56 protein-coding genes and 1 pseudogene (2 of these 57 cut by a window edge) are annotated in these 54,938 nt (G+C 72.7%); 35 read left to right on the forward strand and 22 right to left on the reverse strand.

Annotated features, from left to right (window positions below):
- Both ACFV4P_RS11565 and ACFV4P_RS11570 read left to right on the forward strand, forming a co-directional pair.
- Window positions 1-32, forward strand: partial view of an RluA family pseudouridine synthase gene (locus ACFV4P_RS11565; RefSeq protein WP_380469814.1) — the 3' end only. 907 nt of this gene lie to the left of the window's left edge; the window shows 32 of its 939 coding nt (coding positions 908-939); the start codon falls outside the window, past its left edge; its stop codon occupies window positions 30-32.
- Entirely contained in the window at window positions 32-496 is a 465-nt protein-coding gene (locus ACFV4P_RS11570) for a GNAT family N-acetyltransferase (protein WP_380469816.1), read from the forward strand. The genes ACFV4P_RS11565 and ACFV4P_RS11570 overlap by 1 nt, the downstream gene beginning before the upstream one ends.
- Before the next feature lie 63 nt (window positions 497-559).
- Here ACFV4P_RS11570 and ACFV4P_RS11575 read toward each other — a convergent pair whose 3' ends face one another.
- The 4 genes from ACFV4P_RS11575 to ACFV4P_RS11590 all read right to left on the reverse strand — a co-directional run bounded on the left by ACFV4P_RS11575 (window position 560) and on the right by ACFV4P_RS11590 (window position 4,270).
- A complete protein-coding gene (locus tag ACFV4P_RS11575) occupies window positions 560-1,390 on the reverse strand; it encodes a hypothetical protein (protein ID WP_380469818.1) in 831 nt (276 codons plus the stop codon).
- Window positions 1,391-1,396: 6 nt separating this feature from the next.
- On the reverse strand, window positions 1,397-2,857 hold the full coding sequence (locus ACFV4P_RS11580) for a hypothetical protein (protein WP_380469821.1): 1,461 nt from the start codon (window positions 2,855-2,857) through the stop codon (window positions 1,397-1,399).
- Window positions 2,857-3,177, reverse strand: a complete 321-nt coding sequence (locus ACFV4P_RS11585; RefSeq protein WP_073811770.1) for a hypothetical protein — start codon at window positions 3,175-3,177, stop codon at window positions 2,857-2,859. Before ACFV4P_RS11585 ends, ACFV4P_RS11580 begins: the two co-directional genes overlap by 1 nt.
- Before the next feature lie 82 nt (window positions 3,178-3,259).
- Complete coding sequence (locus ACFV4P_RS11590) at window positions 3,260-4,270, reverse strand: mechanosensitive ion channel family protein (protein ID WP_380469823.1); 1,011 nt, start codon at window positions 4,268-4,270, stop codon at window positions 3,260-3,262.
- 797 nt (window positions 4,271-5,067) lie between these two features.
- On the opposite strand from ACFV4P_RS11590, the gene ACFV4P_RS11595 reads away from it, so the two are divergent.
- Together ACFV4P_RS11595 and ACFV4P_RS11600 are read left to right on the forward strand one after the other, a co-directional pair.
- Window positions 5,068-7,794 (forward strand): alpha/beta fold hydrolase, encoded by a 2,727-nt coding sequence (locus tag ACFV4P_RS11595; RefSeq protein WP_380469825.1) that lies wholly within the window; start codon window positions 5,068-5,070, stop codon window positions 7,792-7,794.
- Window positions 7,791-8,645 carry an ABC transporter permease gene (locus ACFV4P_RS11600; RefSeq protein WP_380469827.1) on the forward strand — a complete coding sequence of 285 codons (855 nt, stop codon included), beginning with the start codon at window positions 7,791-7,793 and terminating at the stop codon, window positions 8,643-8,645. Before ACFV4P_RS11595 ends, ACFV4P_RS11600 begins: the two co-directional genes overlap by 4 nt.
- A gap of 48 nt (window positions 8,646-8,693) precedes the next feature.
- On the opposite strand, the gene ACFV4P_RS11605 is transcribed toward ACFV4P_RS11600, so the two are convergent.
- On the reverse strand, window positions 8,694-9,248 hold the full coding sequence (locus ACFV4P_RS11605) for a hypothetical protein (protein ID WP_380469829.1): 555 nt from the start codon (window positions 9,246-9,248) through the stop codon (window positions 8,694-8,696).
- Between the two features lie 56 nt (window positions 9,249-9,304).
- Window positions 9,305-11,161 (reverse strand): protein kinase, encoded by a 1,857-nt coding sequence (locus tag ACFV4P_RS11610; protein WP_380469831.1) that lies wholly within the window; start codon window positions 11,159-11,161, stop codon window positions 9,305-9,307.
- Window positions 11,162-11,361: 200 nt separating this feature from the next.
- Here ACFV4P_RS11610 and ACFV4P_RS11615 point away from each other — a divergent pair, with 200 nt between their 5' ends.
- Window positions 11,362-12,234 carry an MBL fold metallo-hydrolase gene (locus ACFV4P_RS11615; protein WP_380469833.1) on the forward strand — a complete coding sequence of 291 codons (873 nt, stop codon included), beginning with the start codon at window positions 11,362-11,364 and terminating at the stop codon, window positions 12,232-12,234.
- Between the two features lie 12 nt (window positions 12,235-12,246).
- Here the strand turns inward: ACFV4P_RS11615 and ACFV4P_RS11620 are convergent, their stop codons facing one another.
- Both ACFV4P_RS11620 and ACFV4P_RS11625 read right to left on the reverse strand, forming a co-directional pair.
- Window positions 12,247-13,242, reverse strand: coding sequence for a serine protein kinase RIO (locus ACFV4P_RS11620; RefSeq protein ID WP_380469835.1), 996 nt, complete (start codon window positions 13,240-13,242; stop codon window positions 12,247-12,249).
- A gap of 294 nt (window positions 13,243-13,536) precedes the next feature.
- Window positions 13,537-15,279: a CocE/NonD family hydrolase gene (locus tag ACFV4P_RS11625; RefSeq protein ID WP_380469837.1), complete on the reverse strand. Its 1,743-nt coding sequence runs from the start codon at window positions 15,277-15,279 to the stop codon at window positions 13,537-13,539.
- A gap of 187 nt (window positions 15,280-15,466) precedes the next feature.
- On the opposite strand from ACFV4P_RS11625, the gene ACFV4P_RS11630 reads away from it, so the two are divergent.
- From ACFV4P_RS11630 to ACFV4P_RS11655, 6 genes and pseudogenes are all read left to right on the forward strand, one after another.
- A complete protein-coding gene (locus ACFV4P_RS11630; RefSeq protein WP_380469839.1) occupies window positions 15,467-15,895 on the forward strand; it encodes a helix-turn-helix domain-containing protein in 429 nt (142 codons plus the stop codon).
- On the forward strand, window positions 15,892-16,254 hold the full coding sequence (locus tag ACFV4P_RS11635; protein ID WP_380469841.1) for a DUF4180 domain-containing protein: 363 nt from the start codon (window positions 15,892-15,894) through the stop codon (window positions 16,252-16,254). Before ACFV4P_RS11630 ends, ACFV4P_RS11635 begins: the two co-directional genes overlap by 4 nt.
- Before the next feature lie 88 nt (window positions 16,255-16,342).
- Window positions 16,343-16,654, forward strand: a complete 312-nt coding sequence (locus tag ACFV4P_RS11640; protein ID WP_380469843.1) for an ArsR/SmtB family transcription factor — start codon at window positions 16,343-16,345, stop codon at window positions 16,652-16,654.
- 105 nt (window positions 16,655-16,759) lie between these two features.
- Window positions 16,760-17,974, forward strand: a complete 1,215-nt coding sequence (locus ACFV4P_RS11645; RefSeq protein WP_380469846.1) for an MFS transporter — start codon at window positions 16,760-16,762, stop codon at window positions 17,972-17,974.
- A 221-nt stretch (window positions 17,975-18,195) separates the two neighbouring features.
- Window positions 18,196-20,373, forward strand: coding sequence for a M9 family metallopeptidase (locus ACFV4P_RS11650; RefSeq protein ID WP_380469953.1), 2,178 nt, complete (start codon window positions 18,196-18,198; stop codon window positions 20,371-20,373).
- Window positions 20,374-20,474: 101 nt separating this feature from the next.
- Window positions 20,475-21,104, forward strand: a pseudogene (locus ACFV4P_RS11655) (dienelactone hydrolase family protein); the annotation flags it as partial.
- 7 nt (window positions 21,105-21,111) lie between these two features.
- Here ACFV4P_RS11655 and ACFV4P_RS11660 read toward each other — a convergent pair.
- Window positions 21,112-22,206 carry a winged helix DNA-binding domain-containing protein gene (locus tag ACFV4P_RS11660; protein ID WP_380469848.1) on the reverse strand — a complete coding sequence of 365 codons (1,095 nt, stop codon included), beginning with the start codon at window positions 22,204-22,206 and terminating at the stop codon, window positions 21,112-21,114.
- 40 nt (window positions 22,207-22,246) lie between these two features.
- Complete coding sequence (locus ACFV4P_RS11665; protein WP_380469849.1) at window positions 22,247-22,969, reverse strand: hypothetical protein; 723 nt, start codon at window positions 22,967-22,969, stop codon at window positions 22,247-22,249.
- 225 nt (window positions 22,970-23,194) lie between these two features.
- Here ACFV4P_RS11665 and dnaE point away from each other — a divergent pair, with 225 nt between their 5' ends.
- On the forward strand, window positions 23,195-26,728 hold the full coding sequence (gene dnaE / locus ACFV4P_RS11670) for a DNA polymerase III subunit alpha (RefSeq protein ID WP_380469851.1): 3,534 nt from the start codon (window positions 23,195-23,197) through the stop codon (window positions 26,726-26,728).
- A gap of 63 nt (window positions 26,729-26,791) precedes the next feature.
- Here dnaE and ACFV4P_RS11675 read toward each other — a convergent pair whose 3' ends face one another.
- The 3 genes from ACFV4P_RS11675 to ACFV4P_RS11685 form a co-directional block, all read right to left on the reverse strand.
- Window positions 26,792-27,466, reverse strand: coding sequence for an RDD family protein (locus ACFV4P_RS11675; RefSeq protein ID WP_380469853.1), 675 nt, complete (start codon window positions 27,464-27,466; stop codon window positions 26,792-26,794).
- A gap of 91 nt (window positions 27,467-27,557) precedes the next feature.
- Window positions 27,558-28,007 (reverse strand): type II toxin-antitoxin system PemK/MazF family toxin, encoded by a 450-nt coding sequence (locus ACFV4P_RS11680; protein ID WP_380469855.1) that lies wholly within the window; start codon window positions 28,005-28,007, stop codon window positions 27,558-27,560.
- 21 nt (window positions 28,008-28,028) lie between these two features.
- A complete protein-coding gene (locus tag ACFV4P_RS11685) occupies window positions 28,029-28,484 on the reverse strand; it encodes a MarR family winged helix-turn-helix transcriptional regulator (protein ID WP_380469857.1) in 456 nt (151 codons plus the stop codon).
- Between the two features lie 60 nt (window positions 28,485-28,544).
- Here ACFV4P_RS11685 and ACFV4P_RS11690 point away from each other — a divergent pair, with 60 nt between their 5' ends.
- A complete protein-coding gene (locus ACFV4P_RS11690; RefSeq protein WP_380469859.1) occupies window positions 28,545-29,396 on the forward strand; it encodes an alpha/beta fold hydrolase in 852 nt (283 codons plus the stop codon).
- A 7-nt stretch (window positions 29,397-29,403) separates the two neighbouring features.
- Here the strand turns inward: ACFV4P_RS11690 and ACFV4P_RS11695 are convergent, their stop codons facing one another.
- Entirely contained in the window at window positions 29,404-30,288 is an 885-nt protein-coding gene (locus ACFV4P_RS11695; protein ID WP_380469861.1) for a LysR substrate-binding domain-containing protein, read from the reverse strand.
- A gap of 72 nt (window positions 30,289-30,360) precedes the next feature.
- On the opposite strand from ACFV4P_RS11695, the gene ACFV4P_RS11700 reads away from it, so the two are divergent.
- Window positions 30,361-31,188: a dihydrodipicolinate synthase family protein gene (locus ACFV4P_RS11700; RefSeq protein ID WP_380469863.1), complete on the forward strand. Its 828-nt coding sequence runs from the start codon at window positions 30,361-30,363 to the stop codon at window positions 31,186-31,188.
- Between the two features lie 146 nt (window positions 31,189-31,334).
- Entirely contained in the window at window positions 31,335-32,363 is a 1,029-nt protein-coding gene (locus ACFV4P_RS11705) for an aspartate-semialdehyde dehydrogenase (RefSeq protein ID WP_380469865.1), read from the forward strand.
- A 44-nt stretch (window positions 32,364-32,407) separates the two neighbouring features.
- Here ACFV4P_RS11705 and ACFV4P_RS11710 read toward each other — a convergent pair whose 3' ends face one another.
- On the reverse strand, window positions 32,408-33,184 hold the full coding sequence (locus ACFV4P_RS11710) for a hypothetical protein (RefSeq protein ID WP_380469867.1): 777 nt from the start codon (window positions 33,182-33,184) through the stop codon (window positions 32,408-32,410).
- A 144-nt stretch (window positions 33,185-33,328) separates the two neighbouring features.
- Between ACFV4P_RS11710 and ACFV4P_RS11715 the strand changes: the two genes are divergently transcribed.
- The 4 genes from ACFV4P_RS11715 (at window position 33,329) to ACFV4P_RS11730 (ending at window position 37,100) form a co-directional block, all read left to right on the forward strand.
- On the forward strand, window positions 33,329-34,495 hold the full coding sequence (locus tag ACFV4P_RS11715; protein WP_380469869.1) for an NYN domain-containing protein: 1,167 nt from the start codon (window positions 33,329-33,331) through the stop codon (window positions 34,493-34,495).
- A gap of 53 nt (window positions 34,496-34,548) precedes the next feature.
- On the forward strand, window positions 34,549-35,514 hold the full coding sequence (locus ACFV4P_RS11720; protein WP_380469871.1) for an ABC transporter ATP-binding protein: 966 nt from the start codon (window positions 34,549-34,551) through the stop codon (window positions 35,512-35,514).
- Window positions 35,511-36,311: an ABC transporter permease gene (locus ACFV4P_RS11725; RefSeq protein WP_380469873.1), complete on the forward strand. Its 801-nt coding sequence runs from the start codon at window positions 35,511-35,513 to the stop codon at window positions 36,309-36,311. The genes ACFV4P_RS11720 and ACFV4P_RS11725 overlap by 4 nt, the downstream gene beginning before the upstream one ends.
- Window positions 36,312-36,470: 159 nt before the next feature.
- On the forward strand, window positions 36,471-37,100 hold the full coding sequence (locus ACFV4P_RS11730; protein WP_380469875.1) for a hypothetical protein: 630 nt from the start codon (window positions 36,471-36,473) through the stop codon (window positions 37,098-37,100).
- Window positions 37,101-37,251: 151 nt separating this feature from the next.
- On the opposite strand, the gene ybaK is transcribed toward ACFV4P_RS11730, so the two are convergent.
- Genes ybaK through ACFV4P_RS11745 form a run of 3 tightly spaced genes read right to left on the reverse strand, consistent with a single transcriptional unit; the run spans window position 37,252 to window position 40,190 of the window.
- The gene (gene ybaK / locus ACFV4P_RS11735) at window positions 37,252-37,743 is read right to left on the reverse strand and encodes a Cys-tRNA(Pro) deacylase (RefSeq protein WP_380469877.1); all 492 of its coding nucleotides are present in this window, start codon (window positions 37,741-37,743) and stop codon (window positions 37,252-37,254) included.
- A 14-nt stretch (window positions 37,744-37,757) separates the two neighbouring features.
- A complete protein-coding gene (locus ACFV4P_RS11740) occupies window positions 37,758-38,486 on the reverse strand; it encodes an LON peptidase substrate-binding domain-containing protein (RefSeq protein ID WP_073813689.1) in 729 nt (242 codons plus the stop codon).
- 48 nt (window positions 38,487-38,534) lie between these two features.
- The gene (locus tag ACFV4P_RS11745) at window positions 38,535-40,190 is read right to left on the reverse strand and encodes an oxidoreductase (protein ID WP_380469879.1); all 1,656 of its coding nucleotides are present in this window, start codon (window positions 40,188-40,190) and stop codon (window positions 38,535-38,537) included.
- A gap of 94 nt (window positions 40,191-40,284) precedes the next feature.
- On the opposite strand from ACFV4P_RS11745, the gene hisD reads away from it, so the two are divergent.
- From hisD to hisF, 8 genes are read left to right on the forward strand one after another with little or no spacing between them, the layout of a single operon-like run.
- Complete coding sequence (gene hisD / locus ACFV4P_RS11750) at window positions 40,285-41,592, forward strand: histidinol dehydrogenase (RefSeq protein WP_380469880.1); 1,308 nt, start codon at window positions 40,285-40,287, stop codon at window positions 41,590-41,592.
- On the forward strand, window positions 41,589-42,689 hold the full coding sequence (locus tag ACFV4P_RS11755) for a histidinol-phosphate transaminase (RefSeq protein ID WP_380469881.1): 1,101 nt from the start codon (window positions 41,589-41,591) through the stop codon (window positions 42,687-42,689). Before hisD ends, ACFV4P_RS11755 begins: the two co-directional genes overlap by 4 nt.
- Window positions 42,690-42,696: 7 nt before the next feature.
- Window positions 42,697-43,290 (forward strand): imidazoleglycerol-phosphate dehydratase HisB, encoded by a 594-nt coding sequence (gene hisB, locus ACFV4P_RS11760; protein WP_073813681.1) that lies wholly within the window; start codon window positions 42,697-42,699, stop codon window positions 43,288-43,290.
- Window positions 43,290-43,433 (forward strand): hypothetical protein, encoded by a 144-nt coding sequence (locus ACFV4P_RS11765; RefSeq protein WP_380469883.1) that lies wholly within the window; start codon window positions 43,290-43,292, stop codon window positions 43,431-43,433. Before hisB ends, ACFV4P_RS11765 begins: the two co-directional genes overlap by 1 nt.
- Window positions 43,434-43,445: 12 nt before the next feature.
- Window positions 43,446-44,081 (forward strand): imidazole glycerol phosphate synthase subunit HisH, encoded by a 636-nt coding sequence (gene hisH / locus ACFV4P_RS11770; RefSeq protein ID WP_380469885.1) that lies wholly within the window; start codon window positions 43,446-43,448, stop codon window positions 44,079-44,081.
- 29 nt (window positions 44,082-44,110) lie between these two features.
- Window positions 44,111-44,839 carry a bifunctional 1-(5-phosphoribosyl)-5-((5-phosphoribosylamino)methylideneamino)imidazole-4-carboxamide isomerase/phosphoribosylanthranilate isomerase PriA gene (priA, locus tag ACFV4P_RS11775; protein ID WP_380469887.1) on the forward strand — a complete coding sequence of 243 codons (729 nt, stop codon included), beginning with the start codon at window positions 44,111-44,113 and terminating at the stop codon, window positions 44,837-44,839.
- Window positions 44,836-45,270, forward strand: a complete 435-nt coding sequence (locus ACFV4P_RS11780; RefSeq protein WP_380469889.1) for a RidA family protein — start codon at window positions 44,836-44,838, stop codon at window positions 45,268-45,270. The genes priA and ACFV4P_RS11780 overlap by 4 nt, the downstream gene beginning before the upstream one ends.
- Window positions 45,267-46,037 (forward strand): imidazole glycerol phosphate synthase subunit HisF, encoded by a 771-nt coding sequence (gene hisF, locus ACFV4P_RS11785; protein ID WP_380469891.1) that lies wholly within the window; start codon window positions 45,267-45,269, stop codon window positions 46,035-46,037. Before ACFV4P_RS11780 ends, hisF begins: the two co-directional genes overlap by 4 nt.
- Window positions 46,038-46,113: 76 nt before the next feature.
- Here the strand turns inward: hisF and ACFV4P_RS11790 are convergent, their stop codons facing one another.
- From ACFV4P_RS11790 to ACFV4P_RS11800, 3 genes are all read right to left on the reverse strand, one after another.
- Window positions 46,114-46,893, reverse strand: coding sequence for a VOC family protein (locus ACFV4P_RS11790; RefSeq protein ID WP_380469893.1), 780 nt, complete (start codon window positions 46,891-46,893; stop codon window positions 46,114-46,116).
- An 82-nt stretch (window positions 46,894-46,975) separates the two neighbouring features.
- A complete protein-coding gene (locus ACFV4P_RS11795) occupies window positions 46,976-47,614 on the reverse strand; it encodes a TIGR03085 family metal-binding protein (protein WP_380469895.1) in 639 nt (212 codons plus the stop codon).
- A 22-nt stretch (window positions 47,615-47,636) separates the two neighbouring features.
- The gene (locus ACFV4P_RS11800) at window positions 47,637-48,110 is read right to left on the reverse strand and encodes a septum formation family protein (RefSeq protein WP_380469897.1); all 474 of its coding nucleotides are present in this window, start codon (window positions 48,108-48,110) and stop codon (window positions 47,637-47,639) included.
- A gap of 166 nt (window positions 48,111-48,276) precedes the next feature.
- Between ACFV4P_RS11800 and ACFV4P_RS11805 the strand changes: the two genes are divergently transcribed.
- Window positions 48,277-48,570 (forward strand): hypothetical protein, encoded by a 294-nt coding sequence (locus ACFV4P_RS11805; protein WP_380469899.1) that lies wholly within the window; start codon window positions 48,277-48,279, stop codon window positions 48,568-48,570.
- A gap of 149 nt (window positions 48,571-48,719) precedes the next feature.
- Window positions 48,720-50,246, forward strand: a complete 1,527-nt coding sequence (locus ACFV4P_RS11810; protein WP_380469901.1) for a WXG100 family type VII secretion target — start codon at window positions 48,720-48,722, stop codon at window positions 50,244-50,246.
- A gap of 42 nt (window positions 50,247-50,288) precedes the next feature.
- Here ACFV4P_RS11810 and ACFV4P_RS11815 read toward each other — a convergent pair whose 3' ends face one another.
- A complete protein-coding gene (locus tag ACFV4P_RS11815; RefSeq protein ID WP_380469903.1) occupies window positions 50,289-50,987 on the reverse strand; it encodes a hypothetical protein in 699 nt (232 codons plus the stop codon).
- 109 nt (window positions 50,988-51,096) lie between these two features.
- Between ACFV4P_RS11815 and hisI the strand changes: the two genes are divergently transcribed.
- The 6 genes from hisI to trpC form a co-directional block, all read left to right on the forward strand.
- Window positions 51,097-51,471: a phosphoribosyl-AMP cyclohydrolase gene (gene hisI / locus ACFV4P_RS11820; protein WP_073813850.1), complete on the forward strand. Its 375-nt coding sequence runs from the start codon at window positions 51,097-51,099 to the stop codon at window positions 51,469-51,471.
- A gap of 41 nt (window positions 51,472-51,512) precedes the next feature.
- A complete protein-coding gene (locus tag ACFV4P_RS11825) occupies window positions 51,513-53,015 on the forward strand; it encodes an anthranilate synthase component I (protein WP_380469905.1) in 1,503 nt (500 codons plus the stop codon).
- A 105-nt stretch (window positions 53,016-53,120) separates the two neighbouring features.
- Window positions 53,121-53,669, forward strand: a complete 549-nt coding sequence (locus ACFV4P_RS11830; protein WP_380469955.1) for a TIGR02234 family membrane protein — start codon at window positions 53,121-53,123, stop codon at window positions 53,667-53,669.
- 136 nt (window positions 53,670-53,805) lie between these two features.
- Window positions 53,806-54,054: an HGxxPAAW family protein gene (locus tag ACFV4P_RS11835; protein WP_380469907.1), complete on the forward strand. Its 249-nt coding sequence runs from the start codon at window positions 53,806-53,808 to the stop codon at window positions 54,052-54,054.
- A 94-nt stretch (window positions 54,055-54,148) separates the two neighbouring features.
- Window positions 54,149-54,601 carry a DUF2752 domain-containing protein gene (locus ACFV4P_RS11840; protein ID WP_380469909.1) on the forward strand — a complete coding sequence of 151 codons (453 nt, stop codon included), beginning with the start codon at window positions 54,149-54,151 and terminating at the stop codon, window positions 54,599-54,601.
- A 141-nt stretch (window positions 54,602-54,742) separates the two neighbouring features.
- Window positions 54,743-54,938 carry the 5' portion of an indole-3-glycerol phosphate synthase TrpC gene (gene trpC / locus ACFV4P_RS11845; RefSeq protein WP_380469910.1) on the forward strand. 617 nt of this gene lie beyond the right edge of the window, so 196 of the gene's 813 nt are visible here — the first part of the coding sequence; its start codon is at window positions 54,743-54,745; its stop codon lies beyond the right edge, outside the window.

Genomic DNA, 54,938 nt, shown 5'->3' on the forward strand with positions numbered 1-54,938 from the left:
ACGCGCTGGACGTCATCGCGGCGGAGAGCTGATGGCCGACGTCGTCATCCGGGTGGCCGAGAGCGAGGACGACCTCGCGGCGGTGCGGGCGGTGCGGTACGAGGTGTTCGTCGAGGAGCAGGAGATCCCCGTCGAGCTGGAGTACGACGAGTACGACGCCACCTCGCTGCACGTGCTGGCGCTCGGGGCGGACGGTGCTCCGCTCGGCACGGCGCGGCTGATCTCCGGCGCGGAGGCGCTCGGCATCACCGGGGGCGTCGCCGACCGGGTACTGCTCGGCCGGCTGGCCGTGGTCCGGGCCGCGCGCGGCACCGGGCTGGGCGTCCGACTGGTGCGGGCCGTCGAGGAACTGGGCCGGGAACACGGCGCGAAGGAGCTCGAACTCCACGCGCAGGTCCGGGCGATGGGCTTCTACGAGCGGCTCGGGTACGCCGGGGAGGGCCCCGAGTACGACGACGCGGGGATTCCGCACCGGACGATGACGCGGGTGCTGTAGGGATTTGCGCGAACGAGGGGCTGTGGTCGGTGACGATCGCGGCCCCTCGTGGCGTGTCCGGGGTCAGTTGCCGTCGTAGGAGACGACGACGCCGCCGAGGTCCGCCGCGACCCGGTCGGCGAGACCGTAGTCGCAGAGGTTGACCGACCAGTTCGCGCCGGTGGCGAGGTAGGCCGGGATGGCGGGGTGGGAGATGGCCTCGCGCAGGTAGTGGTCGCGGTCGGCGTCGCTGGGGTGGAGCCGCAGGACCGCGCAGTTCGGGCTGCGGCCGACCCGGCTTCCGGTGCGGCAGGTGAGGGAGCCGCCGGGATCGGCGTCGTGGTCCTCGCAGCCGACGGCGGAGTCGAGGGCGGCGGCGAGGCTCTCGACGCTGTCGAATCGGGGCGAGGACGGGATCGCGGGCAGCGGGTAGTCGGGGATCTTCAGCTCGTCGCCGGGGAGCACCACGCCGCCGAGGGCCTGCGCGATGCGGGGCGCGTACTCGGGGTCGATGGCGGCGACGTGCCAGTTCCCGGCGGCGACGAAGGTCTGGTGGTGGACGGTGCGGCCGGTCGCGATGGCGGTGCCGATCTCGTCGCGGCTGAAACGCTCCAGGTCGAACACCTCGACCTCGTACTGGAAGGTGCGGCCGTCCAGGGTCGCCGTGCACTCGGTGGTCGACGCGCCCTCGGGTGCGGTGTGCAGGGTGACGAGGCAGGGGATGCCCGCCCTGCCGAGGGCGGCGACGACCGCGTCGGAGTCGGCGAACTGCGGGGAGGTCGGCACGTTCGAGGGCATGGGCACGCGGGGCGGGGGGCCGTCGGTGCCGCAGGAAGCCAGGAACGCGGTGGCCAGGAACGCGGCGGACAGCGCCGTGGTGGCGGCGAGCGCCGGGGCGGAGCGGATGTGGCGCATGGTGGTTCAGCCCGCCGGCGGGGTGGGGGCGGGGCCCGGGCTCGGTGCCGGGGGAGCCGCGGCGGGCGGCGGCGGAGCGGGCGGCGGTGGGGCGGCCGGGGACGGAGCGGTCGGGGAGGGGAGGGTCGGGGACGGGAGGGTCGGTGGGCGCGGGCGGTCGGGTGGCAGGGGCGCGGTGCCGTGGGCGGTGGTGCTCACGCCCGGGGCGGCGTAGACCGGGTTCAGCGCGAGCTCCGTGTCGTTCGGGGTGCGGGACGCGAGGTTGGCGAGGGCCTTGCGGCGCTCCGCCTCGGGGAGGTTGTTCCAGGCGTCCGCGTCGCGCAGGGACTGCTGGAGCGAGTCCCAGCTGTCCGACCGGTCCTTGATGGCCGCGCCCCGGTGCGAACCGTCGTCGCCGTAACGGGAGTTGGAGTCGCGGACCTGCGGGGTGTCGGCGGCGTACAGCAGGAAGAGCTGCTTGTCGGTGATGGCGCCGTGGTGGTCCTGCCGAAGGCGCTTCAGGTGATGGGCGCTCAGCCGGACATCCTCGGCCGGGTTCTCCTCGATGTACTTGGCGAGCTGGGCGTCGCTGAGCGCGGCGAGGCCCGGGAAGGCGGCCGGGTCGCGGTCGATCGCGGCGCGGGCGGTCGCCGGCTTGATGTGAGTGATGCCGAGGGACTTGTCCGGCTTGAGGCTCTCCGCGGCGGCCCAGTCGGCCCGGCGGCCGATGGCGGTCAACGGGCCGTCCAGGCCGGGCTCCAGGGCCTGGTACCACTGCTGCTCCTGCCACAGGACGGAGAGCAGCAGGTCGGTGCTGACGCCGGTCTCGGCGGACGCGCGGCGGGCCGCCTCGATCAGCTCCGGGGGGACGTTGATCGGGTGCGGGCCGTTGCCGTCGCGCTGGGCGCCCTGCAGGCGGAGGGCGACGCCGAGGGCGCTGTTGCCGTCGTGGTCGAGGGCTTCGCGGACCGTCGCGGCGCTGTCGATCTCGGACAGCCGGGCCAGGGTGCGGAGTTCGTCGGTCGCGGCGGTGTCGGCCTCGGTGGCATTGCGCAGGGCCGTGATGACCAGGCCTTCGGCGTGCTGGATCTGCTCGTCGAGGGCGGCGGCCCTCGCCGGGTCGACCGGGCCCGGGCCGCGGTGGACGCTGCCGTCCTGGGCGACGTTCAGCCGGTGGTCGCGGGCGAAGTCGAGCGCGGCGTGCAGGGCGCGTTGGGCGTCCGCCATGGCGGTGGCGAGACGGTCGTAGACCTTGGCGAGGTCGCGCATCGACAGGGCGGCGGAGTCGTAGGACTCCGCGTGCCGGGCGAAACGGGCCCGGGCCGAATCCCCGGTGGGGCTGGTCCAGGCGCCGGCGAGAGTGCGGTTCACCTCGTCGCGGGCGACCGAGGCGAGGTGCTCGCAGTGCCTGGCGGTGGTGAGGGCGTCGTCGCAGGCGTGCTGCCAGAGGCCCGGCTGGGCGTGGTCGAGGTCGTCGAGGGTCAGCATCAGGCGCCCCGGAGCCACTGGGCGTCATCCGAGAGAGCGACGGCCGTCGCGGCGTCCGTGTTGACGTAGGTGTGCGCGGAGGCGCGGAGCGCGTCGGCCGCGGCCTCGACCTCGTCCGCCTCGCGGTGCAGGCGGTCGCGCCAGGACGTGACGCAGTGGGTGCTTGCGTGGGCCGCCTGCCAGCCGTGATGAGCGCCGCCGGCGGTGCGGGCGTCGTCCAGCATGAAGCCGCGACGGCTGTCCGAGGCGGACTCCCGCATCAGGACGGCTGCGCGGTGGACGCCGTCCGGGTCGATGGCGATATCGGCTTGCCAGGTCATGTCTCCATGGTGACGCCTCGTGGGGGGTGCGTGACCGTGGGTGTGATCGCGGGTGCGGGTGCGGGTGCGGGTGGTGGGGTGGTCAGGTGGTGCGGATGCGGGGGAGGGACTCGGGGTGGTGGGTTCCGAGGTGGGCGAGGAGGTGCTCGCGGGTGGCGAGCTTCAGGGTGGCGGCGGCGTCCGGGTCGCGGGCGGTCATCATGGCGCGGACCACGATGGTGGACGGGGTGGTGTCGGTGACGGTGAGGGACCACTCCTGGCCGTCCCACAGGTCGGTGGTGGCGAGGAAGCGTTCGAGTTCGGCGCGGAGGGCGTCGATCGGGGTCCGGTGGTCGAGGTGGAGCAGGACCCAGGCGAGCAGGCCCGGATCGCGGCGGGTCCAGTTCTCGAACGGCTTGGAGACGAAGTAGGACACCGGGACCACCAGGCGGCGGTAGTCCCACAGCCGCAGCACCAGGTAGGAGAGCGTGATCTCCTCGACCGTGCCCTGCTGGCCCTCCAGGACGACGGTGTCGCCGATCCGGACGGTGTCGCTGAAGGCGATCTGCAGGCCGGCGAAGAAGTTTCCGAGGGCGGACTGGGCGGCGATGCCCGCGACGATGCCGATCAGGCCTGCGGAGGCGAGGAGGCTGGCGCCGACGGTGCGCATGGCGTCGTAGGTCAGGAGGAGGGCGCCGACCGTCACCACCCAGATGACGGCCGATCCGACGCGGCGGACCAGGCCGAGCTGGGTCTCGACGCGTTGAATGCGGGAGGCGTCCTCGGTGACGGTCTGGTAGCGGGCGAAGACTGCTTCGAGGGCGGCGGTGAGGACTCGGACGGTGAGCCAGCCGAGAGACGCGATCAGGGCGAGCAGGGCGGTGTGGCGGACGACGCCGTCCTGGCTGGGGAAGACGCGGCGGAGGAAAGGGGACGCGAGCAGGATCGCGGTCAGCAGGGACAGTTGGAGAGGGATGCGGCAGCGGCGGAGGGACTCCCAGACGGGGGAGTCGGGGTGACGGGTGGCGAGGCGCTGGAGGATCTGGTCGACCAGCCAGCCGGCGAGGAGGGTGGCGAGGACGGCGGTGAGGAGGCTGGCGAGAGGCCAGAGCACGGGGGCACCTCGGGGATTGCGAGGGGTGGGGGATTTGCACCATAGCGTGTGGGTTGGGGTGGGTTTGTCTTTTGGGTGCGCGTGTGTGGGGGGCTGGGGTTTCTGTGCCCACCCGCCCACCCGTGACCCGGCAGCGGGAGGTGGGACGGGGAGGGGTGGTGCGGGGCGGAGAGGGTGCGGTGCGGGTGTGTGTGGGGGCTGGGGCTTCTTCGCCCACCCGCCCGCCCGTGGCCCACCAGCCGGGAGAGGCGCGTTGCCCGCGAGCGGAGGGGGGTGCGTGGTCCACCCGCCGGGAGGGGGCGGGGGTGCTCGCGCGTGGAGGGGGTGGGTGGCGCGGCGATGAAGGGGGCGGGGTGCTCGCGGGCGGAGGGGGTGCGTGGCTCGGCAGTCAGGGGGCGGGCGTTGCTGGCGCGTGGAGGGGGTGCGTGGCGCGGTGGTGCAGGGGGCGGGGTGGGTGGTCTGGCAGTCAGGGGCGGGGGTGTGTGCGGGCGGAGGGGGTGGGCGGCTCGGCAGTCAGGGGACGGGCGTTGCTGGCGAGCGGAGGGGAGTGCGTGGCCCAACCCGCCGGAGGGAGCGGGCGTTGCTGGCGCGTGGAGGGGGTGCGTGGCCTGGCAGTTAGGGGCGAGCGTTGCTCGCACGTGGAGGGGGTGGGTGGTTCGGCGGTGAAGGGGGGGGAGGGTGCGTGCGAGTGGAGGGGGGCGGGGTTCGGGGGTGAAAGGGGGCGCGGGAGGTGGGGTTGGTGGGGGGCGGTGGGTTTGATGGGGGGCCTACGGGGGGCGTGGTTAGGATCTGCGGGTATGGGGCTGGTTGGGGTTTGGCGTGGGTGGGTGAGGCGTCGGCGGGTGGTGGTGGCCGGGGGCGCGGTGGTGGCGTTGTTGGTGGGGGGTGGGGCGGTGGCCGTGGGTGCGGGGGCTCCGGCGGGGGTGCATCGGGAGGATCGGTTTCTGGAGGTGTCGGAGGGGGTTCGGATCGACACCTCGTTCTTCACGTCGGGTGGGGCGGGGCGGCGTCCGGCGGTGCTGTTGGCGCACGGGTTCGGCGGGTCGAAGGAGAGTGAGCGGCAGCGGGCCGAGGAGTTGGCGCGGGCCGGGTACGCCGTGTTGACGTGGTCGGCGCGGGGGTTCGGGCAGTCGTCCGGGCAGATCGGGTTGAACGAGCCGGAGCGTGAGGTCGCGGACGTGTCGCGGCTGGTGGACTGGCTGGCGCAGCGTCCCGAGGTGCAGTTGGACGGGGAGGGCGATCCGCGGGTCGGGGTGACGGGCGCGTCGTACGGTGGGGCGGTGTCGCTGCTGGCGGCCGGGTACGACAAGCGGATTGATGCGATCGCGCCGCAGATCACCTGGTGGAACCTGGCGGATGCGCTGTTTCCGCAGGCGGCGCAGGGGAGTTCGGCCGCCGACGGGGTGTTCAAGAAGCTGTGGGCGGGGATCTTCTTCACCACCGGTTCGGCGTCCGGCCCGGGGCTGGGCGGGCCGACGCAGCAGGCCGAGGGGCCGGTGGGGTGCGGGCGGTTCCGGGACGAACTGTGCGCGATGTACAACCGGGTGGCGGCGGCCGGGCGGCCGGACGCGGATGCGGTGCGGGTGTTGGAGCGGTCGAGTCCGTCGTCGGTGGCGGAGCGGATCAAGGTGCCGACGCTGGTGGTTCAGGGGCAGCAGGATTCGTTGTTCCCGTTGGATCAGGGCGACCGGATCGCGAAGGCGGTGGCCGCGAACGGTGCGCCGGTGGCGGTGGACTGGTTCGGGGCGGGCCACGACGGCGGGCAGGAGACCAGTACGCGCGTCGACGACCGGGTGACCGCGTGGTTCGACCACTGGTTGAAGGGCGGAGCGGGTTCGACCGGGCCGGCCTTCCGGGTGACGCGGACCGGTGGGGTGGATTCCACGGGCTTCCAGGCGGTGCTGCGGGGTGCGGATGCCGACAGCTATCCCGGGCTCGGCGGAACGGCGCAGCGCAGCGTCGAGCTGACGGGGCGTGAGCAGCGGATCGCGAATCCGCCGGGCGGTGCGCCGCCGAACATCTCGACGCTGCCGGGGATCGGGGCGCTGTCCCAGCTGTCCTCGGTGGGGGCGGGGCTGTCGATCGACTTTCCCGGGCAGTTCGCGGCGTTCGACTCCGCTCCGCTGGGCACCCCGTTGCATCTGACGGGCGCGCCGACGGTGGCGGTGCGGGTGGCGGCGGACGTGCCGGAGGCGGTGCTGTTCGCGAAGGTGTACGACGTCGCGCCGGACGGGAAGCAGTCGCTGCCGCAGCAGTTGGCGGCTCCGCTGCGGGTGACCGGTGCGGACGCGGCGGGCGGGCGGACGGTGCAGGTGACGCTGCCGGCCGTGGACCACGAGTTCCCGGCCGGGCACCGGCTGCGGCTGGTGCTGGCGTCCACCGACCTGGCGTACGCGTCGCCCGCGCAGGCCGCCACGTACACGGTGGCCGCGGCCGGGCCGCTGAGCGTGCCGACGGTGGACGGGCTGCGCACCGAGGCCGCGCCGGTGCCGAACCGGACGTGGGTGCTGCCGCTGGTGGCGCTGGCGATCGGTGCGCTGCTGGTGTTCGCGCGGCGTCGGCGGGTGGCGGCGCCGGCGCCGGACCCGGAGCTGGCCGGGGTGCCGTTGCAGATCACCGGGCTGTCGAAGAAGTACAAGGGTTCGGTGGACCGTTACGCGGTGCGGGAGTTGTCGTTCCGGGTGGAGGCCGGTCAGGTGCTCGGCCTGCTCGGGCCGAACGGCGCGGGCAAGACCACCACGCTGCGGATGCTGATGGGGCTGATCCGCCCGGACGAGGGCGAGATCCGGGTGTTCGGGCACGCGATCCGGCCGGGTGCGCCGGTGCTGTCGCGGGTCGGGGCGTTCGTCGAGGGCGCGGGTTTCCTGCCGCACCTGAGCGGGCGGGCCAACCTGGAGTCGTACTGGGCGGCCACCGGGCGGCCCGTCGAGGACGCGCACTTCGCGGAGGCGCTGGAGATCGCCGGGCTCGGCGAGGCGTTGGAGCGCGCGGTGCGGACGTACTCGCAGGGCATGCGGCAGCGGCTGGCGATCGCGCAGGCCATGCTGGGGCTGCCCGATCTGCTGATCCTGGACGAGCCGACCAACGGGCTCGATCCGCCGCAGATCCGCGAGATGCGGGAGGTGATGGTCCGGTACGCCGCCGCGGGCCGTACGGTCATCGTCTCCAGCCACCTGCTCGCCGAGGTCGAGCAGTCGTGCACGCACCTGGTGGTGATGGAGCGCGGCCGGCTGGTGGCGGCCGGGCCGACGGCCGGGATCACCGGTGCGGGCGAGCAGTTGTTGGTGAGCGTCGAGGACGGGTTCGTCGAGACGGAGGCGGCGGCGGTCGCGGAGAAGCTGGCCGCGCTGGGCGGCGTCGAGTCGGTGCAGGTGGTGGACGGTGGGCTGCTGGTCCGGTTGGACGGGCTGGCGGTGAGCCGGCTGACCGCCGAACTGGTGCGCCTGGGCGTGCCGGTGGCGGGCATCGGCCCGCATCGACGGCTGGAGGACGCGTTCCTGGCCCTGATCGGAGGTGCGGCGTGAGTGCGGTGACGGAGACGGCTGCCGTTGGTTATCGGCCCGGGCGGACGCTGCCGCTGCGGGTCGAGGCGATGCGGCAGTTGCGGCGGCGTCGGACGCTGGTGATCGGCGGGGTGCTGGCCGCGTTGCCGTTCGTCGTGTTGGCGGCTTTTCAGATCGGTGGGACGCCGGGGCGGGAGAACCGCACCACGTTCATCGAGCTGGCCACCGCGTCCGGCGCGAACTTCGCCACCACGCTGCTGTTCATGGGCACCGGGTTCCTGCTGGTGATCCCGGTGGCGCTGTTCTGCGGCGACACCGTGGCCTCCGAGGCGAGTTGGTCCTCGCTGCGCTACCTGCTGGCGGCGCCGGTGCCGCGGGCCCGGTTGCTGGCGCGGAAGTTCACCGTGGCGATGATGTTCTCGGCCGCGGCGGTGGTGCTGCTGCCGGCGGTCGGCCTGGTGGTCGGCACCGCCGCGTACGGGTGGGGCGACCTGAAGCTCCCCACCGGGGCGACGCTCTCCGCGACGGAGGCGCTGCCGCGCCTGGCGCTCGCCGTGCTGTACGTGTTCCTCGCCGAAGTGGTGGTCGGCGCGCTGGCGTTCTGGCTCTCCACGGCGACGGACGCGCCGCTCGGCGCGGTGGGCGGGGCGGTGTTCGCGTCGATCATCACCGGGGTGCTGGACGCCGTCACGGCGCTGGGCTCGCTGCGGGAGTGGTTCCCGGCGCACTGGCAGTACGCGTGGGCGGACGCGTTGCAGCCGCAGTTGGAGTGGGGCGGGATGGTGCAGGGCGTGGTGCTGTCGCTGTCGTACGCGGTGATTCTGCTGGCGCTGGCGTTCCGCGGGTTCGCGACCAAGGACGTGGTGTCCTGACGGCCGGTCGGAAGCCCCGGAAGGCTCCGGCCGGCGGGAGCCGGGGGGTCAGCGGGCGCCGTCGCGGAGCAGGAGCAGGTCGAGGGACCGGGTGTGGGCGTGGGAGGCCCAGGTGGGGACGTGCTCGGTGAGGAACCAGGCGGCCTCTTCGAGGTCCTCGTCCGCCAGGTGGGCGGTGGGGTGGCCGGGGAGGGCCTCGGGGTCGAGGGCGGCCAGGTCGGCGAGGACGCCCGGGAGTGCGGCGTGCGGGGTGAGGGTCGGGTGGGGCCAGGGCCGGTCGTCGGTGGCGCCGTCCGGCCAGGGCCAGCGGCGGGACCAGAGTGCGGCCAGCGCGGGCAGGTTCAACTCGCGGAAGACGTCGGCGAGTTCGTCCCAGTGACGGCCGGCGAGGACGGCCTCGCCGAGCGGGGTGCCGAGGGTGCCCGCGAGGGCGGGCAGCAGGGCGGTGTAGCGGGAGTCCGCGTCGGCGCGCAGGCGGCCGGCGAGCAGCTCGGTGAGCGCGGCGGAGCGCGGGATGCCCGGCAGTCCGGCGCCGCCCGAACCGGGCAGGCGCAGCAGCAGCGCGGCGTCCACCGCGAAGGCGGTGACGTACTGTTCGGCCATGTCCGGCACTCTTCCCGAGGGGTGTGACAACTCCGGTGCGGTGGAGGGGAGTCGGGTCAGGAGAAGCGGAAGAGCTGGGACCTGTCGCCGGGTGAGCAGGTGGTGATGGTGAGGGTGTTGCCGGTGCCGGTGTCGGTGAGGCAGCTCTGGATGCCGAAGCCGAACTTGAGCTGGAAGGTGCCGGAACCGGCTTCGACGAGGGACCAGTTGGTCAGGTCGCCGTAGGAGCCGGAGCCGGCGAGTTCGGCGATGTTGGGGCTGCCGGCGTAGCGGCCGCCCAGGGTGATGCCGCTGCCGCTCTTGCAGGCGGTGAAGGTGGTGCCGGTGGCGTCGGTGTTCTTGATCCAGCCGTAGGAGGTGTTGCGGCCCGAGACGACGGGGACGCCCGCCGTCAGGGCGTCCGAGCCGAGGCCGGCGGCCTGGCCGGTGCCGACGTTGACCAGCCGTCCCCAGCCGCTGCCGCCGCAGCCGGACGCCGGGCCGTTGCCGCCGGAGGGGGGCTTGGGGGTGGTCGGGGCGGGTTGGTTCGGGGTGGAGCCGCCGCCGTTCGAGCCGCCGCTGTTGGAACCGCCGCTGTTTGATCCGCCGCCGCCGTTGGAGCCGCCGCCCGAACCGGTGGTGGAGCCACCGGAGTTGCTGCCGCCGCCGGTGTTGCTGGAGCCGCCGTTGGAGCTGCCGGAGCCGGAGCCGTTGTTCGTGCCCTGGTCGGGCGTGCCGCCGGGCTGGACGGGGTTGCCGGCCGCGTCGGTGGACGGCGGGGCGGAGGGCTGGGGCTGGGCGGGGTCGCTGCCCTGGGCGGCGCCGGACGGGGTGCCGGACGGGCCGGTCTCGCCGGCCGAACCTGCCTGGGGCTGCTGGGTGTTGGTGGATCCGACGGTGGCCGGGCGGTTCTGCCAGGGCAGCAGTTCGAGCTGCTGGGCGGTCACCCCGCCGCCGGTGACCAGGACCAGCGGCAGCACCAGGGTGACCAGCCGCCGGCGGCCGGCGGGCGCGGGCCGCGGGGGCTCGGTGACGGCGTTCGCGGCGACGGCGGGCGGATCGCCGGGCGACGGTTCGTTGATCGCCACGACGGCGCCCAGGGCGGCCGGGGTGGACATCGCCTGCCGGGCGGCGACGGCCATCGCCGCGGCGTCCGGGTAGCGATCGCCGGGCTGCTTGGCGAGGGACTTCACGACCACCGCGCGCACCGGCGCGGGCACCGACTCCGGCAGCTCCGGCACCGGCTCGCGGACGTGCTTGAGCACCACCTCCAGCGGGGTGCCGCCGGTGAACGGCGGCTTCCCGGCGAGGAGTTCGTACAGCACCACGCCGACCGAGTACAGGTCGGAGGCGGCCGAGGCGTCGTTGCCCTCGGCGCGCTCCGGGGCCATGTACAGGGCGGTGCCGATCACGGCGTGCGAGGTGGTGATCCGGGTGTCGGCCAGCGTGCGGGCGATGCCGAAGTCGGTGACGGTGACCCGGCCGTCCTGGCCGATCATCAGGTTGGACGGCTTGATGTCCCGGTGCACGATGCCCTGCTGGTGTGCGGCGTGCAGGGCGTCCAGCACCTGCGCCGCGACGTCCAGCGCCCGGTCCGGGGGGAAGCTGCCGCGGCCCTTGGCCTTGTCCAGCGGGCGGCCGGTCAGCAGCTCCATCACGATGTACGCGATCTTCGCGGACGGGTCGGAGGCGTCCTCGCCGTAGTCGTGGATGTGCACCACGCCGCGGTGGTTCATCGCCGCCAGCACGGTCGCCTCGCGGCGGAACCGGGCCGCGAAGACCTCGTCCTCCATCAGCGCCGGAAGCACGATCTTCACCGCGACCTGACGGCCCAGCACCTGGTCGTCCGCGCGCCAGACCTCGCCCATGGCACCGCTGCCGAGCCGCTCGGTGAGGGCATAGCGGCCCCCGAGCACCGTCCCCCGACCCCACATGTCCCGTTTCCCCCGAGCCTGGTGTACGAAGTGTCAGCAAAGAGTCTGGCCCGACCGGTCGCCCGAAGGGAAGTCGGGACCCGGCCCTCTTCGCGCGGCGACTCTACACGCCGTCGGGGCACGTTCGTTCGAGCGGAGAGGTTGTACTGACGCACGGTCAATCAGCAGGCCGAGCGGGAAATATCCGGAGGAATCGCGCAGTGACGATCGACTTCACCACCGACCGGCCCCAGACACGTCCGCTGGACGTCCGGTGGAACCACGGTTCGCCGTCGGCCAAGCACAACACCGACCCCGACCTGCAGGTCTATGCATACGACGAGCACACCGTCATCCTGCGGCAGAACATGGCGGTCAACTACGAAGCACCGTTCCTGTACCTGCTGTTCGGCAACGAGCGGGCCGTGCTGATCGACACCGGGGCCACCGCCGAGGCCGCGTACCTGCCGTTGCGGCGGACGGTGGACGAGCTGATCGAGGGGTGGCTGGCGAAGAATCCCCGGGAGGACTACCGGCTGCTGGTGGTGCACACCCACGCGCACGGCGACCACGTCGCGGGGGACGGGCAGTTCGCGGACCGGCCCGGGACGGAGCTGGTGCCGGCCGGGAAGGACAGCGCGTGGCCGTTCTTCGGCTTCGACCAGGACCCGGAGGCCGTCGCACGGATCGACCTCGGCGGGCGGGTGCTGGAGTGCCTGGCCACCCCCGGGCACCACGCCGCCTCGGTCACCTACTACGACCCGTGGAGCGGATTCCTGCTCACCGGCGACACCGTCTACCCCGGCCGGCTCTACATCGACGACTGGGCCGCGTTCGCGCAGACCATCGACCGGCTGGTCGAGTTCGCCGAACGGCGGCCCGTCACGCACGTGCTCGGGTGCCACATCGAGATGTCGATCCGGCCGGGGGTGGACTATCCCATCCGGTACACGTACCAGCCGTACGAAGCCCCGCTGGAGCTCGCCGTCGCGCACCTGTACGAGATCCGGGGTGCGCTCGGTGCGGTGGCGGCGAGCGGCGGGGAACCGCGGCGGGTGGCGCTGCCGCGGTTCATCCTGTGGCCGAGCGAATAGCCGGACCGGTTGTCAGCGGCGCAGGCGGGCCTCCTCGGCGAGGGACTCCACCAGGGCCTCCACCCGCTCGGGCGGGAGGCCGCGGGAGACGAACCAGGCGCCGACGTTGCGCACGTCGCGCTCCAGGAACGACAGACCGCGGGGGTTCGCCACGACGTCCACGATCTGCGGGACGTCGATGATCACCAGGCGGCCGTGGTGGACCAGGATGTTGTACGCCGAGAGGTCTCCGTGCGCGTAGCCGTCGTACGCGAGGAGCGAGAGGCTGCGGCCCAGCTGCTCCCAGAGGTCGTCGACATCGGCCTCCTCGGCGCGCAGTTGGGCCAGGCGCGGCGCGGCCGTGCCGGCCTCGTCACCGATGAACTCCATCAGGATCTCGGTGCCGGTGATCTGCACCGGGTACGGCACGGCGACGCCCGCCGACCACAGGCGGCACAGTGCCGCGAACTCGGCGGCCGCCCACTGGCCGGCGATCGCCTCCTTGCCGAAGGCCGTCCGCTTCGCCATCGCGCGGCTGACCCGGGACTCCTTGTGCTGGCGGCCCTCCAGGTAGCCGGAATCGCGGTGGAACATGCGGTGCTGGGAATCGCGGTAGCGCTTGGCGGCCATCAGGGTGCGGCGCTCGGTGCCGGGGACGGCGCGCTCCAGCAGGAAGACGTCGGCCTCCTTGCCGGTCTTCACGATGCCGAACTCGGTGTCCACGGCGGCGAGTTCGGTGACCACCCAGTCGGGGCGGGGCTCCGGGCCCTTCTCGGTGGGGGTGGACTGGTCCCACGTGGACCAGCGGTCGCCCATCGGGGGGCCGTCGGGGGCGGACCGGGGCTCGTCCTCGAAGTCGGCGGAGTCGTCGAACTCCTGGGAGTCCTCGAAGCCCTCGAAGTCCTCGGAGGGGAAGTACAGGTACTCGGGCTCGGCGTCGTCGAAACGGTCGGCCTTGCGGCCGCGACGGGAAGCGCCCTTGGGGCGGATACGGGAGAAGGAATCGCTGTCGGCAAAGCGCTCGCGCACTGCGGTGGCTCCTGAGGAGTGGCCCACCGGGGCGCGGATCGATGCGCTGTCAGCCGGTGGGGAGAAGACGGGGGGAGGAGGCGTATGGCGCGCAGGAAAAAGCGCGCCGCGTCACGGCGGCAACCATCCTGGCCACACCTCCTCTCTCGTCTCGCCGACCGCAGCGCAGACGCGTGCGGACGGAACGGGGACTACCTTAGCGAGCGGGTCGAGCGATGCAAACGGTTTTTTCGAGGGGGAGATCGCACGGCCTGCACGCCCCCACCGCGGGGGGCGGGCAGGCCGTGCGGCGCGTCAGCCGAGGGGCAGCACGAGACGGGCCGCGGCTCCGGAGTCGGAGCCCACCGTCAGGGTGGTGAGCGGCGTGTTGGCGTCGGAGTAGAGCTTGTCCTTGGCGTTGACCGCCAGCAGCAGCTTGTGGTCCTCCGCGACGTCGTAGGCGGCGGCCTGGAGACGCCACGTCACGGTGCGGCTCTCGCCGCTCGCGACGTCGGTGACGGTGAGGGGCTCGTGGGTGATGATGCGGGCGGTGCCGTCGGGGGCGAGGTCGAAGAGGTAGGCCACCAGCGTGGCGCTCGACCCGGCGGGGGTGACGGTCAGGGTGAGCTCCGGGACGCCGCGCACCCGGCGGGCGCCGGCGGCGGAGGTCCAGGTGGCGAGGTAACGGCGGTCGAACTTCCCCGTGACGTAGCTCTTCGGGTTGCCCTGCCACTCCTCCCGGCCGGTGACCATCAGGTCGTCGACGGCGGTGGCCTCGGTGAGCTCGCCGGTGGTGAACGAGGCCTTCCGGCCGGCGGCCGGGGCGGCGGCGAGCGTCCCGTTCTGCCCGCCGTCCAGGTACAGCGTCTCGGTGCTGGTGGTGACGTCGGCCCAACTCGCGTGGCTCTCGCGGACGGTGGGCTCGAACATCAGCTGGCTCTTGACCGGCTCCCAGCTCGGCACCTCGTTGGCGACGCCGAGGACGTGGTGGTCGAGCCAGGCCAGAGCCTCGTCGACGGGGGCGTTCGGGCCGGGGACGGTCAGCCCGGCGCCCTCGGGGGCGGCGTGGTCGCCGATCCACAGGTTCAGGCGCTTGGGGACGGTCAGCCGCTCGAAGTGCTCCACGACCTGGTTGACCGGGAACAGCGTCTCGTGCCAGGTGTTGGAGAAGAACGTGGGCACGCCGCGGGCGTTGGTCTGGTCGACGTAGGAGGCGGGGGTGCGCTCCTTGCCCCAGGCCACCACCTCGTCCAGGTTGGCGCCCGCGCGGAAGTCCGCGAACAGCTGGCGGGTGGCCGGGTCGAACTTGCGCTCCTCCGGCCCGCCGGTGAACGCGATCAGGGCCTCGACGGCGGCCAGGTGCCGGGTGCCGTTGAGGTACAGCGAATCGGCCAGGTCGCCCCAGGTGCTGAGCGCGACCACCGCGTCGACACGGCCCGCCGGGTCGTGGGCGGCGACCAGCTGGCTGATGCCCGACCCGTAGGACTCGCCGAAGAACGCGACCCGGCTCGGGGCGAAGTGCTGCTGCGCGTAGTCGATCACCGTGGAGCCGTCGGCCCAGTCGGAGGGGCCGGCCACGTCCACCGTGCCGCCGGAGGTGAACGGGGCGTCGATGAAGCCGCCGCCGGGGATCGGGAAGGTCTGGCCGATGCCGCGCGGGGTGTAGGCGAGCACGTGGTAGCCGCGCAGCGCGAGGCGCAGGTACAGGTGGGCGAAGAGCGTCCAGCCCAGCGGCGTCCACCCGGACGGCACGATCACCACCGGGCGCGGCTCGTCGGTGTTGAGCCGGATGGTGAACGCGGAGAGCCGCACCCCGTCGTCCGCGGTGATCCGCGGCAGGCCGATGGTCGCCTTCGCCTTCACCTGGTCGACGAGCTCCTGCAACTCCGCGGGCAGCAGCGGCTGTTCGGCGGAGCCCGCGAGCGTGGCGACCAGCGCCTCGGCCAGGTCGACGGCGTCGGGCGAGACCTTGGTGCCCGAGGCGTAGATGCCGGCGGTCCGGAGGTCCGCCAACCGGTCTGCGGTGAAGGGGGTGGGGCCGTCTTCGGGAGTGCTCATCAGTCGATGCCTTTCGCAAGGGCCGGAAATCAGCGCTCTCATGGTCAATGTGGAGCGCTCTACTTACTGCTGTTGCGTGATTCGTTCACCCGAAAGGGTGGCCAAGGCTGTGATCACTTGACGACCCGGGTGTGGAGTAACCTTCCCTGTCGGGTGCCAGATAGGGAATGATGCGGAAGGATGCGGCGTGCAGGAGTTCTACTCCGTCGAGGACGTGGCCGAGCTGCTGGGGCTGCACGTGAAGACCGTCCGGGGCTATGTCCGGGACGGGAAGCTGAAGGCCGTGCGGATCGGGAAGCAGTACCGGATCGCGCGGGCGGAGGTGGAGGCGTTCACCGGCGGCGGCGGGGCGGCGGGGCCTTCGCGGGCGGAGGTCCGGGTGGAGGTCTCGGCGGTGGTGCAGCTGGACGGGGTGGGGCGCGGTGACGCGGACCGGCTGGTCACGGCGGTGCTGGCGGCGGCGGGCGCGTGGTCCTCGGGGGAGTCGCGGCCGTTGTGGGTGCAGGCGGTGCGGGACGAGCCGCGCGATGCGCTGCGGTTCGTGGTGCTGGGGCCGCCGCGGCGGGTGGGGGATGTGCTCGGGTTGATCGACGACATGACGGGAGACATGCGGTGACGGCGGTTCAGGAGCTGGGCGGGGTCCAGGTGTTGGTGTGCGGGACGGACGGGGAGCCGGTCGCGGGGGAGCAGGACGCGGTGGACCTGCTGGGGAACGCCTACTACCTGGGGGCGTCCTGGGTGGCGGTGCCGGTGGGGCGGTTCGGGGAGGAGTTCTTCCGGCTGCGCAGCGGGGTCGCGGGCGGGGTGGTGCAGAAGTTCGCCCAGTACCGGATGGGTCTCGCGGTGGTGGGGGACGTCGCGCCGCACGTGGAGCGGTCGGACGCGTTGCGGGACTTCGTGCGGGAGAGCAACCGCGGGCTGCAGCTGTGGTTCGTCGGGGACCTGGACGAGCTGGCGGGTCGGCTGGCCCGGTGAGCGGTGCCCGGGCCCCTCGCATTTGACACGCTTCCAAAAATCGCAAAAAGTAGATGCGACATCGGCGGAGCGAGTCGGGAGGCGGATCGTGGACCCACTGGCCGTGTACAAGGCGTTGGCCAACCCGGCGCGCCTGCAGTTCCTGGAGTGGTTGAAGAACCCGGCCGAGCACTTCGACGAGAGCGCCTACCGCGAGCAGGGCCTGGGGTTCCACATCGGGGTCTGCGTCGGTGACATCCAGGCGCGGTCCGGCCTCTCGCAGTCCGTGGTGTCCAGCTATCTGCAGTCGATGAAGGACGCCGGCCTGCTGGAGTCCGAGCGGATCGGCAAGTGGACGTACTACCGGCGCAACGAAGGAACGATCCGGGCGTTCGCGGCCCACATCGCCGACGAGCTCTGACTCCAGGCCTGTTCGCAGTCCCCGTGTCTTCACTGCGGGCTTTCATATCTAGAAACCGCGATACATGGATATGATCCCGCCCCGCTCTCCCACAGGAAGACGATCATGAGAAGAAGCACCCCGGCCGTCCTGGCGCTCGCCATCGGCGTCTTCGGCATCATCACCACCGAGATGGGCATCGTCGGAGTGCTGCCGCAGCTCGCCGCCCGGCTGCACGTCAGCGCCTCCACCGCGGGGCTGCTCGTCGGATCCTTCGCCCTGGTCGTGGCCGTGTCCGGCCCGTTCATGACCCTCGCGGCCTCCCGCCTCGACCGCCGGGCCGTCCTGGCGGCCGCCATGGGCGTCTTCGCCGTCTCGAACGCCGTCTACGCGCTCACCACGCACTTCGCGGTGATGCTCGCGTTCCGGGTGGTGCCCGCGCTGGTCCATCCGGTGTTCTTCTCGGTCGCGCTCGCCACGGCGGTGCGACTCGGTCGGCCGGAGGACGCGACCCGCGCCACCGCCCGGGTGTTCGCGGGCATCACGGCGGGCTTCGCCTTCGGCGTGCCGTTCACGTCCTACCTGGCGGACCACTTCTCGCTGCAGGCGGCGTTCTGGTTCGGCGCGGCCGTCAACCTGCTCGGCCTGATCGGCGTCCTGCGTTTCCTGCCCGCGCTGCCGGCCGGTGAACGGCTGTCCTACGGCAGCCAGTTGGGGGTGCTGCGCAGCGGGCGGAGCTGGCTGACCATCGCCTCGGTCGTCCTCGTGTTCGCGGCGCTCTTCTCGGTGTACGGCTACTTCGCCGAGTACCTCGGGGCCGTCACCGGGGTGGGCGGCTCCCGGATCAGTGCGCTGCTCATGGTGTTCGGCATCGTCATGATCGTCGGCAACTTCGCCTTCGCCGCCCTGCTGCGGGCCGGCGCCGTCCGTACCGTGCTGCTCTTCCCGGTCCTGTGCGCCGCCGTCTACGTCCTGGTCTTCGCCTTCGGCGGGCGCGTGGCGCCCATGATCGCGCTCGTCCCGGTGTGGGCGGCCGTGCACTCCGGCGGGCTCATCGTGTGCCAGCACTGGCTGGGCCGTGACACGCAGGGCGCGCCCGAGTTCGGCAACAGCCTGTTCGTCTCGTTCTCGAACCTGGGCATCACCGTCGGTACGGCCGTGGGGGGTTGGGCGCTCGCCGCCCGGAGCGCCCGGTCGCTTCCCTGGGTCGGCGTCGGGTTCGCCCTGGTCGCGCTGGCGGTCGTGGTGCTGCGGCTGGCCCTGGACAGGCGTGTCGACGTGACGGCGGACGGTCGGGCCGTCGACGCCGAGGTGAACTCCCGGGTTATGCGGGCCAGTTGATCCGGCCGTGAGGGGTTCCGGCGTGAGATGACATGTGCAATTGTACATGTCATAGGCCGCTGAGCAGGCGCTCGGCAGCCTCCCCCACCCTCCGCCGTGTCCCCCCAAGACGCGGCGTCATATCGGCCCGGAGGCCCCACGTGCGAACCTTCCGGATACCGTTCGCGTCCCTCACGCGAACGTGGAGTCTGTTGCTCTCCCTCTGCCTGGCTCTCGGATTCCTGGCCTCGTTCGGCCGGGACGCCCAGGCTGTCACCGACGCCAAGCCCGAAAAGGCGTCGAAGTCGGCGAAGTCGGCGCCGCGCAGCACCGAGGCGGCCGAGCGTCTCAAGGACGCCGACCACGATGCGCGGGCGGACGCCAGCAAGCGGCCGCCGCTGAGCGTGAAGGGCGAGCCGAAGCAGGCGAAGTCCCTTGCGGCAGCGGCCGCGTGCAACGTGTCCGACTTCACCGGGAAGACCGGCGGCGCGCTGGTCGACCAGATCAAGTCCGTCACGGTGGACTGCGTCAACTCGCTGTTCCTGCTCAAGGGCAACGACGCGAAGCTGGCGTTCAACGAGGCGCAGATGGTGAGCGTCGCCAACGCGATGCGCGACGTCTCCGCCAACTACCCGGGTGACGACTCGACCTCGGCCACCCAGCTGGTGCTGTACCTGCGCGCCGGGTACTACGTGCAGTGGTACAACCCGGACGTGGTCGGCCCGTACGGCGCCAACCTCAAGTACGCGATCGAAGGCGCGCTGGACGCCTTCTTCGCCTCCTCGCACTCCCAGGACGTGACCGACGCCAACGGCGCCACGCTGGGCGAGGCGGTCACGCTGATCGACAGCGCGGCCGAGAACGCCCGCTACCTGTCGGTCGTCAAGCGGCTGCTGAACGGCTACAACAGCAGCTACGACAGCTCCTGGTACATGGTCAACGCCGTCAACAACGTGTACACGGTGCTCTGGCGCGGACACCAGAACAGCGACTTCCTGCCCGCCGTGCAGGCCGACCCGAGCGTGCTCGACACCCTGCAGGCGTTCGCCACCCGCAACAACGCCCTGCTCGGCGGGACCAACGACTTCCTGGTCACCAACTCGGGCCGTGAACTCGGCCGGTTCCTGAAGGAGCCGGAGATGCAGACCAAGGTCCGGCCGCTGGTGAAGAGCCTGCTGGACCAGACCTCGATCACCGGGCGGACCGCGACGATGTGGGCGGTCCTGGCCGAGATGACGGACTCCTACGACAAGGACAACTGCGCCTACTACGGCACCTGCGACCTGGCGAACCGGCTGAAGGCGGCCGTGCTGACGGTCAACTACACCTGTAGCCCCAGCATCAAGATCATCGCCCAGGCGCTGACGGCGGACCAGCTGGCCACCGCGTGCACCAGCCTGAAGGGCGAGGACGCGTACTTCCACGGCGTGGCCAAGGACAAGGGCGCGGTCGCGGACGACAACAACACCACCATCGAGGTGGTGGTGTTCCACTCGCGCAACGACTACCAGACCTACGCCGGCGTCATCTTCGACATGTCCACCGACAACGGCGGCATGTACCTGGAGGGCAAGCCGGCCACGGTCGGCAACCAGCCGCGGTTCATCGCCTACGAGGCCGACTGGGCCCGCCCGGCCTTCGAGATCTGGAACCTCAACCACGAGTACACCCACTACCTCGACGGCCGGTTCGACATGTACGGCGACTTCGACGCCGGCATGACCACCCCGACCGTCTGGTGGGTCGAGGGCCTCGCCGAGTACATCTCCTACGGCTACCGCGGCGTCGAGTACACCGACGCGATCGAGCAGGCCGGGAAGCACACCTACGCGCTGTCCACCCTGTTCGACACCACGTACGACAACGCCGACCAGACCCGGGTCTACAACTGGGGCTACCTGGCGGTCCGCTACATGCTCGAATCGCACCGCTCGGACATGGACGCCGTGCTCGCCAAGTACCGCGTCGGTGACTGGGACGGCGCCCGGACGATCCTGAAGACCACCATCGGCAACCGCTACGACGCCGACTTCAACGCCTGGCTGACCGCCTGCAACACCGGCAACTGCGGCCCGACCGTGCCGAGCACCCCCGAGTGCAGCGGCTCCGACACCCGGCAGCTCGACCGGGACTGCCGCCGCTCGAACGTCGCCGCCACCGTCCAGAACTACGCGTACTTCTACCTGTACGTGCCGGCCGGCACTCCCAGCCTCACCGTCACCGTCTCCGGCGGCACCGGCAACGCCGACCTGTACTACAACGGCAGCAACTGGGCCACCACCGGCTCGTACACCGCCAAGTCCATCGGCGGTGACAACACCGAGACCCTGACCATCACCAACCCGCCCGCCGGCTACAACTACATCAGCCTGTACGCCCAGCAGGGCTTCAGCGGCGCGGCCGTCAGCACCACCTACTGACCCGCACGCCCGAACGGCCCGGCCCACCCACCGGTGGGCCGGGCCCCGGCGCGTTTCGGGATGGGAGATCATGGAGGGTCGACCACCCCGCACCGAGGAGTCCACCCGTGGCCGAGATCGTCCTGTTCCACTCCGCGTACGGCCTGCGCCCGGCCGTGCACCGGGCCGCCGACAAGCTGCGCGAGGCCGGGCACACCGTGCACACCCCCGACCTGTACGAGGGCCGCACCTTCGACGAGCCGGAGGAGGGTACGGCGTACCGCGACGAGGTCGGCAACGACGAGCTGCTGCGCCGGGCCGTCACCGCCGTCGCCCCGCTGCTGCCCGCCAAGCACGGGCTGGTGTACGCCGGCTTCTCGCTCGGCGGGTCGCTCGCCCAGAACCTGGCGCTGGCCGACGAGCAGGCCCGCGGGCTGGTGCTCCTGCACGGCACCTCCGACCTGCGGGAGGACGCCGCCACCGAGATCGCCGTGCAACTGCACGTCGCCCAGCCGGACGCGTACGAGTCCGACGACTGGCTGAACACCTGGTACCTGCAGATGGTCCGGGCCGGCGGCGACGTCGAGGTGCACCGCTACCGGGGCGCCGGGCACCTGTACACCGACCCCGAACTGCCGGACTGGGACGCCGAGGCCGACCGACGGACCTGGGTGGCCACGCTGGCGTTCCTCGCCGAGCTCGACGCGGAGGCCGAGGCGGAGGACACCGCGGAGGCCGACGCGCAGGACTGACCGGCCGTCAGTCGGCGAACCGGACCGTGCGGGTGGCCGCGTCGGGCTCCAGGAACTCCACCAGGCGCTCGCCCTCGGCCGCCAGCTCGGCCCGCTGCCCGTGCGGGACGAGCGGGGTGAGCGTCAGCACGGCCGCGCCGCGCTTCGCCTCGTGCGCCCAGGTGCCCGCCACCCGGCCGTCCACCAGGTAGGAGGCCAGCAGGGTGCCGTTCACCGCCCGGTACACCTGCCGGTGGATGTCGGCGGGCAGCATCCTGGTCCGGTCGGCGTGCGAGAGCAGCGCCGCGTCCCACTTCGGCAGGAAGCGGACCGGCAGTTCGCGGCCCGGATCGGCGACCGGCGGCGCGTCCGGGAGGTCGAGCAGCTCCCGGCCGGCCTCGTCCCGGTAGCGGACCAGCTCGCCGAGTTCGGCCAGCGCCGGGTCGACCTGCCGCAGCTTCAGCCCGCCGAAGTGCGCGATGTCGGCGCGCGAGGCCGGTCCGTACCCGGCCAGGTAGCGGCGCACCAGCCGGGCCGTGGCCTCCGGCTCGGGCGGCAACTCGCCCTGCCACAGTACGAATCGGGGCTTGCCGTGGGCCCGCCAGTGCCCGGACGGGGCGACGTGCACCAGCGGGACCAGGGCGCGGGCGAAGTGCAGCAGGTCCGCGTCCCGGATCCGCCCCTTCGACGCCTCGGCCAGCTGGCCGCGCAGCTCCTCGGCGGAGCGTGGCACGGCGGCGAACTCCCGCAGCGAGGCGGTGAGTCCGTCCTCGTCCAGGCCCGCGTCCCGGTGCCGGCCGCGCAGGTCGGTGAGCCACTGGCGGCGCCAGGCGGCCGCCAGGTGACCGTAGTCCTCGCCCGGCACCAGGTGCAGGGTGCCGCGCATCAGCGTCGACTTCACCACGCTGCCGTCCAGCAGCGCCGCCTCCAACTCCCGGTACCCGAAGTCCGGCAGCCGGGCCCACAGCGCCAGGTGCGGCGACGGCGAGTACTGCGCCTGCAGCGCCGCCAGCCGCCGCACCGCCTCGGCGGCGGGCAACGGCCGTTCGCGGTCCAGCAGTTGGCGCTCGAAGTAGCCGACCGTCAACTCGCGGGCGGTCAGCGTTCGGACGGCGGGGGGCATCGTCGGGGCTCCTCTCGGCGACGCCCAAACTAACAGCCGGTCAGGACAACGGCGGGGTGGTCGGCGGTTGGTGGGGGGAGTGCGGCGGCGCGGGCGGGGCCGGGGGATAGCCGGGCGCACCGGCGGGCGGCGCGGGCGGGTAGCCGGGCGCACCGGCGGGCGGGGCCGGGGGATAGGCGTACGCGGCGCCGGGGCCGCCGGCGGGCGGCTGCGGCAGTCCGGGCCGTGGCAGTCCGGGCTGTGGTGCGTGCGGGTGGGGGAAGGGCGGCTGCGGTACCGGCCCTGCGGCCGCGCCGCCCCACGGGCCGGGTGCGGCGCCCGGGTGCCCGAAGCCCGGCTGCGGGTGCAGCGGCGCGGCGTCCGGGGTGCGGGTGGCGGCCACCACCACGGCGACGGCCAGGGCGATCAGCAGGTCCAGCGGCAGCGTCAGGGTCAGCAGCAGGTGACCGAACGGCTTGTACACGTAGTCGTTGCCGGCGTTGCCCCCGGTGAACAGGAGGACCAGCTGGTTCAGCGAGAGGTACGCGTTGACGGCGGTCAGCGGGATCGCCGCGCCGCGCACCCAGCGGCCGCCCGCGAACGCGCCGAACGCGACGGCGGCCGTCGCCAGCAGGTACGCGGTGCTCCAGCCGAAGAAACCGACCGGGGCCGGCACGATGTGCTCGTACGAGAAGCCGAGCGCCGTCGGCAGGTACGACAGGCCGTCGCCCTGCACCAGGTCGTAGCCGAGGACGCCGAGCAGCACGATGAGCTGCAACAACATGAGCACGCCGATTCCTGGCAGGCCGCGGACGGCCGGCCGGGCAGCGGGCAGAGGCGATGGTGCGAAGGCCATGGCGGGGTTCCCTCCCGATCCGCGTGGGTTCGCTCGGAGGGTACTGGAGGGGATTAGACTCGGGGGCGCGAACCCGGAAGCCGTGGTCCGAGCCCTGGTGGTGGCTCGGGCCTCACGTGTTTCAGCCCCCCCTTCAGTCCCGGAGGCCCCGCCTTGAGCGACCAGCCGTACGCGCACCTGCACGTCCACACCGAGTACTCGATGCTGGACGGCGCCGCCCGGCTGAAGCAACTGTTCAAGGAAGTCGAGCGGCTGGGCCAGACCCACGTCGCGATGACCGACCACGGCAACATGTACGGCGCGGCCGAGTTCCACAAGCAGGCCACCGCCGCCGGCATCACGCCCGTGATCGGCATCGAGGCGTACGTCGCGCCGGAGGCCCGCTCCAACACCAAGCGCATCCTGTGGGGCCAGCCGCACCAGAAGAAGGACGACGTCTCGGCGTCCGGCGCGTACACCCACAAGACCATCTGGGCCCGCAACAAGGAGGGCCTGCACAACCTCTTCAAGCTGACCTCCCGCTCGTACGCGGAGGGCTGGCTGGTGAAGTGGCCCCGGATGGACAAGGAGATCATCGCCGAGCACGCGGCCGGTCTGATGGCCACCACGGGCTGCCCGTCCGGCGAGGTGCAGACCCGGCTGCGGCTCGGCCAGTTCGACGAGGCGGTCAGGTCCGCCGCCGAGTACCAGGACATCTTCGGCAAGGAGAACTACTTCCTGGAGCTGATGGACCACGGCCTCGACATCGAGAAGCGGGTCCGCGACGGCCTGATCGAGATCAGCAAGAAGCTGAACATCCCGCCGGTCGTCACCAACGACTCGCACTACACCACCGAGTCCGACGCCGGCGCGCACGACCTGCTGCTCTGCGTCCAGACCGGCAAGAACCTCTCCGACCCGGACCGCTTCCGGTTCGACGGCACCGGCTACTACATCAAGTCGGCCGCCGAGATGTACGGCCTGGACAGCTCCGACATCTGGCAGGAGGGCTGCCGCAACAGCCAACTGCTGGTCGCGTCCCGGGTCGACACCGAGGGCATGTTCACCTTCAAGAACCTGATGCCCCGGTTCCCGATCCCGGAGGGCTTCGAGACCGAGGCGGACTTCTTCAAGTCCAAGGTCTGGGAGGGCATGGACTGGCGCTTCCCGGAGGGCTACGACGAGGAGCACAAGAAGCTCGCCGAGTACGAGATGGACACCATCATCCAGATGGGGTTCCCGGCGTACTTCCTCGTGGTCGCCGACTTCATCATGTGGGCCAAGAGCCAGGGCATCGCGGTCGGCCCCGGCCGAGGCTCCGCGGCCGGCTCGCTGGTCGCCTACGCCATGGGCATCACCGACCTCGACCCCATCCCGCACGGCCTGATCTTCGAGCGCTTCCTCAACCCCGAGCGCATCTCCATGCCCGACGTCGACATCGACTTCGACGAGCGCCGGCGCGGCGACGTGATCCGCTACGTGACGGAGAAGTGGGGCTCCGACAAGGTCGCCATGATCGTCACGTACGGCACCATCAAGGCCAAGGCCGCCATCAAGGACTCCTCGCGCGTCCTCGGCTACCCGTACGCGATGGGCGACCGGATCACCAAGGCGATGCCGCCGGACGTCATGGGCAAGGGCATCCCGCTCTCCGGCATCACCGACAACTCGCACCCCCGCTACGGCGAGGCCGGCGAGATCCGCGGCCTGTACGAGAGCGACCCGGACGTCCGGAAGGTCATCGACACCGCGCGCGGCATCGAGGGCCTGATCCGCCAGCCCGGCGTCCACGCGGCCGGCGTCATCATGTCCGCGGAGCCGCTGACCGACCACATCCCGGTCTGGACCCGGCACACCGACGGGGTCACGATCACGCAGTTCGACTATCCGACCTGTGAGGGCCTCGGCCTTCTCAAGATGGACTTCCTCGGCCTGCGCAACCTGACGATCATGGACGACGCCGTCAAGGCGATCGAGAAGAACAAGGGCATCAAGATCGAGCTGCTCGATCTGCCGCTCGACGACAAGCCCACCTACGAGCTGCTGGCCCGTGGTGACACGCTGGGCGTGTTCCAGCTCGACGGCGGCCCGATGCGTTCGCTGCTGCGGCTGATGAAGCCCGACAACTTCGAAGACATTTCGGCTGTTCTGGCGCTGTACCGGCCGGGCCCGATGGGCGTCAACTCGCACACCAACTACGCGCTGCGCAAGAACGGCCAGCAGGACATCACCCCGATCCACCCGGAGCTGGAGAAGCCCCTGGAGGAGATCCTCAAGCCCACCTACGGCCTGATCGTCTACCAGGAGCAGGTGCAGAAGGCCGCGCAGATCCTGGCCGGCTACTCGCTCGGCCAGGCCGACCTGCTGCGCCGCGCGATGGGCAAGAAGAAGAAGGAGATCCTGGAGGCCGAGTTCGTGCCCTTCCAGCGGGGCTGCCGCGAACACGGCTACTCGGACGCCGCGATCCAGGCGGTGTGGGACGTCCTCGTCCCGTTCTCCGGCTACGCCTTCAACAAGGCGCACACCGCCGGCTACGGACTGGTCTCCTACTGGACGGCCTACCTCAAGGCCAACTACCCGGCCGAGTACATGTCCGGCCTGCTCACCTCGGTCAAGGACGACAAGGACAAGTCCGCGGTCTACCTCAACGAGTGCCGCAAGATGGGCATCCAGGTGCTCCCGCCGGACGTCAACGAGTCCGACGCCGACTTCACCCCGCACGGCAGCGACACCGTCCGGTTCGGCCTGACCGCGATCCGCAACGTCGGCGGGCCGGTGGTGGAGTCGATGATCCGCACCCGGAAGGCCAAGGGGAAGTACGCCTCCTTCCCGGACTTCCTGGACAAGGTCGAGGCGGTGGTCTGCAACAAGCGCACCGTCGAATCGCTGATCAAGGCCGGTTCCTTCGACTCGCTCGGGCACACCCGCAAGGGCCTGACCGCCCAGTTCGAGCCGATGATCGACAACGTGGTCTCGATCAAGCGCAAGGAGGCCGAGGGCCAGTTCGACCTGTTCGGCGGCGACAGCGTCTCGGACGAGCCGAGCTTCGGCCTGGACGTGGTGTTCTCCGAGGACGAGTGGGAGAAGTCGTTCCTGCTCACCCAGGAGCGCGAGATGCTCGGCCTGTACGTGTCCTCGCACCCGCTGCACGGCATCGAGCACGTCCTCGCCGACAAGGCCGACTGCGCGGTCGCCGACCTCGCCGAACGCCCCGACGGCACCATCGTCACCATCGGCGGCATCATCTCCGGCCTCCAGCGGAAGATGACCAAGCAGGGCAACGCCTGGGCGATCGCCACCGTCGAGGACCTGGCCGGTTCCATCGACTGCATGTTCTTCCCCGCCAGCTACCAGCTGGTCTCCTCCCAACTCGTCGAGGACGCCGTGGTGTTCGTCCGCGGCAAGCTCGACAAGCGGGAGGACGTGCCGCGGCTGATGGGCATGGAGCTCACGGTGCCCGACCTGTCCAACGTCGGCGCCCAGCTGCCGATCGTGATCACCGTGCCGGAGAACAAGCTCACCCCGCCGATCGTCGGCCGGCTCGGCGAGGTGCTGGGCAGCCACCGCGGCTCCACCGAGGTCCACGTCCACCTGCGCGGGCGGACCAGGACCGTGGTGCTGCGCCTCGACCGGCACCGGGTGAAGTCCGACCCGGCGCTGTTCGGCGACCTGAAGCAGCTGCTCGGGCCCAGCTGCCTGGCCGGCTGACCCCCGACGACACGAAGAGCCCCCGCGGGAGACCCGCGGGGGCTCTTCGCCGTCGACGGAGGCTCAGTTCTCCTTGACCACGACGGTCTTGGCGGCCTTGTCGTGGAAGGTCTGCTGGAGCGGCTTGTCCCACAGCTGGGAGAGCCCGTTGACCAGGACCACCAGCGAACCGATGAACGGCACGATGTACGGACCGCCCCAGACGCCGGCCCGGGTCCACAGCTCGTTGTCGGTGGGCCGGGCACCGGTGGCGACGCTGACCACCCGGATCTTCATGGCCTTCTTGCCGAGGGTCTGGCAGTGCTGGGTGGTCATCATGACGCCGTCGTAGACGACGTACGCGACGGCCAGCAGCGCGAAGTACCCGAGGGTGAAGAAACCGAAGATCGCGGACGACACGGCGCCGATCACGACGCCGATGATCAGACCGTCGATCAGGCGCGCCACGAAGCGGTCCACCGGCGTGGCCAGGGTGCGGGTGCCCGGGGGCAGCGGGGTGCCGGGGGCGGGGGTCGGGGCCAGCCAGAGCGGCCACTGGCCCTGCGGGGCACCGTAGTTCGCCTGCTGGCCGTAGCCCGGCTGGCCGCCGTACCCGGGCTGCTCGCCGTAGCCCGGCGGCGGCGGGGGCGGCGGCGGGGCGCCGTAGCCGCCGCCGGCCGGCGGCTGCTGCTGCTGACCGTACGGGTTCTGGCCGTACGGGTCCTGCGGCCCGTAGCCAGGAGGAGTATTGCTGCTCATGCGTCCGACTCCAGGTCAACTGTTGGGAGGTGCTGAAGCCCGTTTTACCCGGTTGAGGGCAAGCTGTGTATGACGATCCGACAATCGTTACTCAGTGCCAGCCGTAACGATGCCTCAACGAGTCGACCACCAGCTGGAAACGGGCCCGGTCCAGCGCGCAGGCCTCGCGCCGCATCCCGCCGTCGTGCACCCGGAACACCCGGTCCAGGGCCACCCAGGAGTCCCGGCCGCTGCGGTCCCACGGGCCGGCGCCGAGCGGCACCCAGTCCGGGTCGTGGTCGTGGCCCTTGCTGGACAGCATCACCGTCAGCAGCGTCCCCGCCCGCTCCCGGGCCACCACCAGCACCGGGCGGTCCTTGCCGCGGCCGTCGTTCTCCTCGAACGGCACCCACGTCCAGACGATCTCGCCCGGGTCCGGGTCGCCGTCGTGGTCCGGCGCGTACGCGGTGCGCACCGACCCGATCCGCTCGGCGGCCACCTCCACCGTCGCCCCGCCGCCGAACCGCCCGGGCTGCTCCACCTGCTCGTTCACCTCATGCATGGCGGAAGGCTATCGAGGGGTTCAAGCCCCGGGGCCCGGTTCCGACAGGTGGGCCCGGTAGAGGCGTTGCAGCAGCCGGTTCAGCCGGGCCCGGTCGGCGGCGGGCAGGGCGGCCAGGAGGCGGTCCTGCTCGGCGGCGGCCGCGGCGGCCAGGCCGTCGACCAGCGCCCGCCCCCCGGCGGTCAGAGCGACCACCCGGCGGCGGCCGTCGGTGTCGTGCGGGCGGCGTTCCAGGAGGCGGCGGTCGGTCAGGCCGTCCAGCACCGCCACCAGGTTGCGGGCGTCCACCGCCACCAGCTCGGCCAGTCGGCCCTGGCCGACCGGGCCGTGCTGCCCGAGCGCGACCAGGACGCCGTACTGGGCCTGGGTCAGCCGGTGTTCGCCGAGGAAGGCCGTCCAGGAGCGGGCGGTGAGCGAGCCGAGCCGGGCCAGCAGGAAGCCGGTGCCGCGCTCGTAGCCCGGGCGGTCGTCGTTCATGCGGCCCAGCCTAGACGACCGGTAATCGACATGATGCATGTCTTTTGGTAGACATTCCGCATGTCGATCGAACTGAGGCACCGTCAGGTGACGATTGGTGAACTCTCCCTGCACGTCGTGGAATCCGGCGACCCCGAAGGCCGGCCCTTCCTGCTGCTGCACGGCTGGCCCGAGTCCTCCCGCACCTGGCAGGGCGTGATGGCCGCGGCCGGCGACGACGCCCGCCTGCTGGCCGTCGACCTGCCCGGCATCGGCCGCTCCACCGGCGGCGTCGGCGGCTCCAAGCGGCGGATCGCCGCCGCCGTGCACGCCCTGATCGGCCGACTCGGCCTCACCGGCGCCACGCTGGTCGGCCACGACGCCGGCGGCATGGCCGCCTACGCCTACCTGCGGACCTTCGACGCCGTCGACCGGGTGGTGGTGATGAACACCGTGCTGCCGGGCGTCGCGCCCTGGGAGCAGGTGCTGCGCAACCCGTACATCTGGCACTTCGGCCTGCACGCCGTCCCCGACCTGCCCGAGACGCTGGTCGACGGCCGGCAGGAGGCCTACTTCGGGTACTTCTACCGGATGCTCTCCGCCGACCCCGACCGGATCACCGCCGACTCGCGCGTCGAACAGGCCGCGGCCTACCGCGAACCCGCCCAGCTCACCGCCGGGTTCGACCTGTACCGGGCCTTCGGGCAGGACGCCCGCGACAACGCCGAATCCGCCGCCGCCGGGCCCGTCGACACCCCGCTGCTCTACCTGCGCGGCACCCGTGAGCCCGTCGACCTGGACGCCTACGCCGCCGGCCTGCGGGCGGCCGGGGTGCGGGCACTCGACACCGGGCTGGTGGACGGCGGCGGGCACTTCATGCAGGAGGAGCAGCCCGCCGAAGTCTGGCGGCTGATCCGGGAGTTCGCAGGCTGATCGGGCGTCAGGCGGCGCGCAGCTCGGGCGGGACGGCCGCGTGCAGGGCCGCCGCGAAGGCGGCCACCGCCGGGTGGGCGGCGGCGCCGGCGCGGAAGGCGGTGCGGGTGCGGCGGTAGATCGGCAGGCGGGTGAGGGCGACGTTCGGCGGGCAGTGGCCGGTGCCCAGGTGCGGGACCAGCGCGACGCCCTGGCCGGCCGCCACCAGGGCCAGCTGGGAGCCGAAGTCGTCCACCCGGTGCCGCACCCGGGGGGTGAAGCCGGCGGCCTGGCAGGCGCGTTGGGTCAGCTCGTGGCAGAGCGTGCCGACGGGGGCGGTGATCCACGGGCTGCCCCGGTGGTCGGCGAGCGTGCCGGGGGCGCGGGCCGCCAGGTACAGCGGCTCGGCGAAGACCGGGCCGGTCAGCGCGATGCCCTCCTCCGGCTCGCCCGGGACGAGGTCGTACTCGTGCACCAGGGCGAGGTCGAGTTCGCCCGCGCGCAGCGCCGCGGCCACCGCGGCCGGGTCCACCTCGCTCACCATGGCCTCCAACTCGGGGTGGCGGGAGGCCAGTTCGGCCAGCGCGGCGGGGACGAGGGCGCGCACCGCGGACGGGTAGGCGCCGATCCGCAGCGGGCCGGCCAGGCCGCTGCGGGCGTGCGCCAGTTCGGCGTCCGCCCGTTCCAGCAGCTCCAGCACCGCCTCGGTGTGCCGGACCAGGTTCCGCCCGGCCGGGGTCAGCGCCACCCGTCGACCGGTCCGCTCCAGCAGCGGCACGCCCGCCTCCCGCTCCAGCACCGACAGCTGCTGGGACACCGCCGAAGGACTGAACGCCAGGGCGTCCGCCACCGCCGCGATCGTCCCCAGGTGGGCCAGTTCGCGCAGCAGCCGCAGTCGTCGCACATCGAGCATCGGCCCAGCTTACGAGAAGCATCGGAAATGTGAACTGGACCCGCACGGTCGCCGCCCGGCAGGCTTCCCCTCATGGAACTCCACGGCATTCACGTCCCGCTGGTCACTCCCTTCACCGCCGACGGCGGCCTCGCCCTCGACGCCCTGGAGCAGCTGGCCCGCGACAGCCTGGACGCCGGCGCCGCCGGACTGGTCGCCCTCGGCACCACCGGCGAACCCGGTTCGCTCACCGACGCCGAACAGGACGCGGTGATCGAGCTCTGCCGCCGCGTCACCGCCGACCACGGCGCGGTGCTGACGGTCGGCGCCGGACACGGCGGCACCGCGCGGACCGCCGAGGCGTTGGGCAGGCTGGCCGGACGGACCGACGCCGCGCTGGTCGCCGTCCCGGCGTTCGTCCGGCCCGGCGAGGACGGGGTGCTCGCGCACTTCCGGGCGCTGGCCGCCACCAGCCCGGTGCCGCTGGTGATCTACCACATCCCGTACCGCACCGGGCAGCCGCTGGGCGCCGCCGCCCTGCTGGAACTGCTGGCGCTGCCGCAGGTCGCTGGCATCAAGTACGCGCCCGGCGGGATCGACGAGCAGGCCGTCGCGCTGCTGGCCGCCGGCCCGCGCGGCGTGCTGGCCGGCGACGACCTGTTCCTGTCCCCGCTGCTCGCGCTCGGCGCCGACGGCGGCATCCTGGCCTCCGCGCACCTGGAGACCGCCCGCTTCGTCGCCCTGCACCGGGCCTGGGCGGACGGCGACGTGCCGCGGGCCCGCGCGCTCGGCGCGGAGCTCGTCGAGGTGTCCCGGGCCGCGTTCGCCGGGCCGAACCCGACCGCGCTCAAGGCGCTGCTGCACCGCGCCGGCCGCATCCCGACCCCCGCGGTGCGGCTGCCGCTGCTCGCGCACGGCTGACCGTTCCGCGAAGAATTTCCGGCCCGGACCGGGCCGGACCGGAGGGATTGCCGAGCTGGACGGCAGGCGTTCACGCCTTGGGACGCCTCCGCGAAAACCCCCTCTGACAAGGCATGATGGCTGGAACACGTAGGAGGAGGAGACGGATGAGGATCGGCATCGTAGGGGCCACCGGCCAGGTCGGCGGCGTGGTCCGCGAGATCCTGGCGGAGCGCGACGTCCAGGTCGAGGAGCTGCGGCTGTTCGCCTCGGCGCGCTCGGCGGGACGCACCCTGCCCTGGAAGGACACCGAAGTCACCGTCGAGGACGCCGCCACGGCCGACTACCGTGGCCTCGACATCGTGATCTTCTCCGCCGGCGGGTCCACCTCCAAGGCCCTCGCCCCGAAGGTCGCCGAGGCCGGAGCCGTCGTCATCGACAACTCCTCCGCCTGGCGCCGCGACCCCGAGGTCCCGCTGGTCGTCGCCGAGGTCAACCCCGCCGCGATCGCCGAGCGCCCCAAGGGCATCATCGCCAACCCGAACTGCACCACCATGGCCGCGATGCCGGTGCTGCGGCCGCTGCACGACGAGTCCGAGCTGGTCTCGCTGGTGGTCTCCACCTACCAGGCGGTCTCCGGCTCCGGCCTGGCCGGCGTCTCCGAGCTGCACGAGCAGGCCCGCAAGGTCGTCGACGGCGCCACCGCGCTGGTGCACGACGGCGCGGCCGTCGAGTACCCCGCGCCGGGCGTCTACAAGCGGCCCATCGCGTTCAACGTGCTGCCGCTCGCGGGCGCGCTGGTCGACGACGGCAGCAACGAGACCGACGAGGAGCAGAAGCTCCGCCACGAGAGCCGCAAGATCCTCGGCATCCCCGAGCTGAAGGTCTCCGGCACCTGCGTGCGCGTCCCGGTCTTCACCGGCCACTCGCTCCAGGTCAACGCCCGCTTCGCCCGCCCGCTCAGCCCCGAGCGCGCCACCGAGCTGCTGGCGGACGCCCCCGGCGTCGTCCTCACCGACATCCCGACCCCGCTCCAGGCCGCCGGCCAGGACCCGAGCTACGTCGGCCGGATCCGGGCGGACGAGACCGTCGAGCACGGCCTGTCGCTGTTCCTGTCCAACGACAACCTGCGCAAGGGCGCCGCCCTCAACGCGGTGCAGATCGCCGAACTGGTCGCCGCCGAACTGCGCGGCTGATCCGTTCCGGGTCAGGGGCGTCGGGGATCTCCCCGGCGCCCTGTTCACTGCCTGGGCCCGACCGTGATCGGGAGCTCCGCGGAGGTCGCCGAGCCGGTCCACTTGTCGCCCGGCGCGTACCACTGGTACGTCCCCGAGCGACTCGCCTCGAGCTGGATGGAGAACCGGCCCTCGTGGTCGGTTCTGACGGCCGTCAGGGTGGACCAGGTGTTCGATCCGACGTCGCGGAACTGCAGGTAGACGGCGGTGCCCTGCTGCGGGATGTAGCCGTGCTCGTCCCACATGGCGCGCTGCAGGCGGCCGTTGAGCCGGATCTTCTCGCCGTCGGACGCCGTCGCCGGGCAGGACGCCTCGTCGAGCAGCGCCGCGCGCTTCAGCGAGAAGCCGCCCGCGGACTTCGAGACGTAGCGGTCGCCGTCGTTGGCCTGGATCCGCAGGTCCACGAACCAGGTGCCGGCCTGGTCGTCGAACAGCACCCGGGAGGTCGCCTCGACCGTCGCCTCGCCGGTGCAGCGGCTCACCGTGCCGGTGGCGTCGACCGGCACACAGCTCATCGGGCCGACCTTGAGGGTCGCGTAGTTCGGTCCCCACAGGCCGATCGGGTCGACCGTGCGGATGCCGGAGCGGTCCGTCGCCGTCACCTCCACCGGGAAGGTCCTGGTCTCGCCCGGCCCCAACTCCACCGTCCGACCGCCGTTGACCACCACCGACACCAGCCCGGTGTCGCCCTCGGAGGTCTCCGGCACGGTCGCGGGCACCAGAACGAGAGCGACGGCACCGATCGCCGCCACTCCGCACAGGGCCACTGCACTTTTCCGCACGGTGTCCCAGTATCCAGGGTCGCGGGTAAAGGCTTGGGCACGGTTCGGGGAGCGGACGACGGGTAAAGGTGTGCGCAACGGTGGCCGGAGCGCCGCGCGGCGTCCCCACCGCCGCGCCTCCGGGGCCGAGGAAGAGGTGCCGAAATGGACCGCTGCGTCGTCCTGGTCGACGCCGGCTACCTGCTGGGTGCCGCCGCCAGCCTGCTCGCCGGAGAACCGGGCCGGTCGCGGATCGCCGTCGACCACCCGGTGCTGATCGGCGCCCTGCGCGACCGCGCCGAGGAGGAGACCGGGCTGCCACTGCTGCGGATCTACTGGTTCGACGCCGCCATCGACCGCAGACCCGCGCCCGAACACCGCCGGCTCAGGGTGCTGCCCCGGGTCACCGTCCGGCTCGGCGCGCTCACCCGCGCCGAGGGCCGCTGGGTGCAGAAGGGCGTCGACGCCGCGATGCACGCCGAACTCAGCGAACTCGCCCGCAACCACGCCTGCGCCGACGTGGTGCTGGTCACCGGCGACGGCGACCTGCTGCCCGGCGTCGCCTCCGCCAAGGAACACGGCGTGGCCGTCCACCTGTGGGCGCTGGAGGCCGCCGACGGCGACTTCAACCAGTCCGAGGAACTCGTCGGCGAGGCCGACGAACGCCGGGTCCTCGACCGCGCCTGGATCGAACGCTGGGCCCGCCCCCGGGAGACCAACCCCGACCACGCCTCCCCCGTCGCGCCCGTCGCCGTGCTGCCCGCCCCGCCCCGGCCGCGCGCCGCCGCCGAACCCGCCGCCGCGACCGCCGGGCGGGCCGCCGCCCCGTTACGGGTCATCCCCACCCCCAAGGACCTGGCCGGACGCGCCCCCCTCCCCGTCCCCGCGCCGCCGGCCACCGGCCTCGGCGGGCCGGTGCTGCGCTGGTCCTCCGACCGCGGCTGGCTGGAACGCACCGACACCAGCCCCGTCGACGCGCTGCCCACCCTCGACCGCCTCACCACCGCCGCCCAGCGCTGGGCCGACCGCGAGGAGGACATCACCAGCGTCGGCGGCGACCCGCAGGAGGTCGGCCAGGTCTTCGCCCGCCGCTGGCTCGACCGGCTCGCCCCCGCCGACCGCCCCGCCCTGCTGTGGACCGACCACCCGCGCATCCCGCACCGCCTCGACGGCGAACTGCTGCGCTACGCCGCCCGGTTCGGCCTGCTCGCCCACAAGGAGGACCAGATCGACGAGCAGGACAGGTACGCCATCCGGGAGGGCTTCTGGAAGGAGCTCGCCGCCCGGATCCCCGACACCCGCCGCCCGGCGGAGGTGCTGGAGGACAGCTGATCGCGTGACCCGCGTGCCCGGAGGGCCCGGCACGGCGCGTAGAGTCTTCCGTCGTGAGCAAGGCACCTCAGGACTGCTGCACCATCAGCGGCCTGGTCAAGACCTACCGGGCGGGCGGCACCGAGGTCCGGGCCAACGACGGCATCGATCTCGCCGTCCGGCGCGGCGAGATCTTCGGGCTGCTCGGGCCCAACGGCGCCGGCAAGTCCACCCTGGTCCGCCAGCTCACCGGCCTGCTCCGACCCGACGCCGGCACCATCGACCTGCTCGGGCACGACATCGTCCGCCACCCCGAACGGGCCGCCCGGCTGCTCGGCTACCTCGGCCAGGAATCCACCGCCCTCGACGAGCTCACCGTCGCCCTCGCCGCCGAGACCACCGGCCGCCTGCGCGGACTCACCCGCGCCGCCGCCCGCGCCGAGACCGCCGACGTGATCACCGAACTCGGCCTCGAACCGCTCGCCCACCGGCCGCTCGCCAAACTCTCCGGCGGCCAACGCCGCCTCGCCTGCTTCGCCGCCACCCTGGTCGGCGAACGCCCGCTGCTGGTCCTGGACGAACCCACCACCGGCATGGACCCGGTCGCCCGCCGCGCCGTGTGGAGCGCCGTCGACCGCCGCCGCGCCGAACGCGGCACCACCGTGATGCTGGTCACCCACAACGTCATCGAGGCCGAGACCGTCCTCGACCGGGTCGCCGTGGTCGACGGCGGCAAGGTCATCGCCTGCGACACCCCCGGCGGCCTCAAGGCACTCGTCGACGGCCACGTCCGGCTCGACCTGGTCTGGCGGCACGACGCCCCCACCGGCGTCCCCGCCGTCGCCGCGCTCGCCGAACGCGCCGAACGCACCGGACGCCGCTGGACCCTGCGCACCACCCCCGACGAGGCCCGGGAACTGGTCGCCGCCGTCACCACCGGCCCCGCCTTCGCCGCACTCGACGACTTCACCCTCGCCACCCCCACCCTGGAGGACGCCTACCTCCGACTCGGCGGCCGGCACGGAGGACTCGCCCGATGACCCTGCTCGACGCCCCCGCCGCCACCGCGACCGGGACGGCCGCCCCGCTGGCCCCCGCCGCCCGGCTGCTGCCCGCGCTGGCCGCCGTCTACCGCGCCCAGCTGGCCCGGGCCAAGGTCTCCCGGATCCCGCTGCTGTTCGTCGCGACCTTCCAGTCCATCGGCATCCTGGTGATGATGCGCGGCGTCGTCGACCCCGGCGACAACCCCTCCGCGCACGCCGTGGTGGCCGGCTCCGCCGTCCTGGTCGTCGCCTTCGTGGCGCTCAACCTGCTCGCCCAGTACTTCGGCCGGCTCCACCACACCGGCGGCCTCGACCACTACGCGACGCTGCCCGTCCCGCCCGCGTCCGTGGTGCTCGGCACCGCCGCCGCGTACGCCTCGTTCACCGTGCCCGGAGTGTTCGTCACCGCCGCCGCCGGCAGCTGGATGTTCGGGCTGCCGATGGGACGGCTGTGGATCCTGCTCGCCGTGGTCCCGCTGGCCGGCGCGGCGCTCGCCGGACTCGGCGCGGCCCTCGGGCTGCTCGCCCCGCGCCAGGAACTCGCCACCCTCGCCGGGCAGTTGGGCATGTCCGCGGCGCTGCTGCTGGGCGTCCTGCCGGCCTCCCGGCTGCCCGTCCCGGTGCAGTGGCTGCGCGACCTGCTGCCCTCCAGCTACGGCGTCGACGCCTTCGCCCTCACCTTCGCCCCGCACCCCGACTGGGCCCGCGTCCTGCTCGACCTCGGCGTCTGCGGCGCGGTCGGCCTCGCCTCGCTGACGCTCGCCACCTGGGCGTACCGGCGCGCCGCGCACTGAGAGCCTTCCGTCGAACGGACCGCTTCCGTCGAACGGACCGCTTCCGTCGAACGGACCGCTTCCGTCGAACGGACCGCTTCCGTCGAACGGACCGCTTCCGTCGAACGGACCGCGACAGGAGATCGACAGCGGCGGGGGCGGCCGTGAAACGATGGGGGCGTGACCGTACCGAACACACCTGCGGGTGACACGCCGCCGCCCGGGGCGGACCCGTTCGCCCCGCCGCACCTGCCGCAGCCGCCCGCCGCCGTCGAGCGGCCGCCGGTCGGCCCCGAGCTGCGGATCGGAGCGATCATCACCGTCGCCGGAGCGGTCCTCGGCGTCGTGCTCGGCCTGCTCTGGCTCTGGCTCTCGCCGCGGATCGGGTTCGAGGTCCAGGACAACCGGATCCTCTACCGCGACCCCGAGGGCGAAGCCCAGATCGCCGCCGTCGGCGTCTTCTCCCTGCTCGGCCTCGCGCTCGGCGTCGCCACGGCCCTCGGCGCCTTCCTCTGGACCCGCGCCCGCGGCGGCGGCATCGCCGTCGCCGTCGGCCTCACCGCGGGCGGCCTCCTCGGCTCGGTCATCGGCTGGCAGCTCGGCACCCGGCTCGGCCCCACCACCGACCTCCGCGCGCACGCGCTGGCCGTCGGCAACGGGGGTTCGTTCGACGGGCCGCTGGAGCTCACCGCGCACGGCGCGCTGCTGGTGTGGCCGATGACGGCGACCATCGTGCTGCTCGCCCTCTCGGCGACGTTCGGCAAGCGGGAGCCGGACCGGCCGCCGTACTGGGCGATGCCGCCCCAGTAGGGACGCGAGACGCAGCACCACATCCGCAAGGTCGCGATCACGTGCAGGTCATTGTCCCGCGTCGCGATCTTGCGGTGGGGTGCGTTCCCCTTCGCGCAGTTCTCCCCCAGCCCTGGCGGGCCGGGAGGTGCCCCCACGCGCCCCTGAATGCTCATCGCCTGCCAATGTCCCACGTGACTGCGTTGGTGAGGCGGATCAGGTCCGCCGGGGCGAGTTCGATTTCCATGCCGCGTCTGCCGGCGGAGACGTAGACCGTGGGGTGGGTCAGGGCGGTGGTGTCGATGACGGTGCGGAGCTTCTTGCGTTGGCCGAGGGGGGAGATGCCGCCGAGGACGTAGCCGGTGGAGCGTTCGGCGGCGGTGGGGTCGGCCATGGTGGCGCGTTTGGCGCCGAGCGCGGTGGCGAGGGCCTTGAGGTCGAGTTGGCCGGAGACGGGGACGACGGCGACGGCGAGGGCGCCGTCGGTCTCGGCGAGCAGGGTCTTGAAGACGCGGGCCGGCGGGACGCCGAGGACTTCGGCGGCCTCCGCGCCGTAGGAGCTCGCGGCGGGGTCGTGGGCGTACTCGTGGACGGTGAACGGGACGGCGGCCGCGTCGAGGGCGACGGTGGCGGGGGTGCCGCCGGCGGTCTTCTTCCTGGGCATGGGCGGGGGAGTCCTCAGTTCGGGCTGAACGCCTGGCGGGTGAGCTCGATGGCGGGCAGGGACGGGAGCTTGGCGATCACCGCGCTCTCCCGGCGGAGCAGTTCGAGCTCGCGGGTGAGCCGCTGCGCGGTGTCGGGGCAGGCGAGGAGTTCCTGCTTGACGGCCACCGGCAGGGTGGTGGCGGCGGCGACCAGGTAGGAGAGCACCTGCGGGTCGTCGGGGAGCTCGGGTTCGCCGTTGAGGGTGGCCTCGCGGGCGCCGGCCAGGCGCTTCTGGTAGGTGCGGAAGGCGCGTTCGACGCCGGAGGCGAGTGCACCGGAGCCCTCGCCGGGCTGTTCGGGCAGCACGGAGACGTCGCCGACCAGGTAGGGGCCGGTGGCGTCGACGGCGCGCAGGCGGAACCGGGTGGTGCCGGTGACGAGGAGTTCGTAGCGGCCCTCGGGCTGGTCCCGGACGGAGGCGACGTCGGCGACGCAGCCGACCGGGTGGAGGGCGTCCAGCGGGTCCTCGCCGGGGGCGCCGATGCCGTCCAACGGGCCTGCGGGGGCGTCGAGTTCGCGGACCGGAGCGACCTCGCGGCCGTCCCGGAGGGCGATCACGCCGAAGCGGCGCGGCTCGTCCTCGGGCAGCTTCTGCAGGTCGGCGACCAGCCGGCGGTAGCGCTCCTCGAAGACGTGCAGGGGCAACACCAGCCCGGGGTACAGGACGGTGTTGAGCGGGAAGAGCGGGAGCCGATCAGTCACGGCGGACAGCGTAGTTCCCGTGGGGCCGCCGCCGCTCCGGACTTACGGCTAGCCGCGCTGGAGGAGCCGGGTGACGCCGGCGACGGCGGTGGTGGCGAGGACCCAGCCGGTGAGGACCAGGGCGGTGGCGACCCACTGGCCGGGGCGGTCGGGGTTCCAGCCGGCCTGGCCGAGGTCGATCAGCGGGAGGACCTTGCCGGCGGCGTACAGGGCGGGGTTCCACACCACCCGTTCGTCGGGTTTGATCGGCTCGGGCGGGTGCTCCTGGAAGTAGATTGTGCCGAGCGCCCAGGCGAGGACCAGCCAGGTGGCGGCGCGGCCGGGACGGTAGCCGTAGCCGACGGCGGCGTCCTGGAGGTGGCCCCAGAGCCGGCCGGGCAGCGGCAGGGTGCCGCGGCGGCGGCGCTGTTTGGCGAGCAGGACGGTGCGGGCGTCCTCGTCGGCGCCGTCGCGGCGCAGGGCGGCGGCGAGCTGCTCGTAGGCCTCGGGGCGGAACTCGGCGCCGGACTCCAGCCAGGCGACGCGGCGTTCCAGCGGGAAGGGCTCGGCGGGGCGGAGCGACTCGTAGCTGAAGCCGGTGAGCGAGATGTGCCGGTCGGTGGGCCAGGCGTCGGGGGAGTCGACCAGGTTGCCGATCCGGGCGCGGTTGAGGCTGACGGTGCCGGTGGGCGGGGTTCGGCAGGTGAAACGGAGCTCGGGGGTCTGGATCCGGTTGAGGGAGAGTTCCTGGTCGGGGCCGAGGTGGAACTCGGCGGCGGTGATCAGGCAGGCGTTGTCGAAGCGGGCGTCGGAGAGCCGGACCCGGCCCCAGGAGCGGAACGGGGTCTGGGTGACGTCCTCGTAGGCGGCGGTGGTGGCGGGTTCGCCGTAGCCGGAGCCGTAGACGGTCCGGGAGCCCGTCCAGTCGGCGTCGGCGGAGCCGGACAGGTACAGGGTGTGGCCGATGGTGATCCGCGGGGCGTTGAGCGCGTTGGGGTTGACGGGCGAGGCCCGCAGGGTGGCGCCGCGCAGCGAGAGGCGGCCGCCGATCCGGGCCGAGCGCAGGCCCACCTCGCCGAGCACGTCGAGCCGTTCGGCCTCGCAGTCCTGGTTGACGCCGATCCCGTCGGCGGACAGCGAGCGCCCGAAGCTGTCGGGGCCGATGGCGGACTGGTTGAGCAGCAGGTCGGTGCCGATCCGGGCGTCGGTGAGCCGGACGCCGGCGGGTATGCCGCAGCGGGCCAGGTGCAGGTCGCCCTCGGTGGCGATCCGGGACGCCTCCAGCCGGGGGAGTGCGCAGGAGACCAGCCGCAGCGTGGCGGCGGAGGCCTCGGAGAGCAGCAGCTTGTGGTCGAAGCGGCACAGCCGCAGCTCGACGTAGCCGTCGATCCGGCCGCCGGCCAGGTCGAGCCGGCCGGTGATCCGGGCGCCGGTGAGCTTGAGCGCGGTGACCTTGCCGGGTGCGGCCCCGGGGCCGTGCAGCAGCAGCCGGGCGATCACCTCGGCGCGGACGGTGCGCTCCGGCCCCCAGGGGGTGGAGTCGAACGGGTCGTCGGGGCCGCGGCTCTCCTCGTCCGGGCGGACGGCCTGCCCGGCGGGGGCGGGCCGGACCAGTTCGGTGCGGGGGTCGGAGCGGTCGGCCCGCAGGTCGTGCACGTCGCCGTGGCGGAACGCCTCCCACAGCCCGCGCTCGATGTCGGTCCAGTCGTCCGGCGCCTGCTCCACCGCACCCCCCGATGATCTTGTCGACGTCTCATCCTTCGTATCACGGACTGAAATACCCGGATGTCGTTTTTCGTCACTCCTTACACTTGGCCGTGTGATCTCTCGAATCGACCTGCGCGGCTCCGATCAGGACCCCCGCGACGTGCTGCCCCGTGCCGAGTTCGACGTGGAGGCCGCCCTTGAGAAGGTGCGGCCGATCGCGGAGGATGTACGCCATCGTGGCGTGGCCGCGTTGATAGAGATCACCGAGCGTTTCGACGGGGTGCGGCTGACGTCCACCCGCGTCCCGGCCGAGCAGATCGCCGAGGCCCTGGAGCAGCTCGACCCGAAGGTGCGCGCCGCGCTGGAGGAGTCGATCCGCCGGGCCCGCGCCGTCCACAGCGACCAGCGGCGCACCGGCCGCACCACCCAGGTGGTGCCCGGCGGCACCGTCACCCAGCGGTGGGTGCCGGTCGACCGGGTCGGCCTGTACGTGCCGGGCGGCCTGGCGGTCTACCCGTCGTCCGTGGTGATGAACGTGGTGCCCGCGCAGGAGGCCGGGGTGCGCGGCATCGCCGTCACCTCGCCGCCGCAGAAGGCCTTCGGCGGCCGGGTGCACCCGGCCATCCTGGCCGCGTGCGCGCTGCTCGGCGTGGACGAGGTGTACGCGGTGGGCGGCGCCCAGGCGGTGGCGATGTTCGCCCTCGGCACCGAGGAGTGCGCGCCCGTCAACCTGGTCACCGGCCCCGGCAACATCTACGTCGCGGCCGCCAAGCGGCTGTTCGCCGGCCGGATCGGCATCGACTCCGAGGCCGGCCCGACCGAGATCATGGTGCTCGCGGACGACACGGCGGACGCCGCCGAGGTCGCCGCGGACCTGATCAGCCAGGCCGAGCACGGCCCGACCTCCGGATCGGTGCTGGTCACCGCCTCGGCCGAGCTGGCCGACGCGGTCGAGGCCGAGCTGAAGACCCAGGTCGCCCGCACCCGGCACTCCGAGCGGGTGGCCGAGGCGCTCGGCGGCCCGCAGTCCGGGATCATCCTGGTCGACGACCTCGACCAGGGCCTGGCCGTCGTCAACGCGTACGCCGCCGAGCACCTGGAGATCCAGACCGTCGACCCGCACGCCGTCTCCGAGCGGGTGCGCAACGCCGGCGCGATCTTCCTCGGCCGCTTCACCCCGGTCTCGCTGGGCGACTACGCGGCCGGCTCCAACCACGTGCTGCCCACCGGCGGCTGCGCCTGCCACTCCTCGGGCCTGTCCGTGCAGACCTTCCTGCGCGGCGTCCAGGTCGTCGAGTACGACCGGCAGGCGCTGGCGGACATCGCCGCGCACGTGGTCAACCTCTCCGAGGCCGAGGACCTGCCCGGTCACGGAGACGCTGTGAAGGCCCGATTCGACTGGAGCGTGCCCAGCTCGTGACGAAGATCGACGACCTGCCCGTCCGGGACGAGCTGCGCGGCCAGTCCCCTTACGGCGCACCGCAGTTGGACGTGCCCGTCCAGCTGAACACCAACGAGAACCCGTACCCGCTGCCCGAGCCGCTGGTGGCCCGGATCGCCGAGCGGGTCGCGGACGCCGCCCGGCAGCTCAACCGCTACCCGGACCGGGACGCGGTGGAGCTGCGGGCCGGCCTGGCCGCCTACCTGACCGACACCACCGGCCACGCCGTGACCAAGGACCAGGTGTGGGCCGCCAACGGCTCCAACGAGGTGCTCCAGCAGCTGCTGCAGACCTTCGGCGGGCCCGGCCGCACCGCGATCGGCTTCGAGCCCTCGTACTCGATGCACGCGCTGATCGCCCGCGGCACCGGCACCGGCTGGATCTCCGGCCCGCGCAACGAGGACTTCACCGTCGACCTGGACGCGGCCCGCGAGGCGATCGCCGAGCTGCGCCCGCACGTGGTGTTCATCTGCTCGCCGAACAACCCGACCGGCACCGCCGTCGAGGCCGACACCGTGCTCGCGCTGTACGAGGCCGCGCAGGCCGCCCGGCCCAGCCTGGTGGTGGTGGACGAGGCGTACGTCGAGTTCTCGCACCGCGACTCGCTGCTGCCGCTGCTGGAGGGCCGCCCCAACCTGGTGGTCTCGCGCACCATGTCGAAGGCGTTCGGCGCGGCCGGCCTGCGGCTCGGCTACCTGGCCGCGGACCCGGCGGTGGTGGACGCGGTGCAGCTGGTCCGGCTGCCCTACCACCTGTCGGCCGTCACCCAGGCCACGGCGCTGGCCTGCCTGGAGCACACCGACACGCTGCTCGGCTACGTCGAGCAGCTGAAGTCCGAGCGCGACCGGCTGGTGGTCGCGCTGCGCGAGCTGGGCCTCGACGTGACCGACTCGGACGCCAACTTCATCCAGTTCGGCCGCTTCGCCGACACCCACGCGGTGTGGCAGTCGATCCTCGACCGGGGCGTGCTGGTCCGCGACAACGGCGTGCCCGGGTGGCTGCGCGTCACCGCCGGCACCCCCGCCGAGAACGACGCCTTCCTGGCCGCCGTGTCCGCTGCAATCAAGGAGCTGTAACCCCGCAATGTCCCGTATCGGCCGCGTCGAACGCACCACCAAGGAGACCTCCGTCCTGGTCGAGATCGACCTCGACGGAACCGGCAGGACGGACGTCTCCACGGGCGTCGGGTTCTACGACCACATGCTCGACCAGCTCGGCCGCCACGGCCTCTTCGACCTCACCGTGAAGACCGACGGCGACCTGCACATCGACACCCACCACACCATCGAGGACACCGCCCTCGCCCTCGGCGCCGCCTTCAAGCAGGCGCTCGGCGACAAGGTCGGCATCTACCGGTTCGGCAACTGCACCGTCCCGCTGGACGAGTCGCTGGCGCAGGTCACGGTCGACCTGTCGGGCCGCCCGTACCTGGTGCACAGCGAGCCCGAGGGCATCGCCCCGATGATCGGCTCGTACGACACCACGATGACCCGACACATCCTGGAGTCCTTCGTCGCGCAGGCCCAGATCGCGCTGCACGTGCACGTGCCGTACGGCCGCAACGCTCACCACATCGTGGAGTGCCAGTTCAAGGCGCTGGCCCGGGCGCTGCGCTACGCCTCCGAGCGCGACCCACGCGCCGAGGGCATCCTCCCGTCCACGAAGGGCGCCCTCTGATGGCGACGGTTCTGATCTTCCTCGGCATCTTCGTCGCCACCGGCGTCTACTCGTTCTGGAAGCAGGACAAGCCGAAGAGCGTGATCCTCGTCCTCGCCTTCGCCTCGGCCATGTGCCTGGCCGCCGGCATCCTGCGCTTCTAGGAGCTCCGCGACATGACCAAGAACGTGGTGGTGCTGGACTACGGCTCCGGCAACCTGCGCTCCGCCCAGCGCGCCGTCGAGCGGACCGGTGCGAACGTCACCGTCACCTCGAACTTCCAGCAGGCGATGGACGCCGACGGCCTGCTGGTGCCCGGCGTGGGCGCCTTCGAGGCGTGCATGCGCGGCCTGAAGGCGGTGCGCGGCGAGCAGATCGTCGGACGGCGGCTGGCCGGCGGCCGCCCGGTGCTGGGCATCTGCGTCGGCATGCAGATCCTGTTCGAGAAGGGCGTCGAGCACGGCGTCGAGACCGACGGCTGCGACGAGTGGCCCGGCGTGGTCGAGCCGCTGGACGCGCCCGTCGTCCCGCACATGGGCTGGAACACCGTCGACGCCCCCGCCGACACCCGGATGTTCGCCGGGATGGATGCCGACACCCGGTTCTACTTCGTGCACTCCTACGGCGTGCGGCACTGGGTGCTGGAGACCCACTCGGAGAAGATCCGCGCCCCCAAGGTGGCCTGGACCACCCACGGGCAGCCGTTCGTCGCCGCGGTGGAGAACGGTCCGCTGTGGGCCACCCAGTTCCATCCCGAGAAGTCCGGCGACGCCGGCGCCGCCCTGCTGACCAACTGGGTCGACACTCTCTGACGCCCTCCGACTTGGGAGACCAACGGATCATGACCAACCGCCTCGAACTGCTGCCCGCCGTCGACGTCCGCGACGGGCAGGCCGTCCGCCTGGTCAAGGGCGCCTCCGGCACCGAGACCTCCTTCGGCGAGCCGCTCGCCGCCGCCCTGGCCTGGCAGAACGCCGGCGCCGAGTGGCTGCACCTGGTCGACCTGGACGCCGCGTTCGGCACCGGCAGCAACCGCGACCTGCTCCGCGAGGTCACCGGCCGCCTCGACATCAAGGTCGAGCTGTCCGGCGGCATCCGCGACGACGAGTCGCTGGCCGCCGCGCTCGCCACCGGCTGCACCCGGGTCAACCTCGGCACCGCCGCGCTGGAGAGCCCCGAGTGGGTCGCCAAGGTGATCGCCGAGCACGGCGACCAGATCGCCGTCGGCCTGGACGTGGTCGGCACCACCCTGCGCGGCCGCGGCTGGACCCGCGACGGCGGCCAGCTGTTCGACGTCCTGGCCCGCCTGGACGCCGAGGGCTGCTCCCGCTACGTGGTCACCGACGTCAACCGCGACGGCACCCTGACCGGCCCCAACCTGCAGCTGCTGCGCGACGTCTGCGCCGCCACCGACCGCCCCGTGGTCGCCTCCGGCGGCGTGTCGTCGCTCGACGACCTGCGCGCGATCGCCACCCTGGTGCCGGAGGGCGTCGAGGGCTCGATCGTCGGCAAGGCCCTCTACGAGCAGAAGTTCACCCTCGAAGAGGCCCTGGAGGCTGTGTCCCGATGACCGACGAAACCCCGGCCACCACCGCCCGCCACTCCGGAAAGTCCCCCTGGGAGGACGCGTACGGGAGCTCCCGGGCGGTGGCAGCCGGGGATTTCGTCCTGGTCGCGGGCTGCACCGCCTACGAGGACGGCGTCACCCTCGCCGAGGGCGACCCGTACGAGCAGACGATCGCCGCCTTCAAGGTGGCCTTCGACGCGCTCGACCACTACGGACTCACCGCCACCGACGTGGTCCGCACCCGGATGTACCTCACCCACGTCCGGGACTGCGACGCGGTCGGCCGCGCCCACAAGGAAATCTTCGACCAGGTCCGGCCGGTCACCACGATGGTGGTGGTCGAGGGCCTGACCGACTCCCGCATGATGGTCGAGGTCGAGGTGGAGGCCCACCGCCCCGGCCTGGCCCGCACCCTGGAAGGCACACAGTCGTGACACTCGCAGTACGCGTCATCCCCTGTCTGGACGTGGACGCCGGACGCGTCGTCAAGGGCGTCAACTTCCAGAACCTGCGCGACGCCGGCGACCCGGTCGAGCTCGCCAAGCTCTACGACGCCCAGGGCGCCGACGAGTTGACCTTCCTCGACATCACCGCCTCGTCCGGCTCCCGGGAGACCACCTACGACGTGGTCCGCCGCACCGCCGAGCAGGTCTTCATCCCGCTCACCGTCGGCGGCGGCGTGCGCGCCGTCGAGGACGTCGACAAGCTGCTGCGGGCCGGCGCCGACAAGGTCGGCGTCAACACCGCGGCGATCGCCCGCCCCGAACTGATCCGCGAGATCGCGCAGCGCTTCGGCCGCCAGGTGCTGGTCCTGTCGGTCGACGCCCGGCGCTGCGGCGAGGGCACCGAGACCGCCTCCGGCTACGAGGTCACCACCCACGGCGGACGGCAGGGCACCGGCCTGGACGCCGTCGAGTGGGCGGTGCGCGCGGCCGAACTCGGCGCCGGCGAGATCCTGTTGAACTCGATGGACGCCGACGGCACCAAGGACGGCTACGACCTGGAGATGATCCGGGCCGTCCGCAAGGCCGTCTCGCTGCCCGTCATCGCCTCCGGCGGGGCCGGCAAGCTCGCCGACTTCGCGCCCGCCGTCGACGCCGGCGCCGACGCGGTGCTCGCCGCCAGCGTCTTCCACTTCGGCGACCTGACGATCGGGCAGGTCAAGGACGAACTGCGGACCACCGGGCACCCCGTCCGCTGATCCTTCGCGGAGCCCGCCGGCCCACCGGTGGGCTCCGCCTTCTACCGGCGGGCTTCTACCGGCGGGGCTCCGCCTTCTACCGGCGGGGCTCCGGCTCCAGGATCGCGAACTGCGCGCCGAACGGGTCCGCCAGCACCGCGACCCGGCCCACCGTCGGGACCTGCTCCGGAGGGATCACGATGCTCCCGCCGGCCTTGCGGACCTGATCGGTGGTCAGCAGCGCGTCCGCGACCGCGAAGTGCACCAGCCAGCCGACGTTCACCCGCGGATGGACGCCCGCCGCGCCGCCGAAGGACGCCTCGAACGGGTCCGAGCCCTCGGCGGTGCACAGCACCGTGTAGTCGACGCCCGGCACCTCGCTGGCGCGCGTCCGCCAGCCGAACAGCCGCTGGTAGAAGCGCAGCGCCTTGGCCAGGTCGGAGGTGTGCAGCTCCGCCCAGCACAGCGCCCCGGGCTCCCGGACGGCCTCCAGGCCGCGGGTCCGCCCGGGCCGCCAGACCGCGAAGTTGCCGCCCGTCGGGTCGGTGAACTGGGCGAACCGGCCCTCCGCCATGACATCCGACGGCGGCACCCGTACCGTGCCGCCGGCCTCGGCGACGGCCGCTGCCGTGGCGTCGGCGTCCTCGGTGCGGAAGTACACCGTCCAGGCGGGCAGCGCCTCCGCCTCGGTCAGCGGGCCGGCCGCCGCGACGGTGCGGCCCTCGTTGCGGAAGAAGCCGTAGCCGCCGGCGTCCGGGCCGCCCGACTCGAAGGTCCAGCCGAACACCGCGCCGTAGAACAGCTCGGACTCGGCGAGGTCCGGGCTGCCGAGGTCGATCCAGTTCGGCGATCCGGTCCGGAAATCGGTGCTGACCATGGGTGCTCCAGGGAGGACGGGGTGGGCGGGGCCACCGCTCAGGCTGGCACCTCCGGCCGGGGCGGCGGCGGCCGACGCGCCGTCAGTCCTCCGGCAGCGGCAGGGCCTCGGCCAGCTCGGCGACCGCCTCCGGCTCGCCCTCCACCGTCACCGCGGCCTTCCCGCCCCGCCCGAACAGGAACAGCACCAGCTCGCCGGGCTCCCCGGTCACCGTCACCAGCGGCCGATCGTGCCGACGGACCGTCACCTCCCGGCCGTCCGGGCGCGTCAGCCGCAACGACACCGACGGCCGCGACTCGCCCAGCCGGGCCGCCACCGGCACCCGCCGCCACAGCGCCTCGACCAGCTCGGCCTTCGGCTCCTCCGGTTCGAACGGCACCGCCCGGCGGACGTCCTCCGCGTGCACGAAGTACTCCAGCAGGTTCGCCGCCTCGTCCACACCCGGCAGGTTGAACGGCGAGAAGGCCGGCGGGCCCGAGCGGAAGGACTTCACCAACTCCCCGTACGGGCGGGCCGCCGCGCGGTCCTGCACCCGCCGCGTCCAGCCCGCGAGCGGCCGCACCCTGATCCCGGCCGCCGCGTCCGGCCGGCCCTCCCGCACCACCAGATGGGCCACCAGATCCCTGGTCAGCCACCCCTCGCACAAGGTCGGCCCGTCCGGGCCGGCCGCCGACAACAATCCGGAAAGACGGGCACGCTCGGCCCGTGCAAGGCTCGACATGCCGCACAGCCTACGCAGCGGGTCAGGCCTTGAACGTCAGGGCGCAGGTGACTCCGCGCTCGCCCTGTCGGTAGAACTCCAGCGGCAGACCCACCGACGTTCCGTGCCGGGGGCCGTCGGTGGTGCGGGCCAGGGCCTGCTTGGTCGGCTCCTTGCACAGGTCCGTCATGCTGCGGAAGATCGCCGGCAGATCCGCCAGGCCGTCCGGGAGGACCGCGTTGGCGATCGCCTCCGCGTCGTGCTGCTGGTCGCACGGGACGGCCGTGGGCTGCTGCACGTTGCTGAGCCGCGGCACCTGGAAGCACGTCCCCGGCGTGAAGTACGGGTAGGGAATCGTCTTGGTCGGACTCGGTGAAGGTGCCGGGGAGGAACTGGGGGGAGGCGGGGGCGCGGCAGCGGCCGGGCGCTGCGGCTCGGGCCACAGCAGGACGGCGGCCAGAGCGGCGAGAACGACCGCCACCACCGTGCCCAGGACGGTCTTCTGTCGGCCAGTCATGCCAACCCCCTTGTTCCACCGCCATTGTGAGGGCGGGGAGGGTGCCGCGTCAGTGCTTTTCGGACATCTGTTTGCCAAGCCTTTGCATGCGGATCAGTAGGATGACCGGCTTGTTGTACAAGGTCGCCGAGGGAGGGCAACTGCCATGGGGGACAGCGGGTTTCGGGTGGAACCTGGCGCACTCGACCGATATGCGTCACTGCTCGCGGAGCAGTCCGAACAGCTGAGCAGGATCGCGTCGGTCACCGCCGCGATCACCATCTCGTCCGATGCCTTCGGACACCTGCCGAACGCCCAGCACCTGGCGTCGGCGTACGAGGAGCACGCGAGCGCCAACCGGGAGAACATCGGCGCGCTCGGCAGCGCCGTCAGCGGCACCTCGGAGGGGCTGACGGGCGTCTCGCAGAACTACCAGGACCACGAGGACTACGTGGTGCGCACGATGGGCGGTGGGCAGTAATGGGGAGTCCCTCCTCCGACAAGGCGAAGACCTCCACGAAGGCGCCGACGTCGCAGGGCCGGTCCAAGCCGTCGACCCCGTCGACTCCGGTGACGGATCCGCGGACGCTGCCCCGCCCGGGGCAGGGGCAGGGAGGGGCGGCGGCGCGCGTGCCGCAGACGCCGGCGCCGCCGCACGTCCCGCAGCAGCCGCAGCCGCCGCAGCCGACGCACGTCCCGCAGCAGCCGCAGCCGACGCATCCCCAGCCACAGCCGCAGGCACCGCAGCACCCGGCGGGCGATGCCGGGGACGGCGAGCCCGGGGTCGGGCCGATCGATCCGCGGGACGGGTGGTTCAAGGGCAAGCTGAAGGACGGGGCTTCGACCGTCATCGACAGCGTGAGCCAGCGTGCCGGCGACTGGGTGGGCGACCAGTTGTTCGGCCCCAAGGACCCGGCACCGGGTGCCGGCGCTTCGCCGTCGACCGGGCTGGACGGTGTCGGTGAGGGCGGTGCCGCCGGCGGCGAGGCGGGTGGCGGGACCGGTGGCGGGGTCGGCTCGATCATCGGTGCGGCGGCCGCGCAGGCCGGTATGGCTGCGGCGGGGCGCAACGGCCACGAGATGATCGGCTACGGCCCGTCGTCGGTGGGCATCATGGAGCGGCAGAGCGACGCCTATGCCTGGGCGCACGCCCGGGTCGAGGCGGCGATGGCGAACCTCGACCCGGCGAACCACCCGGACCGGAACGGTCTGGGCGGGATGCTCGACGAGGCGGTCGTGTGGGCGCTGGAGCAGTCCGGCCTGATGGACATGCTGGAGAAGGTCACCGGCGACCTCGCGCAGCTGAACGCCGCCGCCGAGGAGTGGCAGGCGCAGGCGCACGCCGTCCAGTCGGTCGCGGCCGAGCTGCGCGGCGGCGCGGTGCCGCTCTCCGCGGACTGGGCGGGCAGCGCCAGCGACGCGTTCGGCGGTCACATGGGCGAGGTCGCGGACGCGCTCGACCAGACCGCGAAGGGGATGCACGACACCGCGCAGATCATCAACTCGGCCGCGCAGGAGTGCGCGATGGCCGAGGGAATGGTCATCCAGATCATCAGCGAGGCGATCGAGGCGCTGATCGTGTCGCTGGCCGCGGAGGCGGTGATCGCGGTGGTCACCATGGGCATCGGCCTGATCGCGGACGCGCTGATCACGGAGGCGGAGGTCGCCGTCTTCGTGGCCCGGGTGGCGAAGGTCTCCACCACGCTGGCCAAGAAGCTGGAGGAACTGCTGAAGGCGCTCAAGGAGTTGGGCAGCGCCGTGAAGGCGGTGCGCAACATCGAGTCGGCGCGCAAGGCGATGACCGAGCTCAAGAGCGTGAAGACCGCGTTCGAGGGACTGCGGTCGCTGGAGGAGGGCGAGGGCCTCGCCGCGAAGGCGGCCAAGTACGCGGACGGGAAGATCACGGAGCAGGTGCAGCAGGGCTTCGACCACGCCCTGGGCATCGAGGACGACGACAACCTTCAGCGCGGCGACGGCACCTGGAAGGGCAGCCTGAAGGCGGCCGGCCAGTCCTCGCTGGCGGTGGCCAAGGAAGGCCTGAAGAGCGACGTCAACAAGGAAGCGATCAAGCAGGAGCTCCTGCACGACGTGGGCCTGGCCCACGACCCGGCGCCGTACCGGGTGGACGAGTCGCGGATCGCGACCGCCTTCGGCTGACCGGCCCCGCCGCCGGGGCGACGGCGGGGCCCGGCCGTACGGTCAGCGCCCCGCCGTCGCGTTGCGGAACGCCTCGCGCTCGGCGGAGTCCTCGAAGTCCAGGGCGATCCAGGAGCCGTCCGCGAACAGCAGGTCCTGTCGGGCGGCCCACACGTCGTTCGGGGTGTCGGGGCGCAACCACCAGCTGCCGAACGGGAGTTCGTACAGCGGGACGGCCCGGTAGTGCTGGGTGTGCTGCATGGTGGTCCAGCGGGCGAGGACCAGCAGGCGGCGGTCCGTCAGCAGCACCGTGAAGTAGTCGTGGTCGGCCCGCAGCTTCTCGCCGGGCGTGGTGCGCACCGCCCGCCAGAACTGCCACGCCGTGGTGCCCTCGTCGCCGTTCAGCGAGCCGCCGTGCAGCGGGCGGCGGAGCGCCCGGTAGGCGCGGCGGGTCAGCGACAGGCCGTACGGGCGCAGCAGGTAGATCCTCGGCATGAACAGGACGACGAACCAGCGCGGCATCAGGTGCAGCAGGAAGCCGTACCAGAACCTGACGAAGAAGTTGTAGATCCAGGCCAGCGGGGCGTGGCTCGCGGCGCGGACGATGTCGCGGTCCCACCAGAGCGGTGCGAGGCGGTCCAGCTTCATCGCCCAGGCGCCGATCATCGGCTCGCCGGGGTGGAGGTGTTCGCCCGCCGTCCGCTGGAGCAGGTAGTGACCGAACGCGGCGGTCGGCAGTGGTTGCGACTGGTACTGACTCACCCGGCAAATCCCCCATCGTGCTGAGCAGTTCTGTTGTTTGTCGGGGGTCAAACTACCGCCCGGCCGAGGTCGCCGGGGCAGGCCGGGGCGTCCTGCGAGAATGGACGGCATGTCGACCAACCCCGCCGCCCCCGGCAGCACCGCCCTGGACCCGGCGATCGCCGCCCGTCTCAAGCGCACCCCGGACGGCCTGGTGCCCGCCGTCGCCCAGCAGTACGACACCGGTGAGGTGCTGATGCTCGGCTGGATGGACGACGAGGCGCTGCACCGCACGCTGACCACCGGCCGCTGCACGTACTGGAGCCGCAGTCGCAACGAGTACTGGGTGAAGGGCGACACCTCCGGCCACGTGCAGCACGTGAAGCACGTCGCGCTGGACTGCGACGGCGACACCCTGCTGGTCAAGGTCGACCAGGTCGGCGCGGCCTGCCACACCGGTGAGCGGACGTGCTTCGACGCCGACGTGCTGCCGCTGTCCCGCTAGCCTGTCCCACACATCCGTCCGACACAACCGATCGGTGCCCCATGGAACTTGAGGCTTTCCGCGCGCTCGCCGCAGACACCCGGGTCATTCCCGTCACCCGCCGGCTCCTCGCGGACGGCCTCACTCCGATCGGCGTGTACCGCAGCCTGGCGGCCGAGCGGCCCGGCACGTTCCTGCTGGAGTCCGCCGAGCAGGGCAGCTGGTCCCGGTACTCGTTCGTCGGGGTGCGTTCCGGCGCGGTGCTGACGGTCGGGCCGGACGGCGGCGCGCGCTGGCTGGGCGAGCCCCCGGTCGGCATCCCGACCTCCGGCGACCCGCTGGAGGTGCTGCGGGCCACGCTGGCGGCCCTGCACACCCCCCGGCACCCGGACGACGGCCTGCCGCCGCTCACCGGCGGCCTGGTCGGCTACCTCGGCTACGACGTGGTCCGCCGGCTGGAGAACCTGCCGAACCTCACCCCGGACGACCTGAAGCTGCCCGAGCTGACGCTGCTGCTGGCCACCGACCTGGCGGTGCTCGACCACTCCGACGGCACCGTGCTGCTGATCGCCAACGCCGTCAACCACAACGACCTGGCGACCGGCGTGGACGAGGCGCACGCCGACGCGGTGGCCCGGCTGGACGCGATGGAGGCCGACCTGCGCCGCCCCGTCGAGCCGGGCCTGGCCACCTGGACGCCGACCGAGGTGGAGGCGCACTCGCCGTTCGGCGGCGCGCCCTACCGCAAGGCGGTGGAGGTGGTGAAGGAGCGGATCCGGGCCGGCGAGGCGTTCCAGGTGGTGCCCTCGCAGCGTTTCGAGGCGCCCTGCGAGGCGTCCGCGCTGGACGTCTACCGCGTTCTGCGCACCACCAACCCCAGCCCGTACATGTACCTGTTCCGCTTCCCCGGCCCGGACGGCGGCGCGGAGGGCGGCTTCGACGTGGTCGGCTCCAGTCCGGAGGCGCTGGTCAAGGTCGCCGAGGGCGAGGCGATGGTGCACCCGATCGCCGGCACCCGGCACCGCGGCGCGACCGCGCTGGAGGACGCCGAGCTGGCCGCCGAGCTGCTGGCCGACCCGAAGGAGCGGGCCGAGCACCTGATGCTGGTCGACCTGGGCCGCAACGACCTGGGCCGGGTCTGTGCGCCGGGCTCGGTCGAGGTGGTGGAGTTCATGGCGGTCGAGCGCTACAGCCACGTGATGCACATCGTCTCCACCGTCACCGGCAAGGTCGCCGAGGGCCGCAGCGCGCTGGACGTGCTCACCGCCTGCTTCCCGGCCGGGACGCTGTCGGGTGCGCCCAAGCCGCGCGCGATGCAGATCATCGAGGAGCTGGAGCCGACCCGGCGCGGCCTGTACGGCGGCTGCGTCGGCTACCTGGACTTCGCGGGCGACTCGGACACCGCGATCGCGATCCGCACCGCGGTGATCCGCGGCGGCACCGCGTACGTGCAGGCCGGGGCGGGCGTGGTCGCCGACTCCGACCCGCACGCCGAGGACACCGAGTGCCGCAACAAGGCCAAGGCGGTGCTGCGGGCGGTCGCCGCCGCCAACACCCTGCGCTGACCGGCCGCCGGGGCCGGTGGCGGGCGTCGGCGTGCGGTCGGGGACACTGGTCGGGTGAGTGAGACTGCCCCCGCCCCCACGTCGTCCCGCGGCACCCTCGCGCTGATGCTGCTGCTGACCGCGCTCGGCGCCACCCTGGTGCTGACCGCCGCCGGCCGCACCTGGGCGGAAGGGATCGCGCCCGGCTCGGTCGGCGGCCGGATCGCGATCTCCGCCTCGGGCAGCAAGCTGACCGGCCTGCCGACCGGCACGGCGCTGGTGGCGATGGCCGCCGCCGTCGCGGTGTTCGCGGTGCGCGGCCGGGCCCGGATGCTGGTGGGCCTGCTGATGGCGCTGGCGGGCATCGGCGCGGTCGCCGGGGCGCTGATCGGCCGCACCGAGACCGCCGGCCTGCACGACCTCGCCGCCGGGCAGCTCGGGCTGGCCAGCGCGCACGCCGAGCAGATCACCCGCACCGGCTGGCCGTGGGTGGCGCTGGCGGGCGGACTGCTGCTGGTCGTGGCCGGCCTGCTGACGCTGCGGTTCGGCCGGAACTGGCCCGCCATGGGCGCCCGTTACGAGGCCCCGACCCGGCGGCGTCCGGCCGGGCCGGTCGGCGGCAGCCCCGCCGACCTGTGGAAGGCGCTGGACCGCGGCGAGGACCCGACCGGCTGAGTGTGCTCGGGACCACGGCGGCCCCCGCTTGGGGACGCCGTGTTCGGCCCGGCACAATGGAAGCGTCAACCCGTCGAGCGAACGCCCCCCAGGACCGCCCGACCGGGGCCCAGGAGAAACAAGGAGCAGCATCAAGATGGCTTCAGCAGCGCACGGCCACAACCCCGCCGCGTGGACCGGCGTGGTCATTTCCTTCGTCGGTTTCTGCGTGGCCGGCGTGGCCATGATCATGCCGAGCGTCGTGCTGACCATCGCGGGCCTCGCCGTGGTCCTGATCGGCGGCGTGGTCGGCAAGGCGATGTCGATGGCAGGCATGGGCAAGCAGCCCAGCAAGAACTTCGCGCCGGTGACCACCGAGGAGCGCGCCGCGGTCTCCGCGGCCTGACCTCGGTCGAGCACGGTACGGACGGCGGGCCCCCGGCCCGCCGTTCGGCGTTTTCCGGGACGGGTTCCGGGTCGACCCGGGCACAATCGTGCCCGTGAACGCTCCTGCCGCCCCCGAACCCGGCACTGCCCCCGACTCCGGCTCGGTACCGCGCCGCCTGGTCCGCCCGCTGGCGGCGCTGGCCGCGGTGGCGATGCCCACCGCGTTCGTCGGCGCCGTCGACCCGAACACGCCCGGCCACTACCCGGTCTGCCCGCTGCTGCAGGCCACCGGCTGGTGGTGCCCCGGTTGCGGCGGCCTGCGCTGCGTGCATGCGCTGACCAGGGGCGATCTGCTGACCGCCGGCCACGACAACCTGATGGTGACGCTGCTGGCGCTGGCCGCGCTGGCCCTGTGGGTGCGCTGGACGGTGCGGGCGGTGCGCGGCCGCCCCGCCGGGGTCCGGCTGACCGGCCGGCAGACCGTGCTGCTGATGGTCGCGCTGGCCGTGTTCGCGGTGGTCCGCAACCTGCCGATCGGCGCCGGACTCGCGCCCCCGGCGGTGTGAGCGGCCCGTCGGACGGTCCGCAGAGCGAGACGTGCGCCGGACTGGTGCGCAGTGCGCCCCCCGGGCCCGATACCATCGAAAGGCCGAGGGCGTGCACCTGTGCCCCCGGCCACACCAGCGATACACGATGGGGGCGCACGCGTGACTGTGCTCGACGAGATCATCGACGGGGTCCGGCAGGACCTCGCGGAGCGCCAGGCCCGGACCTCCCTGGACGAGCTCAAGGAGCTCGCCGCCAAGGCACCCGAGGCGAAGGACGGCGTGGCCGCGCTGCGCGGCGACGGTGTCCGGGTGATCTGCGAGGTCAAGCGCTCCAGCCCGTCCAAGGGCGCGCTGG

Source organism: Kitasatospora sp. NPDC059795, from assembly GCF_042732175.1.
Taxonomy (GTDB): Bacteria; Actinomycetota; Actinomycetes; order Streptomycetales; family Streptomycetaceae; genus Kitasatospora.

What these genes read in the sequence shown, in the direction of transcription:
- ACFV4P_RS11570 (WP_380469816.1), top strand. Translation starts at nt 32, where the DNA reads ATGGCCGACGTCGTCATCCGGGTGGCCGAGAGCGAGGACGACCTCGCG.
- ACFV4P_RS11575 (WP_380469818.1), bottom strand. Translation starts at nt 1,390, where the DNA reads ATGCGCCACATCCGCTCCGCCCCGGCGCTCGCCGCCACCACGGCGCTG.
- ACFV4P_RS11580 (WP_380469821.1), bottom strand. Translation starts at nt 2,857, where the DNA reads ATGCTGACCCTCGACGACCTCGACCACGCCCAGCCGGGCCTCTGGCAG.
- ACFV4P_RS11585 (WP_073811770.1), bottom strand. Translation starts at nt 3,177, where the DNA reads ATGACCTGGCAAGCCGATATCGCCATCGACCCGGACGGCGTCCACCGC.
- ACFV4P_RS11595 (WP_380469825.1), top strand. Translation starts at nt 5,068, where the DNA reads ATGGGGCTGGTTGGGGTTTGGCGTGGGTGGGTGAGGCGTCGGCGGGTG.
- ACFV4P_RS11605 (WP_380469829.1), bottom strand. Translation starts at nt 9,248, where the DNA reads ATGGCCGAACAGTACGTCACCGCCTTCGCGGTGGACGCCGCGCTGCTG.
- ACFV4P_RS11610 (WP_380469831.1), bottom strand. Translation starts at nt 11,161, where the DNA reads ATGTGGGGTCGGGGGACGGTGCTCGGGGGCCGCTATGCCCTCACCGAG.
- ACFV4P_RS11625 (WP_380469837.1), bottom strand. Translation starts at nt 15,279, where the DNA reads ATGAGCACTCCCGAAGACGGCCCCACCCCCTTCACCGCAGACCGGTTG.
- ACFV4P_RS11645 (WP_380469846.1), top strand. Translation starts at nt 16,760, where the DNA reads ATGAGAAGAAGCACCCCGGCCGTCCTGGCGCTCGCCATCGGCGTCTTC.
- ACFV4P_RS11660 (WP_380469848.1), bottom strand. Translation starts at nt 22,206, where the DNA reads ATGCCCCCCGCCGTCCGAACGCTGACCGCCCGCGAGTTGACGGTCGGC.
- ACFV4P_RS11665 (WP_380469849.1), bottom strand. Translation starts at nt 22,969, where the DNA reads ATGTTGTTGCAGCTCATCGTGCTGCTCGGCGTCCTCGGCTACGACCTG.
- ACFV4P_RS11675 (WP_380469853.1), bottom strand. Translation starts at nt 27,466, where the DNA reads ATGAGCAGCAATACTCCTCCTGGCTACGGGCCGCAGGACCCGTACGGC.
- ACFV4P_RS11680 (WP_380469855.1), bottom strand. Translation starts at nt 28,007, where the DNA reads ATGCATGAGGTGAACGAGCAGGTGGAGCAGCCCGGGCGGTTCGGCGGC.
- ACFV4P_RS11685 (WP_380469857.1), bottom strand. Translation starts at nt 28,484, where the DNA reads ATGAACGACGACCGCCCGGGCTACGAGCGCGGCACCGGCTTCCTGCTG.
- ACFV4P_RS11690 (WP_380469859.1), top strand. Translation starts at nt 28,545, where the DNA reads ATGTCGATCGAACTGAGGCACCGTCAGGTGACGATTGGTGAACTCTCC.
- ACFV4P_RS11695 (WP_380469861.1), bottom strand. Translation starts at nt 30,288, where the DNA reads ATGCTCGATGTGCGACGACTGCGGCTGCTGCGCGAACTGGCCCACCTG.
- ACFV4P_RS11700 (WP_380469863.1), top strand. Translation starts at nt 30,361, where the DNA reads ATGGAACTCCACGGCATTCACGTCCCGCTGGTCACTCCCTTCACCGCC.
- ACFV4P_RS11705 (WP_380469865.1), top strand. Translation starts at nt 31,335, where the DNA reads ATGAGGATCGGCATCGTAGGGGCCACCGGCCAGGTCGGCGGCGTGGTC.
- ACFV4P_RS11715 (WP_380469869.1), top strand. Translation starts at nt 33,329, where the DNA reads ATGGACCGCTGCGTCGTCCTGGTCGACGCCGGCTACCTGCTGGGTGCC.
- ACFV4P_RS11725 (WP_380469873.1), top strand. Translation starts at nt 35,511, where the DNA reads ATGACCCTGCTCGACGCCCCCGCCGCCACCGCGACCGGGACGGCCGCC.
- ybaK (WP_380469877.1), bottom strand. Translation starts at nt 37,743, where the DNA reads ATGCCCAGGAAGAAGACCGCCGGCGGCACCCCCGCCACCGTCGCCCTC.
- hisB (WP_073813681.1), top strand. Translation starts at nt 42,697, where the DNA reads ATGTCCCGTATCGGCCGCGTCGAACGCACCACCAAGGAGACCTCCGTC.
- ACFV4P_RS11765 (WP_380469883.1), top strand. Translation starts at nt 43,290, where the DNA reads ATGGCGACGGTTCTGATCTTCCTCGGCATCTTCGTCGCCACCGGCGTC.
- hisH (WP_380469885.1), top strand. Translation starts at nt 43,446, where the DNA reads ATGACCAAGAACGTGGTGGTGCTGGACTACGGCTCCGGCAACCTGCGC.
- priA (WP_380469887.1), top strand. Translation starts at nt 44,111, where the DNA reads ATGACCAACCGCCTCGAACTGCTGCCCGCCGTCGACGTCCGCGACGGG.
- ACFV4P_RS11780 (WP_380469889.1), top strand. Translation starts at nt 44,836, where the DNA reads ATGACCGACGAAACCCCGGCCACCACCGCCCGCCACTCCGGAAAGTCC.
- ACFV4P_RS11790 (WP_380469893.1), bottom strand. Translation starts at nt 46,893, where the DNA reads ATGGTCAGCACCGATTTCCGGACCGGATCGCCGAACTGGATCGACCTC.
- ACFV4P_RS11795 (WP_380469895.1), bottom strand. Translation starts at nt 47,614, where the DNA reads ATGTCGAGCCTTGCACGGGCCGAGCGTGCCCGTCTTTCCGGATTGTTG.
- ACFV4P_RS11800 (WP_380469897.1), bottom strand. Translation starts at nt 48,110, where the DNA reads ATGACTGGCCGACAGAAGACCGTCCTGGGCACGGTGGTGGCGGTCGTT.
- hisI (WP_073813850.1), top strand. Translation starts at nt 51,097, where the DNA reads ATGTCGACCAACCCCGCCGCCCCCGGCAGCACCGCCCTGGACCCGGCG.
- ACFV4P_RS11825 (WP_380469905.1), top strand. Translation starts at nt 51,513, where the DNA reads ATGGAACTTGAGGCTTTCCGCGCGCTCGCCGCAGACACCCGGGTCATT.
- ACFV4P_RS11830 (WP_380469955.1), top strand. Translation starts at nt 53,121, where the DNA reads ATGCTGCTGCTGACCGCGCTCGGCGCCACCCTGGTGCTGACCGCCGCC.
- ACFV4P_RS11835 (WP_380469907.1), top strand. Translation starts at nt 53,806, where the DNA reads ATGGCTTCAGCAGCGCACGGCCACAACCCCGCCGCGTGGACCGGCGTG.